Annotated in this window: 51 protein-coding genes, 1 riboswitch and 1 other annotated feature (2 of these 53 running past the window's edge); of the genes, 39 read left to right on the top strand and 12 right to left on the bottom strand. The window is 31.1% G+C overall.

Annotated features, from left to right (window positions below):
* From HMPREF9630_RS04660 to ltrA, 6 genes are all read left to right on the top strand, one after another.
* Positions 1 to 566, top strand: partial view of a hypothetical protein gene (locus HMPREF9630_RS04660; protein WP_009527381.1) — the final stretch only. It extends 1,540 nt beyond the left edge of the window; the window shows 566 of its 2,106 coding nt (coding positions 1,541-2,106); its start codon lies beyond the left edge, outside the window; its stop codon occupies positions 564 to 566.
* Complete coding sequence (locus HMPREF9630_RS04655) at positions 567 to 3,170, top strand: hypothetical protein (RefSeq protein ID WP_009527380.1); 2,604 nt, start codon at positions 567 to 569, stop codon at positions 3,168 to 3,170.
* 58 nt (positions 3,171 to 3,228) lie between these two features.
* Positions 3,229 to 7,173, top strand: coding sequence for a DUF2357 domain-containing protein (locus HMPREF9630_RS04650; RefSeq protein WP_009527379.1), 3,945 nt, complete (start codon positions 3,229 to 3,231; stop codon positions 7,171 to 7,173).
* Between the two features lie 51 nt (positions 7,174 to 7,224).
* Complete coding sequence (locus HMPREF9630_RS10420) at positions 7,225 to 7,398, top strand: hypothetical protein (RefSeq protein WP_176662119.1); 174 nt, start codon at positions 7,225 to 7,227, stop codon at positions 7,396 to 7,398.
* Positions 7,399 to 7,913: 515 nt separating this feature from the next.
* Positions 7,914 to 8,102: a hypothetical protein gene (locus tag HMPREF9630_RS04645; protein WP_040465182.1), complete on the top strand. Its 189-nt coding sequence runs from the start codon at positions 7,914 to 7,916 to the stop codon at positions 8,100 to 8,102.
* A 519-nt stretch (positions 8,103 to 8,621) separates the two neighbouring features.
* Positions 8,622 to 10,016 carry a group II intron reverse transcriptase/maturase gene (gene ltrA / locus HMPREF9630_RS04635; RefSeq protein WP_009527378.1) on the top strand — a complete coding sequence of 465 codons (1,395 nt, stop codon included), beginning with the start codon at positions 8,622 to 8,624 and terminating at the stop codon, positions 10,014 to 10,016.
* A gap of 291 nt (positions 10,017 to 10,307) precedes the next feature.
* Here the strand turns inward: ltrA and HMPREF9630_RS04630 are convergent, their stop codons facing one another.
* Positions 10,308 to 11,108 carry an IS30 family transposase gene (locus tag HMPREF9630_RS04630; RefSeq protein ID WP_009527377.1) on the bottom strand — a complete coding sequence of 267 codons (801 nt, stop codon included), beginning with the start codon at positions 11,106 to 11,108 and terminating at the stop codon, positions 10,308 to 10,310.
* A gap of 140 nt (positions 11,109 to 11,248) precedes the next feature.
* Between HMPREF9630_RS04630 and HMPREF9630_RS04625 the strand changes: the two genes are divergently transcribed.
* Positions 11,249 to 12,724, top strand: coding sequence for a hypothetical protein (locus HMPREF9630_RS04625; protein WP_009527376.1), 1,476 nt, complete (start codon positions 11,249 to 11,251; stop codon positions 12,722 to 12,724).
* 489 nt (positions 12,725 to 13,213) lie between these two features.
* Complete coding sequence (locus HMPREF9630_RS04620) at positions 13,214 to 13,441, top strand: hypothetical protein (protein ID WP_040465181.1); 228 nt, start codon at positions 13,214 to 13,216, stop codon at positions 13,439 to 13,441.
* Between the two features lie 425 nt (positions 13,442 to 13,866).
* On the opposite strand, the gene dprA is transcribed toward HMPREF9630_RS04620, so the two are convergent.
* From dprA to HMPREF9630_RS04590, 6 genes are all read right to left on the bottom strand, one after another.
* Complete coding sequence (dprA, locus tag HMPREF9630_RS04615; RefSeq protein ID WP_009527375.1) at positions 13,867 to 14,943, bottom strand: DNA-processing protein DprA; 1,077 nt, start codon at positions 14,941 to 14,943, stop codon at positions 13,867 to 13,869.
* Between the two features lie 400 nt (positions 14,944 to 15,343).
* A complete protein-coding gene (thiW, locus tag HMPREF9630_RS04610) occupies positions 15,344 to 15,835 on the bottom strand; it encodes an energy coupling factor transporter S component ThiW (protein WP_009527374.1) in 492 nt (163 codons plus the stop codon).
* 171 nt (positions 15,836 to 16,006) lie between these two features.
* Positions 16,007 to 17,056: an ABC transporter substrate-binding protein gene (locus HMPREF9630_RS04605; protein WP_009527373.1), complete on the bottom strand. Its 1,050-nt coding sequence runs from the start codon at positions 17,054 to 17,056 to the stop codon at positions 16,007 to 16,009.
* The gene (locus HMPREF9630_RS04600) at positions 17,053 to 17,799 is read right to left on the bottom strand and encodes an ABC transporter permease (RefSeq protein ID WP_009525931.1); all 747 of its coding nucleotides are present in this window, start codon (positions 17,797 to 17,799) and stop codon (positions 17,053 to 17,055) included. Before HMPREF9630_RS04600 ends, HMPREF9630_RS04605 begins: the two co-directional genes overlap by 4 nt.
* A complete protein-coding gene (locus HMPREF9630_RS04595) occupies positions 17,792 to 18,553 on the bottom strand; it encodes an ABC transporter ATP-binding protein (protein WP_009527372.1) in 762 nt (253 codons plus the stop codon). The genes HMPREF9630_RS04600 and HMPREF9630_RS04595 overlap by 8 nt, the downstream gene beginning before the upstream one ends.
* Before the next feature lie 62 nt (positions 18,554 to 18,615).
* Positions 18,616 to 18,712: riboswitch (TPP riboswitch) on the bottom strand.
* A 59-nt stretch (positions 18,713 to 18,771) separates the two neighbouring features.
* Entirely contained in the window at positions 18,772 to 19,215 is a 444-nt protein-coding gene (locus HMPREF9630_RS04590) for a S1 RNA-binding domain-containing protein (protein WP_009527371.1), read from the bottom strand.
* A gap of 400 nt (positions 19,216 to 19,615) precedes the next feature.
* Between HMPREF9630_RS04590 and HMPREF9630_RS04585 the strand changes: the two genes are divergently transcribed.
* From HMPREF9630_RS04585 to HMPREF9630_RS04520, 14 genes are all read left to right on the top strand, one after another.
* On the top strand, positions 19,616 to 20,119 hold the full coding sequence (locus HMPREF9630_RS04585; protein WP_009527370.1) for a GNAT family N-acetyltransferase: 504 nt from the start codon (positions 19,616 to 19,618) through the stop codon (positions 20,117 to 20,119).
* A gap of 172 nt (positions 20,120 to 20,291) precedes the next feature.
* Positions 20,292 to 20,972 carry an MBL fold metallo-hydrolase gene (locus HMPREF9630_RS04580; protein WP_009527369.1) on the top strand — a complete coding sequence of 227 codons (681 nt, stop codon included), beginning with the start codon at positions 20,292 to 20,294 and terminating at the stop codon, positions 20,970 to 20,972.
* A gap of 89 nt (positions 20,973 to 21,061) precedes the next feature.
* Positions 21,062 to 21,622, top strand: a complete 561-nt coding sequence (locus tag HMPREF9630_RS04575; RefSeq protein ID WP_009527368.1) for a biotin transporter BioY — start codon at positions 21,062 to 21,064, stop codon at positions 21,620 to 21,622.
* 351 nt (positions 21,623 to 21,973) lie between these two features.
* On the top strand, positions 21,974 to 22,639 hold the full coding sequence (sdaAB, locus tag HMPREF9630_RS04570; protein ID WP_009527367.1) for an L-serine ammonia-lyase, iron-sulfur-dependent subunit beta: 666 nt from the start codon (positions 21,974 to 21,976) through the stop codon (positions 22,637 to 22,639).
* Positions 22,640 to 22,712: 73 nt separating this feature from the next.
* Positions 22,713 to 23,594 carry an L-serine ammonia-lyase, iron-sulfur-dependent, subunit alpha gene (gene sdaAA, locus HMPREF9630_RS04565; RefSeq protein ID WP_009527366.1) on the top strand — a complete coding sequence of 294 codons (882 nt, stop codon included), beginning with the start codon at positions 22,713 to 22,715 and terminating at the stop codon, positions 23,592 to 23,594.
* 271 nt (positions 23,595 to 23,865) lie between these two features.
* Positions 23,866 to 25,158, top strand: a complete 1,293-nt coding sequence (locus tag HMPREF9630_RS04560; RefSeq protein ID WP_009527365.1) for a DUF1576 domain-containing protein — start codon at positions 23,866 to 23,868, stop codon at positions 25,156 to 25,158.
* 6 nt (positions 25,159 to 25,164) lie between these two features.
* Positions 25,165 to 25,515, top strand: a complete 351-nt coding sequence (locus HMPREF9630_RS04555) for a hypothetical protein (RefSeq protein ID WP_009527364.1) — start codon at positions 25,165 to 25,167, stop codon at positions 25,513 to 25,515.
* Positions 25,516 to 25,524: 9 nt separating this feature from the next.
* Entirely contained in the window at positions 25,525 to 26,274 is a 750-nt protein-coding gene (locus HMPREF9630_RS04550) for an IclR family transcriptional regulator (protein WP_009527363.1), read from the top strand.
* A 514-nt stretch (positions 26,275 to 26,788) separates the two neighbouring features.
* Positions 26,789 to 27,739 carry a metal ABC transporter solute-binding protein, Zn/Mn family gene (locus HMPREF9630_RS04545; protein WP_009527362.1) on the top strand — a complete coding sequence of 317 codons (951 nt, stop codon included), beginning with the start codon at positions 26,789 to 26,791 and terminating at the stop codon, positions 27,737 to 27,739.
* 13 nt (positions 27,740 to 27,752) lie between these two features.
* Positions 27,753 to 28,472, top strand: coding sequence for a metal ABC transporter ATP-binding protein (locus tag HMPREF9630_RS04540; protein WP_009527361.1), 720 nt, complete (start codon positions 27,753 to 27,755; stop codon positions 28,470 to 28,472).
* Entirely contained in the window at positions 28,462 to 29,337 is an 876-nt protein-coding gene (locus tag HMPREF9630_RS04535; RefSeq protein WP_009527360.1) for a metal ABC transporter permease, read from the top strand. Before HMPREF9630_RS04540 ends, HMPREF9630_RS04535 begins: the two co-directional genes overlap by 11 nt.
* Positions 29,334 to 30,404 carry a metal ABC transporter permease gene (locus HMPREF9630_RS04530; RefSeq protein ID WP_009527359.1) on the top strand — a complete coding sequence of 357 codons (1,071 nt, stop codon included), beginning with the start codon at positions 29,334 to 29,336 and terminating at the stop codon, positions 30,402 to 30,404. The genes HMPREF9630_RS04535 and HMPREF9630_RS04530 overlap by 4 nt, the downstream gene beginning before the upstream one ends.
* A 268-nt stretch (positions 30,405 to 30,672) precedes the next feature.
* On the top strand, positions 30,673 to 31,302 hold the full coding sequence (locus HMPREF9630_RS04525) for a uracil-DNA glycosylase family protein (RefSeq protein ID WP_009527358.1): 630 nt from the start codon (positions 30,673 to 30,675) through the stop codon (positions 31,300 to 31,302).
* Positions 31,303 to 31,677: 375 nt separating this feature from the next.
* On the top strand, positions 31,678 to 32,637 hold the full coding sequence (locus HMPREF9630_RS04520) for a carbohydrate kinase family protein (protein ID WP_009527357.1): 960 nt from the start codon (positions 31,678 to 31,680) through the stop codon (positions 32,635 to 32,637).
* Between the two features lie 211 nt (positions 32,638 to 32,848).
* Here HMPREF9630_RS04520 and feoB read toward each other — a convergent pair whose 3' ends face one another.
* The 3 genes from feoB to HMPREF9630_RS04505 all read right to left on the bottom strand — a co-directional run bounded on the left by feoB (position 32,849) and on the right by HMPREF9630_RS04505 (position 35,750).
* Positions 32,849 to 35,026, bottom strand: a complete 2,178-nt coding sequence (gene feoB / locus HMPREF9630_RS04515) for a ferrous iron transport protein B (RefSeq protein WP_009527356.1) — start codon at positions 35,024 to 35,026, stop codon at positions 32,849 to 32,851.
* A 66-nt stretch (positions 35,027 to 35,092) separates the two neighbouring features.
* Complete coding sequence (locus HMPREF9630_RS04510) at positions 35,093 to 35,311, bottom strand: FeoA family protein (RefSeq protein ID WP_009527355.1); 219 nt, start codon at positions 35,309 to 35,311, stop codon at positions 35,093 to 35,095.
* 220 nt (positions 35,312 to 35,531) lie between these two features.
* A complete protein-coding gene (locus HMPREF9630_RS04505) occupies positions 35,532 to 35,750 on the bottom strand; it encodes a FeoA family protein (RefSeq protein ID WP_009527354.1) in 219 nt (72 codons plus the stop codon).
* Positions 35,751 to 36,261: 511 nt separating this feature from the next.
* Here HMPREF9630_RS04505 and HMPREF9630_RS04500 point away from each other — a divergent pair.
* From HMPREF9630_RS04500 to HMPREF9630_RS04450, 11 genes are all read left to right on the top strand, one after another.
* Positions 36,262 to 37,050: an SDR family NAD(P)-dependent oxidoreductase gene (locus HMPREF9630_RS04500; protein WP_009527353.1), complete on the top strand. Its 789-nt coding sequence runs from the start codon at positions 36,262 to 36,264 to the stop codon at positions 37,048 to 37,050.
* Positions 37,051 to 37,549: 499 nt separating this feature from the next.
* On the top strand, positions 37,550 to 37,876 hold the full coding sequence (locus HMPREF9630_RS04495) for a hypothetical protein (RefSeq protein ID WP_009527352.1): 327 nt from the start codon (positions 37,550 to 37,552) through the stop codon (positions 37,874 to 37,876).
* Positions 37,866 to 38,906: a V-type ATPase subunit gene (locus tag HMPREF9630_RS04490; protein ID WP_009527351.1), complete on the top strand. Its 1,041-nt coding sequence runs from the start codon at positions 37,866 to 37,868 to the stop codon at positions 38,904 to 38,906. The genes HMPREF9630_RS04495 and HMPREF9630_RS04490 overlap by 11 nt, the downstream gene beginning before the upstream one ends.
* Positions 38,907 to 38,946: 40 nt before the next feature.
* Complete coding sequence (locus HMPREF9630_RS04485) at positions 38,947 to 40,929, top strand: V-type ATP synthase subunit I (RefSeq protein WP_009527350.1); 1,983 nt, start codon at positions 38,947 to 38,949, stop codon at positions 40,927 to 40,929.
* A 41-nt stretch (positions 40,930 to 40,970) separates the two neighbouring features.
* Positions 40,971 to 41,393: an ATPase gene (locus HMPREF9630_RS04480; protein ID WP_009527349.1), complete on the top strand. Its 423-nt coding sequence runs from the start codon at positions 40,971 to 40,973 to the stop codon at positions 41,391 to 41,393.
* 13 nt (positions 41,394 to 41,406) lie between these two features.
* Positions 41,407 to 41,715, top strand: coding sequence for a V-type ATP synthase subunit F (locus HMPREF9630_RS04475; protein WP_009527348.1), 309 nt, complete (start codon positions 41,407 to 41,409; stop codon positions 41,713 to 41,715).
* A 15-nt stretch (positions 41,716 to 41,730) separates the two neighbouring features.
* Entirely contained in the window at positions 41,731 to 42,333 is a 603-nt protein-coding gene (locus tag HMPREF9630_RS04470) for a V-type ATP synthase subunit E (RefSeq protein ID WP_009527347.1), read from the top strand.
* Between the two features lie 178 nt (positions 42,334 to 42,511).
* On the top strand, positions 42,512 to 44,287 hold the full coding sequence (locus tag HMPREF9630_RS04465) for a V-type ATP synthase subunit A (protein ID WP_009527346.1): 1,776 nt from the start codon (positions 42,512 to 42,514) through the stop codon (positions 44,285 to 44,287).
* An 8-nt stretch (positions 44,288 to 44,295) separates the two neighbouring features.
* A complete protein-coding gene (locus HMPREF9630_RS04460; protein WP_009526294.1) occupies positions 44,296 to 45,666 on the top strand; it encodes a V-type ATP synthase subunit B in 1,371 nt (456 codons plus the stop codon).
* 1 nt (position 45,667) lies between these two features.
* Positions 45,668 to 46,282 (top strand): V-type ATP synthase subunit D, encoded by a 615-nt coding sequence (locus HMPREF9630_RS04455; protein WP_009527345.1) that lies wholly within the window; start codon positions 45,668 to 45,670, stop codon positions 46,280 to 46,282.
* Between the two features lie 334 nt (positions 46,283 to 46,616).
* Complete coding sequence (locus tag HMPREF9630_RS04450; RefSeq protein WP_009527344.1) at positions 46,617 to 47,300, top strand: hypothetical protein; 684 nt, start codon at positions 46,617 to 46,619, stop codon at positions 47,298 to 47,300.
* A gap of 58 nt (positions 47,301 to 47,358) precedes the next feature.
* On the opposite strand, the gene HMPREF9630_RS04445 is transcribed toward HMPREF9630_RS04450, so the two are convergent.
* The gene (locus HMPREF9630_RS04445; RefSeq protein ID WP_009527343.1) at positions 47,359 to 47,535 is read right to left on the bottom strand and encodes a hypothetical protein; all 177 of its coding nucleotides are present in this window, start codon (positions 47,533 to 47,535) and stop codon (positions 47,359 to 47,361) included.
* Positions 47,536 to 47,855: 320 nt separating this feature from the next.
* On the opposite strand from HMPREF9630_RS04445, the gene cbiB reads away from it, so the two are divergent.
* The 6 genes from cbiB (at position 47,856) to HMPREF9630_RS04415 (ending at position 54,022) form a co-directional block, all read left to right on the top strand.
* On the top strand, positions 47,856 to 48,803 hold the full coding sequence (gene cbiB, locus HMPREF9630_RS04440) for an adenosylcobinamide-phosphate synthase CbiB (protein WP_009527342.1): 948 nt from the start codon (positions 47,856 to 47,858) through the stop codon (positions 48,801 to 48,803).
* Between the two features lie 483 nt (positions 48,804 to 49,286).
* A complete protein-coding gene (locus tag HMPREF9630_RS04435; protein WP_009527341.1) occupies positions 49,287 to 49,541 on the top strand; it encodes a (2Fe-2S) ferredoxin domain-containing protein in 255 nt (84 codons plus the stop codon).
* The gene (locus HMPREF9630_RS04430; protein WP_009527340.1) at positions 49,542 to 51,065 is read left to right on the top strand and encodes a 4Fe-4S dicluster domain-containing protein; all 1,524 of its coding nucleotides are present in this window, start codon (positions 49,542 to 49,544) and stop codon (positions 51,063 to 51,065) included.
* A gap of 75 nt (positions 51,066 to 51,140) precedes the next feature.
* Positions 51,141 to 51,375, top strand: a binding site (T-box leader).
* Positions 51,376 to 51,680: 305 nt separating this feature from the next.
* Positions 51,681 to 52,526, top strand: coding sequence for a transporter substrate-binding domain-containing protein (locus HMPREF9630_RS04425; protein ID WP_009527339.1), 846 nt, complete (start codon positions 51,681 to 51,683; stop codon positions 52,524 to 52,526).
* A 106-nt stretch (positions 52,527 to 52,632) separates the two neighbouring features.
* On the top strand, positions 52,633 to 53,307 hold the full coding sequence (locus HMPREF9630_RS04420; RefSeq protein WP_009527338.1) for an amino acid ABC transporter permease: 675 nt from the start codon (positions 52,633 to 52,635) through the stop codon (positions 53,305 to 53,307).
* A complete protein-coding gene (locus tag HMPREF9630_RS04415; RefSeq protein WP_009527337.1) occupies positions 53,300 to 54,022 on the top strand; it encodes an amino acid ABC transporter ATP-binding protein in 723 nt (240 codons plus the stop codon). Before HMPREF9630_RS04420 ends, HMPREF9630_RS04415 begins: the two co-directional genes overlap by 8 nt.
* Before the next feature lie 441 nt (positions 54,023 to 54,463).
* Here the strand turns inward: HMPREF9630_RS04415 and HMPREF9630_RS04410 are convergent, their stop codons facing one another.
* Positions 54,464 to 57,671 carry the 3' portion of a copper amine oxidase N-terminal domain-containing protein gene (locus tag HMPREF9630_RS04410; protein WP_009527336.1) on the bottom strand. Its footprint extends 992 nt past the window's final position, so only the last 3,208 of its 4,200 coding nucleotides appear in the window; its start codon lies beyond the right edge, outside the window — the gene reads right to left on this strand; the stop codon is at positions 54,464 to 54,466.

Genomic DNA, 57,671 nt, shown 5'->3' with positions numbered 1-57,671 from the left:
TGAAGAATAGAAGAGTGCTATCTCAAATTTCGCAGGATAAGTTGAATGCAGAAGTAAGTCTTTCTAAAAGATTAGGGACCTTGTATTATTACAATTTATTGCCTGAGACAATAAAAGAAGAATGGATTTTAGTATCACCAGACAAGGTGCATTACCCGGAAGCAGCAGAATATTTCGACATATTGTATAGAATTATGCAGGATACATTATATTATGCTTTGAAGGATATAAGAAAAAATTCGCAGTTAGGTAAATCAGAAATTCTTTCAAAATTAAAAGAAAAGGGTGTAGTTTCAAGTAGTTTTGATACTGTAAATGAAGTTTTTGTTGCACAGATATTAATGAGTGAAAATGGTACATTGGGTGCCAATGCAATGGTGTATCTGTATTATCAAAAAGATGATGTGGTTGATAAACTGAAGAATGCTAATTTTGTTCAGATTATTGAGCAGTTAGTTCAATTGAGAAAACATGGTAACAATGTGGCATTAAGTGTAAATACGCAGGCTCTAAATAAGATTAGAGATAATATGCTAGATATTGTTAAACTGATAGGAGGAAACTAAATGAGTACTGAAGTAAAGCAGGATATTGAACAAGAAGTTTCACAGGAAGTAGTGCAGGAAACAGAAGTAATGAGTGAAACTGAAAATGTTGATGTAGATTCAACTCCAGAAGTTGATATTGAGGCAGTAAAAAAGGCTCTCGAAGCAAGAGAAACAGAGTTAGCAAAGTGGCAGAAAGAATTAGCTGAAAAAGCAAGTGAACTTGAAGCAGAGTCAGTTAGAATTCATCAAAAAAATGTGGCTCTTGATGAAAGAGAAAAGACTATAGAAGAAGGCTTAAAGCTAAAAATTAACTCAGAATATGCCGAAGCTAAATCAAAATTATCAGAAGAGCAAGCAAAGAGTAGAACTGATTTTGTCGCAGAACTAGATGGAAAAAGAGGCGAATTTGAAAAGAGCAGACAGAAGGCAATTGCAGAATTAGATAAGGAACTTGAAGGTGCTAGAATAGAGGCTAAAAAGGAATTAGACGCATTAAGAAAGAGTCAGGAAGCGGAGTTAAAGAAGGCTAGAGAAGATAGTGAAAAAGAACTTCAGAAACAACGTGAGGAACAAAAAGCTAAGTTAAAAGAAGAAAGAGAATTAGCACTGCAGCATCTTGAAACTGAAATAGCAGAAAGAACCGCTGAATTGACAAGAGGAGAATCTGCACTTAGTAGTGAGCAAGCAAGGGTACAAGCTGAAAATACTAGGGTTGAAGGTTTGGAAAAAGAACTTGAAAAAAGAGAAGAAGATTTGCTCGATCAGCAGATAGTTTTAGAACGTGATAAGAGAAGATTAGAAAGAGAACGTACAAGAATTGAAGAGGCAGATAGTAATCTCACAGAGGTTGTAAACCAGAAAATAGAGGATACTATTAAGAAGTTGAATCAATTAATTGAAACGAAGAATAAGGAATTAGAGAGTTTAAGAGAACAGTTAGCTGCGACAGTTGGAGAAATCGAATTAGTAAAGAGCTTCAGAGAGGCTTATGGAGAGGATCCACAAGTGTTAATCCAGTCAATAAAGCAGTTGGAGGACAGTAATAAGCAACTTCGAGATAAGCTATCAAATTCATCAGATAAAGCAGAATTGGATTCATTATCAGCCGCATATAGAGAAGCAAAAGCTGAAGTAGAAAGACTGTTAGAAGAAAACAGACATTTAAGTGATTCACAAGGAAGAGTGGCTTCGCTTGAAGCACAATTCAGAACATTAGGTAGCGAACACAAATCATTATTAGCTACATGTAAGTCATTAGAAAATCAGTTAGAGGCAAAAAATCAAGAATTGGTTAGGTTATCAACTCCTGAAGGCAGAGTGGCGGATAGAGATGCTCGTATTGCTGCTATCATGACAGGTGCAATGGATGATAAAAAGGATTTGGTCGGAGCTGGAGATGGATTAGATAGTAGATACAATAAGAAGGACGAGATTGCATGGCTTGAGGATGTTTGGAAGAAGTGTGAGGAATATGGAATTAAGTTTAATAAGAGAATTCTATATGCATTCCACACTGCTTTAAAAATAAATGAATGGTCAACAATTACTGTATTGGCTGGTGTCAGTGGAACAGGTAAGTCAGAACTTCCACGTTTGTATTCTGAATTTGGTGGCTTGAATTTCTGTTCTGTGGCAGTACAACCAAACTGGGATAGTCAGGAGTCAATGTTGGGATTCTTTAATTCTATCGATAATCAGTTTGAACCAGAAGAATTACTTAAGTTTTTGGTTCAGTGTACAACTGATCATAGATACAATGAATATATGAGCGTTGTCCTTTTGGACGAGATGAACTTGGCTCATGTAGAACACTATTTTGCAGAATTCTTGAGTAAGTTGGAATCTAGACGTGGTCTGTCACGTAGTTACTTGCCTGAAATAGAGGTTAAATTAGGTGCCGGAGTAAAGCCTTATGGATTAAAACTTTCTAGAACTTTGCTTTGGACAGGTACAATGAACCAAGACGAAACTACTAAGTCACTTTCAGATAAAGTTTTGGATAGAGGAATTGTAATTAATTTCCCTAGACCAAAGAATCTCGAAAGTAGAGCAAAAATGGGACTTATTACGGACTATATCAGTGATGATAGAGCAAAACTTCATAAGGATACCTGGCAGTCATGGACAAGTCATACAATCGAGTTTTCTGAAGAACAAAAGAAAGAAGTTGAGAGTTATAGAATAATCGTTCAGAAAATTAATAATGCATTAGAAGAGGTTGGTAGAGCATTAGGACATCGTGTATGGCAGTCTATTGAGTACTACATTGCAAATTATCCTACTGTTAGACAAGCTATGAATTATCAGCCTAAACAGAACGAAAAGGGCAAGATTGTATGGGTTCCAACAAACAGTGAATTGACTGGCGAATTAAAAGAGGCAATGAGAACTGCTTTTGAGGACCAAATTGTACAGAAAATCATGCCAAAATTGAGAGGTATTGAAACTCGTGATAAACGAGGAAAGAGCAGTCTTGATAAAATTGAAGACTTACTTGTAACCCACGATTTTGCAAGCTTACAGGAAGATTTCCAAATTGCTAGAGAACAGGGATATGGTCAGTTTATTTGGAATAGTGCAAAATACCTTGATGAGAAAGAAGAAAATGAATCACAAGAATAAAAGTAGAGTAAAGAATCATTCTTAAGCCACATACTTTTATTTAGAAAGGGCGTAGGTTATGAGACAAATCGATAACTATGAGCAGTTTTGTAAAGCCTTTGGGAGTGATGATAATGAACTTAAAAAAGAGGCAAAACTGTTACTGTTTATTCAAAATTGGATAATTAGAATATTAGATTATATGGAGGAAGATACTCTCGATTATAGTCTGAAAAAAATGGTAGAACAGAATGCGGACAAAATGTCTAATATACATACCTTGAAGGATGCACTTTCTAGTATTGTGGATGATTCGGACTTGGCCTTTAGGCACCTGAATGAAAATATGCGCGAAAAGATTATTCGTGAAAATGTTCAGATGCCTGTGTACAAAGTTAGAGAGATTAATAGCTACGGTCTGAATTGGTTGAGTAGACAATCCGGAAGAACAATCAGACAGAAAGTTTCTTCGGCTGGTAATTCTATCATGGCTGTTCAAAGAAGAATGAGCTTTGATACGGCAGAAAACAGACTATTTGTTGCTTTTGCAAAGGAGATATTTGAACAGCTAAATACTAAGTTGGAGAGTTTAGGAGAAATTGATCAACGACAGATAGCTGAAGAAGAAGACATGCGTGACGAATTGGCAGTCTTCTTAAGACGAGATGATATTGCAGAAGTAAGAAGATGGGAAAATTTACCGCCTAATAATACCCTTCTTTCAGATCAGAATTATAAAAAAATATGGCATGCGTGGAATGAAATGAAAAAATTAGATGAACGCATACAAAATGATTCTGATTATATGGGAGAGCGTTTAGCAACTATATTTTTTGTTGAATTGTTAGTTTATTTCAGAGAAATACTTCAAATACCGCAGGAGCCTGTAGAGGTCGATTATGATGAGTATAGAGTGTATTTGTGTGAAAAACAATTATTTTGCTTGGATGGAGACGGAAATACAGTTCAAATTAGTAAGGACAATAATCATATATACCTTAAGTCTGCAAAGAAAGATATTGATGTAGAATTTATAGGTAATAAACTTATTGTTAGGGTGAGCAAAGAAGAAGACAAAGAATATGAGGTAACACAGGATAAAATATATACTTATGTGAAGTTAATAGCAACAAAATTGGGAGTAGGGTCACCAAAAACAAATTCTGTGGTGCAGAGAAAAGAGGCACAAAAGTTTCAGAATATTGTCGTTGACTTATTTTCGTTACACCCAAGCTACATAGGTGATGATGCATCATACGAAAAATTAACAGAAAGATTATTACAACAGAGATATACTGGAAGAGACATTGATGGTGATGAGAGGGATTATTATATTCCGTGTGATAATTCAAATGCTATCAAAATGATATCTGGGGTGACAGATACTTATACAATTCCGTTTGCTGTGGATAATGGTTCCATGGATCAGATGAAACGTTTGGTTCATATGATGGAAAACTATATAGTAACGGATTCATTCACTTATGTTTTTCCGGACGCTTACAATGAACTTCAGTTAAGTATGGTTCATAAAGCAGCTAGAATGGTATATAGAAGGGTTAGAAATGTACCATTAAGTATAGGAACTGCCTTTAAATATCAAACAACCGATAGCTTTAGGAATAATTTTGAACCAGGAGATTTCCTTTTGGTTGTAAATCTCATAGATGATGAGGTGACATTTACTTTAGTAGCTGGTGAGCATGATGAAAAACTCGAAAGTGAATTAAGTGATTACAAAGGAATTGTATGGGAAAGACATCCTACTTCGACTACTCTTTTTAAAGATGAAATAGATAATAACATTATTGACCTTCTAACCAAAGCAGGTTGTGCTAAGTCAGAGAAATTATATAAATTGCTTGGCTTAGATGGTTTGCGTGATGGAGTAGATAATTTGAGCGTATTCTTCGGTAGTGAATGGTTTCAGGTAACATCTGAAATTAAGCAGATAGTAGACCGATTCAAATTAAATATTACTGATGCGGTAGCTGAGTTTCTTATGCGCAATAGATCTATTGTTCGTGGAGCAAATGTTCATATTGTTTCACTTGTCGACAATCTAATGTATAAAGGAAGTTTGCCATATTACAGTATTGGCAAACAAGCTGCATTGGAGGGGTGTAAGGAATTAGAAAGACTAGAACAATTAACAGATATCCCATTGTGGCATGACCACCTGCCTGCTTTAGCGATTAAGCTGATGTATGGAAAATTTGACTTGATTAAAAATGCTAGAGTTGAGCCAAGATTTGAGGAAAAACAAAGCATTCCAATTATGGGAACATTTACTTTGCCTAAAAAGTGCAAGGAATACCATTTTAATCTAGTCCAAGATGAAAATGCCAGAAAGATGCAATATGAGGCTGTTATTAAGAATCCAGCATTTCCACTTAATCATGATGTAGAATGCGGTTTGATGATGACATATCAGTATGGGGCAGAAGAGCCATACGAATTAGTTTTTGTTCCAAAAGATTCTAAAACAGCAGGTTTTTCGGAAGCAAAAGTAAAATGGTTCAGATTGGAGAAATATGATGCCGAAGACTTAGAAGCACCTGATTTCCCTACAAAGATACCGTGGGCAGAACTGCATCGTTATCCAGGCAGAAAAGGTGATTTGATTAATGTATTTGATGTAATAGAAGATGAGTTTAAACTTTTGAATGAGGGCTATTATACTTTTGATATTTCCGATACATTTATGAAACAGGATAAAGATGGAAGATGGTATGGTGAATTTGTTTTTGAAAAAGATGGCGAAGATGTAAAGGTACAGTGGTCACAAAGAGATTGGGATAGAGATTCAATACCACCACAAACTATCTCAGAAATATCATGTTGGATTGAACCGAAGTTTTATGAGGATAAAAAGAAGAGTGGAAAGCGATATAGAATATCAAATCTCTGGGAAGCGAGAACAAGAGATAATTTATGGTTTACAAATAGAAATGGCGGATATCAGTGTATCGTAAATTTTGATTATGATGGAGATATGAAAACAATAGCTATCATTGATCAGAAGTTTGATATGCCCGATAGATTTCATACTGGAATAAATGACATTACATTTGAAGTAAGAAAGTTACCAAATGGAAATTTGCAGGCTATAAATATACATGATGAAGATGGACCAGAACCATTGAAAAAATTTAAAGCAAGAAATATTTGTGAAGGCGGAAAAACGCCTGTTCCACCTAGATTTTTTACAAATGCTTATTATGGAAAATGGACGAGAACATTATTTGCCAATAATAGATCGTTGGCAGAAAGAGAATGCCCACCGGATTTCCAGAAAAGTTTTGCTAGGTCTGTTAATAATTGGGTCAATCTGTTTTATCAATACAGAGAACCAAATGATAAAAAAGAACTGTTTACTCTTCTTTCATTAGCAGCTAAGGATATAGGAAAAGACTATTACGAAATGGCCTATGAGTTGTTGGAAATGTATAGACATGGAGAGATAGATGTTCCATATGAAATTGGTTGTGCCTTTTGTGATTTGACAAATGATATGCAGAAGGAACTAATGGAGTTTACGTTAAGCGAAGTGGCTGAAGGTTATGAGGCAATAGGTATTTTAGCAAAGGCAGTATGGCACAATGAGCAATTCGTTTATAATGCAGATTTGGATATGTTGCTGAACAACTATCTACCAAAGGCAGTAGATTATATTGGTAGTGCATTATATCGTTCAAGAGGTGAACGTGTGCTAAAGGACGATTTAGAAAATGTAAAGTATTGTTTAGAGTATATTCTTGGAATTATGAGACTTCGTAATTTGAATGACTCGATGATAACAAATAAATACTTGTCATTAAACAATCCCAAAATGCAAGAACTTTACAAGTATCTTGAAGTGATGGCTGACAACAATACAAAGATATTCTCGTTCCTAAAATTAGAGATTACTTCTAAAGGTATTTACGAAAAAATTTGTGATTTGTTATATGTATTGTTCGTATATGTAACGGGCAATAATACTGAAGGGGAAATTAGAATATCTCTTAATATTGATGATTAACAATACAAGCAAGGCAGGACATATCAGTGTTCTGACCTGTGGGGCTTGAATATGTTTCATACAGGTGTTCAGTTATATGGAATAGAGCATAAGCCAGTTATAGATGTTCCAGTAGGAAAACAGAGATACCATTATAAAGATGGTAGTGTAAAATGGGTAGATAAAGAGCCATATCATCGTGGTGTTAATAATGATAATAAAAAAACAACCCTCTCGGTCAACTAAGGTCGAGAGGGTTTTGTGCGTATATAGGTATTATCCTTCAATATAACTTTTCAGTACGGACTTGAGATTTGCTGTGAAGTGGTCTTGCCAGACGGTTATTTGTCATAGCCAGCGTTTCACCCATGCATCATTGAAGTCTTCAAGGGTGGTACACTGTTTCTAGAGAAAATAATAGCATTAAGAGAAAGTTTATATAAATACACCACTTTACAACTTTTTCATAAAAGAATGACGTATAGGGCATTCTGTTGTATAATGAATTGAACAAAAAAACAATACAAAAGTGAAAATGCTAAAAATATAGAAAAGAAAATTGCAGCGATAAAAGCTGTTTCATCAGTATCAATCATGGCTGGTTCAATTGCATTAGTAGCCACAGGTTGACTTGATATACTTATGAAAGATAAGAAATAGGAAATTATTCATTATAAAAAGATGTAAGATGCTGAGAAAAGGGAAACAGAATTATCAAAAGTTAGGGAAGTTGAAGAATTTGATGAAAAAAAGATAATAAAATGAATAACAATGAAAATTTAAGCGAAATTAACAATTCTAAAAGAATGACAGATGAAATGAAAAACGAGATTAAAATTCCACCATTTTTGACTCAGAAAGAACGAATAAATTGGAGGCAAATAGCCTTGAGTGTTGTAGCTTTGGCGGTTCCTGTGTTTATGGCGGTAATTGTATATAGAAAAAAGTAGTAAATACACATTTTGAAATGTCATAATTATGGATAAATATAAGCACTTACAGTTTAGAATACTGTGGTGCTTTTTAATTGTGCGCCCAGCGGTGCACGTTTCTAACGGGTTAAAGTCCCGAATCCGCCCGGTAGTGGGAAGGATATAGCCGAAAGCAAGGGTGTCGAGGGTGACTTCGAATCTGAAGGAAGCTGGATATGAGGAAGATACTAACTCATGGGCAAATCTCTGGTCTGACGAACAGAAATCTCATATGAGGTTATGCATGAGGATAAGACTGCAAAACAAGCCAAAGTCCGATAACTACACGGAATCATGCATGATAAATGAGGCAGATAGATGGAGAGGAAGAAACGTGTGGTACCTGGGGAGGTCTGTGTGATATGCCTCGAAAGAGGTAATCATTGCCCAAAGCAATGTTGAACACACAGAAGTCAGCAGAGGTCATAGTAGTCGAGAGACAAAGGATCGAATCAGTAGGAGTCCCAAGTATGACTGAGAAAGGAGGAATGACTAGACATGGCAGAATACACTGAAAGCAGTGGCTGTTTGCAGAGAGATAGTGCGGAACATGAAGGGTATGCAAAAGCGCGCAGATCATTCAATCTGATATGGAAAGAAAGAGACAGTGCACAGCCGAAGCTCTTGGAAGCGATACTGTATAAGGATAACTTTAACAGAGCGTATAAGAGGGTTAAGGCAAACAAGGGAGCACCTGGAGTTGATGGGATGACCATCGAAGAGGCACTTCCTTACCTTCGGGAACATCAACAAGAGTTAACATCCCGTATCTATCGTGGAAAGTATACTCCGTCTCCGGTAAGACGAGTTGAGATTCCTAAACCGGATGGTGGTGTGCGAAAGCTTGGCATACCAACAGTGATAGACCGTATACTTCAACAGGCGATAACACAGCAGCTAGTGACAATCTATGAGCCACTTTTTGCAGACGGCAGTTATGGATACCGTCCAAACAGAGACGCAAAAGGAGCAATACTTAAGGTTAAGGAGTACGCTGAACAGGGCTACATGTATGCGGTAGTTCTAGACTTATCGAAATATTTCGATACAATAAACCACGAGATTCTTATCAACCTTCTGAGTAAGAACGTAAAAGATGAACGTGTGGTGCAACTTATCAAGAGGTATCTGAAAAGTGGCGTAATGGAAAATGGAGTAGTTACCGAAACAGAGGAAGGGTCGCCACAAGGAGGGAATCTATCCCCTTTGCTTGCAAATATCTACCTCAATGAGTTCGACTGGGAGTTCTTGAAAAGAGGTGTCCCATGCATAAGATATGTAGATGATATAGTGCTTCTTGCGAAAAGCAAAAGGGCATCGGAGAGACTCTTAGAGAGCAGTACGAGATACCTAGAGGAGAAGCTGAAACTTACAGTGAATCGAGAGAAAAGCCGTACTGTCAGCGTATTTGCAATCCGAAATTTTAAATTCCTTGGCTTTGCATTGGGAAGGAACGGAAGTGGTATATATGTACGAGTTCATTCAAAGTCATGGGACAAGTTTAAGTCGAGACTGAAAGAGCTTTCTTCCCGTAAGCGCTGTCAGTCAATAAAGCCAAGCCTTGAAAGAATCAAGGTATATGCAAGAGGTTGGCTTAGCTACTATGGAATTGCAAGTATGAAGAATAACATGGATGATGTCAACGGATGGCTCTATCACAGAATACGTATGTGTATATGGAAACAATGGAAACGTGTGAGAACAAGATACCGAAACCTGAGGGCTATGGGAGTTCCCAAAGACTTGGCTTGGAAAACGGCAAACAGCAGACGTGGCTATTGGTTTACAACACACACAGTTGCCATAAACATGGCAATGACGAAAAAAAGGCTGATAAACAGTGGTTTTTACGATTTAGCCACTTCATATCAGTCTGTGCACGTCAACTATTGAAAGCGCTGTATACGAGAACCGTACGTACAGTGCTGTGAGAGGACGGCGGTTAGTCACCGCCTCCTACTCGATTTATTGTCTGTAATAACAGAAAACAAGCGAAGATAACAGACGAAGAAAAACTGAAGATAACTGCAAGTTGAGACGGTAGTATTGATGTCAAAAGTTGCACCCACTAAGTAAATAAAGTGTAGAAAACAAAGGCTTATTCATAGGCTATCGTTAAAAGGTATCGGTAGCCTAGAGTAGGCCTTGTTTTTTTAGAGAAAATAAGGTTAAGTGGGAACATATCTATAGATGAGAGTTGACACTAGGGTATGGATAACAAGAAAAAGTGTACACACTTGCACCCACCTTAATGTATTCATGCATTGCAAACTCTTTACCGTTATCTACTGTGAAGCTCTTTTTAAGTCTTTTAGGTATGTTTTCAAAAGCTTGAATGGTCTTATAACTAAACTCAGTATCTGTTTTTGTTTCTAACTTAAAAGCTACAAGAAAACCTGACTTTCTTTCTACGTGAGTTCCAAGTAGACCTGTTTTTCTCATACCAAGCACTGTATCACTTTCAAAGTGACCAAATCTGCTTCTGTTAGTACATCCATTTGGTCTTTGAGAAATATTAATGGTGTTGGGTATTTTACCTCTGTTATCGTTAGAAGATTTACGTTTTTTATGTTTATTCATAAATCTCATTTTCTTCTTTATATCTATAGGTAAAATACCTGAATGGACAGCTCTATAAATAGTGTTATATGAAATACTAAAAGGTTGTTTTTCTAACTTTGCTCTACCTGATATTTGCTCAGGAGTCCACATAGACTTAAGTCTATCAATAACATAGTTTTTAGCTTGTTCATTAGATTGTAATATAGCTTTTTTACCACATTTAGATTTTCTTTTAAGATACTTTTTTTGAGCATGATGAGCGGCATAAGAGCCGTTAGCGTATGAATTACGATTAAATTCACGAGATATAGTTGAGGGCGAACGACCAAGTATACGTGCTATAGCACGTATACTTGAACCTTGTTCTAACATAACTCTTGACTTTTCTCTTTCTTCTATGCTAAGATGAGTGTAATGACTCATAAAATATCAACTCCTTGTATTTTGTTTTCGCAAACTCTATTATACAAGTTTTTGTTTTATGAGTCATTATTTTTTTGTTAGGTGTTGCACTTATATTGTAAACCTAAAATCATTAAATAAACGGAGAGGTAGTAAGTATAATGGAGAATTTTATTTCGCTTGTCACAAGTTATTTTCCACAAACTGCAAAACTTTTAACCAGTATTGCATTTTTGGTGTTCCTTATTTTGAATATATCAGATGATTTTGATAAGATTACAAACCTTATTAAAAAAATATTTGATTTTAGAAAACACTTAGATACTCTAATATATTCGCATTTAAGAAAAAAATATAATGAAAAATTATATGAGAAAGACTTTTTATCTTGGCAATTGGCAATTATGAAAAAAATATATGAGCCGTTGATTAATGAAAAAAATGCTTTATTAATTGAGCAGTTTAAAGGATACAAAGATGTTCCTCAGATTGCCTTTGCTCAGGTAAGTTTTTGTGAGGGGGATACTAAAGAATATGAAGCGATAACTATTAGTACTAAACCAGTAGATTTTCCTTTTAAAGATATTTGTCCAAAGGATAGTGATCATCTTGAAAGAAAGGAAAAAATATCTAAGGAAAAATATCCTGGTATTCAAAAAAAGTATAAAGGCTTTATAAAAAGATATTATAGGCTTATTAATCAAACAATAAAATATCCTAAGAGGCTCGGATATATGCTTGATGAAATTATATTTTATACGAATAATGATCAGGAGAAGAAGAATAATCAGGTAGAGTGGTATTTAGATTCATATGTAGGAAATTATGAGAATAATTTGAAGACAAGTCATGTTCTGGAATATGAATTGTACAAATTATATATTAAAGATAGAAAATATCATTTGAATATTAAAGAAAAATGCGGTAAAGAGATACTTAAAGAGTTGCCAATAAGAAATTATATTCATACTAATTTTGAAAATGAATGTGATGTTCTTACCTCAGGTAAAAATAGATCTTCTTTACTTGGAGTGCAGGTTTTTGTGCTGATTAAAAATCACAGTAAAGAATATGATGTATTGAGAATTCGTCGTTCCGAGAATGTTGTAATTAAACCAGGTTTCTTGCAGTTCATACCATCTGGTGGCTTTGAAGCTATGAATGATTGTGTTGATTACGATGCACAATGGGACAATTATTCTATTACAAAAGCAGTATTTCGAGAATTACTTGAGGAGTGTTTTGGGCAAGATGAAGATGACAAACGTGCATGTGGTTACAATATTTCACCAGACAGGATATATTATAATGATGAAATAAGCAAATTAATAAAAAAAATTAATGATAGTACTGATGGTACAAAGATGCAATTGCTTGGTTCAACAATGAGTCTTGTTGGATTGAGACATGAACTGTCGTTTATTCTTGTAATTGATGATATGGAGTTGGGAGGTTCACTTATTGGTAACTATGAGAGTAAGAGTGCAATTCATAGGATAAATATAAATCTTCTTGAAAATCGAAATTTTTGGATTAACGATGACTTGGATAAATTAAATTGTACAAGTGCTGGTTTATTTGAATTAGTAAGGAGAAGTGAATTATATAAAAAATGTTTGAATATCAAGAATACGTAGTTATTTTAAGATAAAGAGGTGAGTGCAAAATCAATACTATAGTTAAAAGGTTTTAAGATATATTATCAAATACCTATAGTTAAGTCCAAAATTGATGCAAACTAATAGCTGATATGTCTCACGTAAAGTCTGCCCAAGAGAATGAGTGAAAGCGAAGTTAGATTGGTAGCAGGCTACTGTGCAGAAGTCGTATTTATATCAAAGATTATACCCAGTAAGCAAATAAAGTATTGAAATACATAAATAATATTATATAATATGATTAATTAAATTAGAAATTATTGAAAGGATACTGAAAAAAATGTTTAAATATGTTGAACAGTTCTATGCTTTTTTGTTTACAACGTTGTGACTTATGATGGTTGTATTGGAATTTGTCAGATGTTCATCTGAACCTGCTTCAGATTTTCGCATTAGCTATGCAGTACTTTTAATTATGGGAATTATAAATTTTATAATTTCCATAATTAAAACTAAGGTGGAAAAAAATTGAAATCAAAGGGCTCTTTTGTTCAAGGCAATGTTATAAAAGTTTATAGGGATATTATTAAAGTAAATAGAAGCCATCCATACCGTATAAAATACAAGTATACTTACAAAGGAAAAGAATATATAAAAAAGAGTACAGTACTTTTTTGGGATAAACCAATTTACAATGAGAATAGTTTGATTGGGGTATTTGTAAATGATTTTGGATGGTCTACGATTAATATTTAGTGAGATAAATTAAAATTTGTATCTCCAAGTACGAAATAAAACATAGGTACGGGTAATTGTTTCGAAAATATAAAAAGAAAATTATAAAAAGCAACAAATACAATATGAAAAATCAAATTTTCTAATCTCCTATGTTGCTTTTTTCGTATATAATGATATTTGTAAATATTACGATATGTTTCCGACAACCCAAGATTTCAAAAATTATATTTGTTATCAATTCAGACCATTCGAGCCACATAGAAAGCGTAACATTTTTGAAAAGAGTAGAATTATAAAAAACTTTATTTTAATATAGTAATTTGAGTACATTTTAATTAAAACTGTATCATAATTATATATCTAAAAAATTATATTTTTTAAAGTCAAATATATAAAAATTGGAAATTTTATAATAGGTTCTTAGTGTTAGTACAAATAATAAATCATCTGATCTTGTAATTTGCCATGAAGCCGTCATATGATATATAGCCTTTTATATCAAGTATATTTAATATAGATATTACGTCTTGTATGCTTAATGATAGTGACATTGCGATTTTTTCTGCATGGCAGCTGCCTGCATTTTTGACTTGTGTATATATACTGTTTTCAAGAGGGGATAAATCATCATAGGTTTCATCTGCTATTTGCAGATTTTGTTCATAACCGTATTCAAACAATATATCGGAAATGCTTGTAGTCATACAAGCACCATCTTTTATGAGTGAATTTGTTCCTATTGAGTTTGAAGAATTTATATTACCGGGTACGGCGAATATATATTTTCCTTGCTCCATTGCATAATTTGCTGTAATCAATGTACCGCTTTTTGCACCTGCCTCTGTAACGAGCAGACCTGTTGACAGGCCGCTTATTATTCTGTTTCTGAGTGCAAAATATGCCGGTAAAGATGATTTTAAACAATGTTGTTCTGAAATTATCAAACTGTTTGATAATAACACTTCTTCAAATAATTTTTTATTGGATGCCGGATATATTTTGTTTATAGGTGTACCGAAAACGCATATCGTTTTACCTCCATTTTCTATGGCTGATTTGTGTGAAATGGAGTCAATTCCGCTTGCAAAGCCACTTACTATGCAAAAATCATTTTGGATAAGGTCTTTCACGAGGGATGTTGTGACAAATTTGCCGTACGGTGTAGGTTTTCTGCTACCAACTACACCTATTTTTCTTTTGTAATTTAATAATTCAGCGTTACCTTTGTAATATAAAACTTTAGGAAAATTTTTTATATTTTTTAAAATTTGAGGATATTTTTCATCTGCAAATGTGATAAAATCTATGTTATTTTTATAATTTTCCTCATCAATTTTATTTAAAACTTCTTTATACTTGTCTATATTCGACTTGGATAAATCAAAGTCAGGGAGAATAGATTTTATCGTATGGTTATTTATTTTATAGAGTTCATCATCTTTTATATTATTAGATAATTTTAGTATATCTGCTATTGGCATATTATAAAATTCTGATAAAAACTGTACAACCTTACTCATAAATCCCCCTTTATTAATGGATACTGCTATCTAATAAAATTATGGATAAATAATTATACAAGATTAATATAAATATTTTATTTTAAAGATTAATTATTATAAATTTCCATGTATTCTATAAGATTTCAGTATAATGATGAACTTTCATTAATCAGTCAGTATAAATTATTTATTCTAAATATATCTTGATTATATCATATTTAGCTTATATTTTGTTAAAAAATGAAAAAATGCTTTAAACCGTTTTAATGTGATTTAAAGCATTTTTGAGATACTGTAAAATTATAATGCTGATATCTAATAGAATAACAGATAATTTATACTGAGTGCTTCATAAATATTTGTTATGTTTTATTAGATGTATGCAATACTATTTTTTGTATTTGCTTTTAGTATAAATCTATGCGATATGAAGTTTGTCTAAAATATTTGTTTTTTCGAGTGATTTTAACAATATTAAGGCAAATATGCTTCCGCCTATTGTAGATACGCTAAATGGCAATACAAATGTGAAGATTGCGACTTCTTTTCCAATAAAAAACAATGCTACAGGATATGCAACAAGCGAACCTATTATTCCTGTACCTATTATTTCTCCCAAGAATGCGAATGAAATTTTTTTGCTTTTTTGATAAAGCATACCGGCAAGGAATGCTCCTATCATACTTCCTGGAAATGCCAATAAACTTCCTGTGCCTAACAGGTTTCTTATAAGTGAAGTCGTAAAAGCGGACATAACAGCGTATAGCGGACCTAATAATACAGCTGTAAGTACATTTATAAGGTGTTGAACCGGAAAGCATTTTGCAAATCCGAGCGGAATATTAAATGGCGAACATATGACTCCAAGTGCTACAAATAAGGCACTGTAGCTTAATTTTCTGGTATTCATTTCAGGTCTCCTTTTATTTTTTATATAATGCTCAAATTGTTTTTTGAGTAGACTGTTAACGCTTTTATAAATAGATGCTGTGCAGATATTTAGAAAAGAGTGCATAGGGCAAAATATATTTGAACATATCTTAGATTAAATAGTGTTTAGTATTGATGTTTAATTAAAAAATTAATCTACTAAATCTACTACAACTTCGTCTACTTGTATATCTTTTTTGATTATTTCTTGTTCTTTCATCCAATTTATAGTATTTTGCCAATCCTCTTTATTTTGTGACAAGAATTTGTCAGTGTCTGTTTCCATTAACGGTAATAAGGTATTCATACTTTTTTCTTCTACAGTTTGTGATAGTGGGAAATTTTCTTCATTTTGATTGTCAAGCAGTATTTTTAACGTTTCATCAGGTTTATTTTTCATATCTTCAAAGCCTTTTTTTGAGGCATTTAAAAATTTTACGAGCATTTCTTTATCGTTTTTTATATAGTCATCACTTGTAACGAATACAAGCTCCGGAAATGACGGCATACCGTATTCATCTACTGAAAAATAATTTAATTCAAATCCTTCTTCTTCCATTTGAGGTACTTCGTGATTTACAAGACAACCTATGGTTGCATCTACTTTGTTTGTTGTCATAGCTGTCATAAGTTCAAAACCTACATCTAATAAATTTACAGAGTTTGGATCTAATCCTCGAGATTTTACCATTGATTTTATCATATCTTCGCTTAATTGAGTGCCGGCATACCCTATAGTTTTACCTACAAAATCTTCGGGTTTGGTAATATTTTTTTCTTTTAATGACAAGACTATGTTAAGAGGTTTTTGTACAATTGAACCTATAGCTTTTATCGGTATATCTTGATTTGCATATGTTTGTATTACATCATGAGGATAATATATTCCTATCTGTGCTTTTCCTGCGGCAGTTAGAGATATTGCGTCATTTGCGTTTGACGGAAATATTATGTTTACTTTTAAGCCTTCATTTTCGTAATATCCTTTTTCTATCGCATCATAAATGAAGCTGTGTACTGCATTTGGATACCAGTCCAACACTACATTTACTTCTTGCAAGTCTTGTTTTTTGTCTTCACTCGCCGTTTGTGTTTTTTTTGCGTCTTCACTTGCGGATTTGTTTTCGCTTTTGCAAGCACTCAGCATAAAAATCATAAGAATAGATGTAAAAATGATTAATAATTTTTTGATATTTTTCATATCTTGTCCCTCCATTTGATTAGTTTTTTTTCTAAAAAATCTATTATGTATACTATTGTCATAGCAACAACAGACAATATTATTATCGGAGCAAATACTCCGGCTCCGTCAAGTTGTGTGAGCATTCTTTTGCTGAAATATCCAAGTCCACTTTGTGAGCCTAACCATTCTCCGATTGCTGCTCCTATTATACTCATAGGCACAGCCATTTTTATTGCAGAAAAGAAGTTTGGTATAGCTGTATTTACTTTGAGCATAAAAAATATTTGTCTTTTACTTGCTCCATATGTAAATAACAATTCTTGCATTTCTGATTTTGTATATCTGAAACCGTCATATGTAGCTATTACTATAGGGAAAAAAGTTATGAGTACTGTAACTACAACTTTACTCCATATACCATAACCGAACCACAGTATGAAAAGAGGTGCTATTGCAGTTGTAGGTATAGTTTGAGATGCTATTATTATCGGATATATAGCGTCTTTTACTGTTTCTGACAAGTCCATTATTATAGCAAAAAACAAGCCGAGTATTATAGATATTAGCAATCCTAAAAATGTAATAAGCATTGTGTAAGGTAAATGTACAGTAAATAACGGAATTCTCAGTTCCCAAATTTTTTGTAATATTTGAAGCGGTGACGGCAAAATATAATGTGCGTTTATTATATTTGCAAGCACTTGCCATAATATAAGTAAGGAGATGTTTATTATAATTGACGGAAGATTTTTTTTATTCATTTGCGCCTCCGTTTTTAAGCATAGATAATATATTATTTTTAAGATTTATCATTTCTGTTGTGTCAAGCATATCTCTTGTTCTGTTCCTCGAAAGAGGTACATCTACCCTTATTAATTCTTTTATAGGTACGTCTTTAACGACAAGTATTGTATCTGACAAAAATATAGCTTCTTCAACATCGTGTGTTATAAATATAGCAGTCTTATCGCTGAATTTATTTAGTCTATCAAGTAACCACGATTGCATTTGTATTCTTGTGATATAATCGAGAGCTGAAAGAGGTTCATCGAACAGCAACAAATCGGAATCGGTCAATATAGTTCTTGCAAAAGATATTCTTTGGCGCATACCTCCTGATAATTCATAAGGCATTTTTTCAGCTACATCTGACAGTCCTATATCTTCCAAGATAGATGATATTTTTTTTTCTTTTTCTTTTTTAGGTATATTTTTAATATCCATTGGTATGGATAGGTTGTTTTTTATGTTTTTCCAAGGAAAAAGCAAATCTTTTTGAGGCATATAACCTGCATAACTCCTAAGTGTGTTTATATTTTTACCCTTATAAAATATGCTGCCACTTTGCATATGAAGCAGTGACAATATAAGTTTGAATATCGTGCTTTTACCGCAACCGCTTGCACCTATTATGCTCACAAATTTCGGTTTGTCTATTGTAAATGATAGGTTTTGTATAGTAGGTCCGTATCCTTCATATGAAAAAGATACGTCTTCAAATTCCAATATGTTCATATAAATTTCCTCAAAATAAAAAAACTTTGCAATACCATCGTAGGTACACAAAGTTATATGCTTAAAATAAAAATTTGCTTCCCTACGTCGGTATTAACCGCATCAAGTTCCAAGGGTCGAGTAATACTCTCTCAGCACAAAGCTCCCCCAGCAATGATTATTAAGTTTTAAATTATTACAATACTTTTAATTTTTAGAATGAATATTTTATTAAAAATTTATCTCTTCAATCTTTTATTTATATCAACCTGTCTGTCATTTGCTTGTTTATTGTATTCTTTCAGTAATTCCTCCAATGTTTTTGTCTTTTTTTCATCATTGGCGACTCTATCGTTTGAAGTGGCAAAGCTTTTGTGGTGAACTTCTATAACTTTATCCTCTTTTATATCCTCTTGAGAAGTCTGTTCTATTTTAAGCTCGCTGTTAGCGTCTTTTAAGGATAGAGCTATTTTTCCTCCGTCGTCGTCCATGCTCAAAATTTTGACCTTTACAACATCTCCTTGATGTAAAAATTCATTTATATCTTTTACAAAATCATTTGATATATGAGATATGTGCACAAGACCTTTTTTGTCACTTCCGATGGATACAAAAGCACCATAAGGCTTAACATTTATAACTTTACCATCAACAATATTACCAACTTTTAAAACATTAGACATTAAATAATCGCTCCTAAATATGTAAAATTTTCATGTATAAATCAAATATGTAAAATATTATATCATATCAGAGCAAAAAAATGCAATATTTTAATATACTTTATTGCAAAAATAGTTTATGGTTTGAATTTTTTATGTTAGAATAAGCATTATAAGATATTATTTATACTAAACACTATTACCGATTATAATATTTCTGAATTTATATATTTATTGCTTTGAAAAATTATAATATTTTAATGATATTATAATTTAATTAGAGTTTTATATTAAACAAGGTTTAGCATTATTTTTTATTGATTTTCACAAAGATAAAAAATCTTATAAAAGTACAAGCGGAAAATATCTATCAGTTTAATACAGATATCAGAATAAAAAAATTTGTAAGGAGTATGGGAGTTTGATTATATATAGAGATATAAAAGTAGAAGAACATAAAATTTTAACGGATATGATAAAAAAATTATCTGATGAGAGCAACTATTACCCGTTTACATCAAGTGATTATAATGTAAGTGATGAAGAGCAAATCAATTTCATAAACAGACTTAATATGAATGACAACTGTTATTTGTCAGGTGCCTTTGATGATGAAAAATTGGCGGGTTTGATATATTTATACGGTGGAAACAGGGTAAGAAACTATCACAGCTGTACACTTGGAATAGGAGTGTTAAGCTCGTATAAAAATCAAAAAATAGGCAGTAATTTAATGCAAAGAGCAATAGATTACGCATATGAATGTGATGTAATAGGTAAAATAAATGTGCAGGTGGTAAAAGAAAATACCAATGCAATTAATTTCTACAAAAAATTCGAGTTTGTGATAGAAGGGATTGAAAAGAGAAGTTTATTTATAGACGGCAAGTTTTATGATGCAGTTAATATGGGTAGAATAATATAAAATGGAATATATTATGTAAAAAAATAAGACAATTCATAATTTGATGCTAAAAAAATAATATGATGATGGATATTATTGTTTTTAAGAGTTTTATATAAGTATACTTAAAGTAAAAATCTTATATATTGTATCCATTGATTAAACTAATATTAAGTATGAAAAGGAGATTTATATGAGAGTAAAAATAGAATATATACACCACAGTTGTTATACTTTAGAAATTGAAAATAATTTTTTAATATTTGATTATTTTGAAGGACATCTCAATATACCTAAAGATAAAAATGTGTATTTTTTTGTATCTCATGCACACGGTGACCATTATAGCAGTAAAATATTTGATTATAAAGAAAAAGTAAAAAAATATATAATATCAAAAGATGTACGTTGCAATGAGGATAATGTGGTTTTTGTAAAGCATGATGAAAAGATAAAAGTTGATGAAATGGAGATAACTACACTTAATTCAACAGATGCCGGAGTTGCATTTATGATAAATATATTAGGTAAAAATATATTTTTTGCCGGAGATTTAAATGATTGGTACTGGGAAATGGAAGACAGTATTATGCAAAAAAATGATATGCATGCAAGATTTGTAAGAGAAATAGATAAGATAAAAAACATAAAAATGGATATAGCGTTTTTCTTGGTGGATCCAAGACAAGCAGGGCAATATGATTTGGGCGGAAAACAAATATTACAGTTAAAACCTAAAAATTTTCTTCCTATGCACTTTTGGGAAGATTACAGCATAACGACTAAATTTAAAGACGTATATACCCCTATATACAAAGATACAACAATATACGATATACAAAATAAAAATCAAATAATAGAGCTTGATATATAATGTAAACTGTATAAAAAATAATGTTTGACATTTAAAAGAAAAAGTAATATAATGCTAAATGTCAAATATATATTTAAGGAGAGTTTACAATGCAAGAAACAAAAAATATTAGTAAAAAAAAGTTTGATACAAAAGCTGTGGTTATGTGTTCATTATTTTCAGCACTTGTTTGTGTAGGGGCGTTTATAAAAGTGCCGTTACCACCTGTGCCTTTTACAATGCAATGGTTTTTCGTAGCGATGGCAGGTCTTGTGCTTGGTAGTAATTTAGGATTTACAAGTGTGGCTGTTTATTTAGTGCTTGGGCTTATAGGACTTCCTGTTTTTACTCAAGGTGGAGGAATATCATACATCTTCAAACCTACGTTTGGATATTTGGTAGGCTTTGCAATAGCAGCTTTTGTTATAGGAAAATTAAGCGAAAATAAAGAAAAAAACTTTAAAAATTATTTTATAGCTAATATGATTGGGCTTGTATTTGTATATACATTAGGTTTTATACATTTATATTTTGTTTCGACTGTAATTGCAGGTAAAACAGTAGCATTGTTCAATTTATTAAAAGGAGCTGTAATTATTTTTATTCCAACGGATACTTTATCTGCTATATTGTCTGCAAAAGTTGCATCAAGACTTCCAAATATTAATTAGTACTAAAACCTATTTTAAAATATCGTATAGCACTAAAATATAAAAGATGCGAGTGCCATTAATCAAATACATTCAATTTAGCATTTTATTATATTACTATTTAATTAGGCATTAGTATGATATGTTAATTAAATGGCTGTTTTCAATGTTTTGTTGAAAATAGCCATTTTTTAGTGTTAAAAAATAAAATTCCCCTGAAAATAACAAATCATTATATTGTAGTAAATTGATAACTCTTATGATATAATAAATTTATAATGATATCATTTTTATTCGAATTATATTTTTATATGTGATTAATATAGTGTAATTTGTGTATCAATATAAGAAATTATAAAAAAAGAGGGATATATGGCTGATTATGGTATTTTTGACGTGATGGGACCAATAATGATAGGTCCATCAAGTTCACATACTGCCGGAGCTGTTAGAATCGGCAGGCTTGCAAAAAAAATGTGTGGTAAAGATTTTATAAGAGTGACTTTTTATCTTCATGGTTCATTTGCAGAAACGTATTTAGGACATGGTACAGATAAAGCTCTTGTGGCAGGTGTTTTAGGCATGATGCCTGATGATGAGAGAATAAGACACTCTTTTGAAATTGCAAAACAGAACAATATACCGTTTAAGTTTATAAAAACTGACCTTGGTGATGTTCATCCAAACAGTGTGAAAGTAGAAATGGAATACAAAGATGGAAGAATTTCGTATATAATAGGTTCTTCAATAGGCGGAGGGAATATCAAAATTATAGATGTTGACGGATTAAAAGCCGATTTTACAAACGAATTTCCTACAATAATACTGAAATATACTGAGCAAAAAGGAGTTATATCATTTGTTTCAACTTTGCTTGCAGAAAACGGATATAATATAGAAAAGATGCTTACAGACAAGAGTGATGGCGTTGTGACACTACTTGTAGAGATTAGTGAAGAGGTGGATGACAATATAAAGTCTCAGATATTGCATAACGACAGGTTTTTGCTTACAAAGTATATATCAGGCGGATATTGATTATATTTTTATATAAAATTTTACTTGCAATTTTCGCAAAAATAAGTGGACATAAAAATTTTTAGGAGGATATATGCAGTATACTGCAAAAGATATAATAAAAGAATGTAATGACAGGAATATACATCTTTATCATTTGGCAATCGAAGATGAGATGAATAAAAATAATGTAAGTGAAGAATATATAAGAACAGAATTTTATAAGATGCTCGATGTCATGGACAAGTCTTCTTCTAATTTTTTGGAAAAAGAAAGTGTTACGAATATGGGCATGATAGACGGATTTGCTAAAAAGATGAATGATTATTATAAAAAAGGAAAATCATTTTGTGGAGATGATGTTACAAGAGCAATGGCGATGGCATTTTCAACAATAGAAGTGAATGCATCTATGGGTAAGATTGTGGCTGCACCTACTGCCGGAGCATCAGGCATATTGCCGGCGGCATTTATGTCTGCAAAAATAAAATTTGACCTTGATAAAGACACTCTTATAAACGGACTTTTGACATCAAGTTTTGTAGGCAAGATAATAGGCAAATATTTTACATTCGCAGGTGCAGAAGGCGGTTGCCAAGCAGAATGCGGTTCAGCTGCATCTATGGCGGCTGCAGGTCTTGTTCAGATGTTGGGAGGCAGTGTGGAGCAATGTTTTCACGCAGGTTCTTTTGCACTTTTAAATGTTATGGGACTTGTATGTGATCCTGTTGCCGGACTTGTTGAATATCCTTGTGCTTTCAGAAATTCATCAGGCGTAATAAATGCTATGCTATGTGCGGATATGGCTTTGGCAGGTGTAAAATCTGTTGTTCCTTTTGAGGAAGTTATGAAAGCTGCAAACATAGTCGGAAGTGCATTACCTCTTTCACTTAGAGAAACCGGAATAGGTGGTATAGCAGGAACAGAAACAGCTTGTAATATAAGAAATGTATATTTTTCTAAGTTTGATAAATAAACTTAAAACAAGAAAATTAAAAAATAAGAATAAAAATTATAAATGACTTCATAGAACTATTATACAAAATCTATAATACTTTTATGATGTTATATACTTTTTATATAAAAGTGAATTAATTCTAAAAATATTATTCAAAAAAAGTTGTTTTTCTTAAAAAAATGATAGATAAGTTATGAGTTTGTATGATATAATAATTTATAAAACACATACATTTGCTGTTTTTCTTTAATATTTATCTTAATACTTTTAAGAAATGAGGTAATTTATCTTGAATAAACTTTTTGAAAAAATTTCTTTTTGGCTGCCTACGAATAAAAATCCTTTGAAAAAAGATTTGCAATATTCAGTTGTTGCTATATTACCTGTAAGTATGATAATAATATCATTTTTCTATAACAATCCTGTACAGATAGTAAAAGGATTATGGACAATAATATTAGCTAATGATGTATTTGCAACGGATTATACGCAGATATCTTCAATAGGGGCAGGATTATTCAACTCAGGAATAGTAACACTTATAAATATATATATACTTAGAAAATTTGATTTGAAGTTAAACGGTATAATAATATCCGCACTTTTTTTGATAACAGGCTTTGCTTTTGTCGGCAAAAATATATACAATATATGGCCGTTTTACATAGGTGGATATATATATGCAAAAACACATAAGGTAGATTTCAAAAATGTTATAGTTACTTCAATGTATACTACCGCACTTGCGCCTATAATATCTGTTATGGCACATACATTTGCGATAAATGTTATAGCGGCGGTGATATTGTCTTATTCAATAGGAATTTTTATAGGTTATGTTATGCCTGAAGTATCGTCAAGAATGCTTATGGCACATTCAGGTTATAATGTATATAATACAGGCTTTGCAGCAGGATTTATGGCGATAGTGATAAATTCCATATTGAATGTATTTGGAGAGCGTGTATCACCTAAAAATATAGTAAACTTAAATTTTGACTATGGTCTTTTAGTTATGTTTGTGATGTATTTTTTGGCATTGATATTAATAGGATATTCGCATAATAATGAAGACTTCAGCGGATATTCGAAACTAATGTCATATTCAGGAAGGCTTATTACAGACTATACAAGGCTTTGCGGTTTTCCTATAACTCTTGTAAATATGGGCTTTTTAGGATTAATATCAATAGCTTATATAATACTTATGGGCGGAAGTATAAATGGACCGACAATAGCGGCTCTTCTCACCGTTGTGGGATTCGGAGCGCTTGGAAAACATCCGAGAAATACAATTTCAATAATGATCGGTGTGGCTATATCGTCAAAGATGCTCAGTACGGACTTGTCAACAACAACCATAATAATATCCGGACTTTTTGGAACCACTCTTGCTCCAATAGTCGGAGAATACGGATTCATATACGGACTTTTAATAGGCCCTCTGCATCTTGCACTTGTTGCCAACATCGGTTCTCTTCATGCCGGGCTCAATCTGTATAACAACGGATTATCAGGGGGTATAATAGCTATGACTGTTGTACCTATTTTGGATTCGTTTAAAGTAGGAGAAAGAAGGTAAAATAATATGTATGAAAATAAAAAAGTATCTAAAATTGTAGACGAGGTACTGACTTATCTGTTAGGTAAAAATGCTACCGATATAAATATAAAAGTTGAAAAATTGCCTAAATATACAATGATTCAAACCACTTCTCAAAATATAAAACTGAGTGAAAAAGAACTTGTCGAACTTCGTAATTTTTTGAACTCTACACACAGAGAAGTTGAAACGGAGCAATATTATTGGGCTTTGGCGGGAGAAGGCAATGCGTCTGAAGAACTCGGACTTGTAGCAATAATGGTAGATATTGCCGAGATATATTATGAAGGTGATGAGCTTAAAATGGATTTTTTAAGAAAAAGATTAGATCAGTAGGAGAATTTTATGATACAAAGTATACAAAGGGCGGTGAAGATACTTGATGTAATGAAGATTCCCGATAAGGAGTTTTCTATAAGAGAGATATCTCTTGCGACATCATTATCTGCAAGCACTGTGCATAGAATACTCGCAACACTTGTAGAATGCAATTATGTAACTCATGATGAAGTTACACATAATTATAAATTGGGCTCTGCACTAATATCACTTGGTATAGCGGCTATACACAATACAAAATTACAAGAAGCATCTGTCAGAATTTTGAAAAAATTGTCATCACTTACACAAGAAGATTCTTTTTTGATGATAAGATCAGGAAACAAAGGTATAATTATACAAAAAGAACAAGGCCCTAATAACCTTAAAGTTGTAGAAAATTTCGGATATGAAATATCGCTTCACTGGGGAGCAATAAGAAAGGTTTTGCTTGCATATCAAAGTGATGAATTTATACAAAAATATATAAAAGAAGAATTTAAACCTACACCTACACGCATAACCTTAAATACAGATAATCTTATAGATGAGCTTAAAACTATAAGAGAGAATAAACTTGCAATATCAACAGGAGATTACATACATAACGGAGTGGGAATAGGTGCGCCTGTATTTGACTATACATCAAAATTAGTTGCATCAATAGGTATAATAGGAACTACATCAAGGATAAATAAGAATAATATAGAAAAGATGAGCAAAATTGTAGTAAATTGTGCAAAAGAGCTGTCTGATATAATGGGATATGTAGGATAATATTAAAATTAAACTTCTATAAAATAACGGTGCAAAAGAGAAAAATAAGATATAATACCTTTCAAAAAAAAGATATGCTCAAAAGTATAACTTTAAGGGATTTGAACATGGCATCTATTTGATGGAATCTTAGTATAAAACATAGATTGAAAAAACAGTCTATGTTTTTTTATATTTTAGATTGACAATAAATAATAAATGATATAAAATATCATAATAGAAAATTTATATTTTTGAATTAAAAACAATTATAAGTTAATATAATTATAATGAGTATGATTTTTTAAATATTTAAACCATAATATGTATATGGAAGATATATTATTTGATTTATTATACGAAATGCTAATTAAAATTATGTTATCATTGTATATATAAAAATTTATATTTTTCTAAAAATAAACATATAAAAATATAAATTTTTTATATTCTATAATAGTGTTTTATTAGTTGTGTTTATATAATTCACTATATAAATTAATATAGAATAATAATTTATAATTTGGAGGAATTTATGAAAAGTATTTTGTCAAAAAAAGTTTTTATATCATTTGTTATGATGTTGGTATTTACATTTATGTTTACATCTTGTGCTAAGGATGAAAAAACATCTGGTGATAAAGCGGATTCAAAACCGAAAGTTACAGTCACAACATCATTTTTAAATGATATGGTAAATGTGCTTGCAAAAGATATGGTAGATGTACAAATGATAATACCTGCCGGTTCTGATCCTCATCTTTATGTAGCAAAACCGGAAGATCATAAAAAAATACAAGATTGTGATTTGTTGCTTTATCATGGACTTCATTTTGAAGGCAAAATGGTGGAAGCCTTAGAGTCAAAAGGAATAGCAGTATCAAAAAATTTTCCTCAGGATAAAATAGGACGTATGGAAGAAAATGGAGAAGAGATTATAGATCCGCACTTTTGGTTCGATATAGATTTATATAAGGATGCAACTAAAGTGGCTGCTGAATCACTTATAGAGTTATTGCCTGATAAAAAAACAGAGATTATGTCTAATCTTGAAAGTTATTTAGAAGAACTTGATAATGCAAAAGAAGAAGCAATGGAAAAAATAGCACAGATACCTAAAGAAAACAGATATCTGGTTACTCCGCATGACGCATTTAACTATTTTTCAAGAATGTTTGATATTGAAGTTATTGCACCTCAAGGAGTAAGTACAGATTCTGAAGTTGCAAACAAGGATTTGAGCAAGACAGCGGATTTTATCGTAGAACATAAAATAAAATCAATATTTGCAGAAAGTACAACAGATCCGGCTCGTATGGAAAAATTAAAAGAGTCTTGCAAGGAAAAAGGTTTTGATGTAAAAGTTGTATCAGGAGAAGGAAAAGAGCTTTTCTCTGATTCGCTCGCACCTTCAGGTCAAGAAGGGGATACATTTATAACTATGTTCAGACATAATGTAGAGTTGATATATGATAATTTAAAATAAAAAGAGGTATGTTATGAATGCTGTAAAAGTAGAGGATTTGACGGTAGCATATGGTAAAACTCCTGTGCTTTGGGATATTGATGCAAATTTTGAAGAAAATAAAATAACAGCTATAATCGGACCTAATGGTGCAGGCAAATCTACTTTGCTTAAAAGTATTCTCGGTTTTATAAAACCTGTTGCCGGAAGTATAAAAATTTTCGGCAATGATATTGATAAAAGCAGATTACAAGTGGCTTATGTACCACAGTCAAACAGTGTTAATTGGGATTTTCCCATAAATGTGCAAGATGTTGTATTGATGGGAAGGTATCGTTCAATCGGTCTTATTAAAACAATAAGTAAAGATGAGAAACAAAAAGCGTTAAATGCTCTTGAACAAATGGATTTACTTGATTTAAAAAATAGACAAATTTCACAGTTGTCAGGCGGTCAAAAGCAAAGAGTATTTATCGCAAGAGCTTTATGTCAAGATGCCAGACTTCTAATAATGGACGAGCCTCTTGCAGGAGTAGATAAAGTCAGCGAAAAAATTATAATGAATAAGGTAAAAAATCTAAAAAAAGACGGAAAAACAATAATATGCGTACACCATGATTTAAATACAATAAAAGAGTATTTTGACAATATAGTTATGATTAATAAATTCTTTGTTGCAGGTGGAGATATAAATAATTATTTTACCAAAGAGAATATTGATAAGACATATAAAGAGGTGGCTTATGATATTTGATATTATCTTTTCATATGATTTTTATGTTGTTGCTATAGGTGTGTGTATACTTGCAATAGCATCGGCTATGGTAGGATGCTTCAGCGTATATAAAGGTCAAAGTTTGGTGGGAGATGCAATAGGTCATAGTTCATATGCCGGTGTAGTGCTTGCATTTATGATTTTTCAAACCAAAAATCCGCTTGTATTGACATTGGGAGCAGGTATTATAGGTGCAATATCTTATCATACTATAAATGTTATAATTAATAATTCAAAAATAAGATTGGATTCAGCTCTTGCTATTGTGCTTAGCGGTTTTTTCGGCTTAGGCCTTGTACTTGACAGTTTTATTCAAGGCAATGCAAATTTTTCTAACGCTTCTCAAGCAGGACTTAGAAATTATATTTTCGGACAGGCGTCATATATTATGAGGGAAGATATAATTTTTATATCATCATTTTCTGCAATAGCTATAATACTTATGCTGATGTTTTACAAAGAACTTATAATATGTATTTTTGATAAAGACTATGCAAAAAGCCTCGGATATTCAACTAAAATGATTGACAATATATTACTTGTTATGATGATTTCTTTGATATGCGTAGGATTGAAAACAGTCGGTGCAATTCTTATAAGTTCTTTTTTAATAATTCCGTGCATAGCTGCATCTCAACACTCTAAAAATATAAAAAATGTGCTTATATTAAGCTCAATTATTGCAAGCATAAGCAGTTTTTTGGGAGTTTTTATAAGCAGTACAGTTGACAGAATGTCCACAGGTCCGACAATTATTATAGTGATGTGCATTTTGACATTGTTATCTATGGTATTCGGTAAATATGGAATGATAGCAGAAAGAAAAGTGAGGATTCAGATATGATAGAAGTATTTATGACACTTGTTATTACGGCTGTTACTTGCAGTTTACTCGGCTCATTTTTGCTACTTAGAAATTTATCCATGGTGTGTGATGCTTTATCACATAGCGTGCTGCTTGGCATAGTATTAGCATTTATAATAGTAAAAGACTTGGATTCTATATATCTTATAATAGGAGCAGGTTTTTTTGGAGTCCTTACTGTATGGGTTGTGGAAAAATTATCTCAAAAAGGGCTTGTAAAAAACGATGATGCACTTGGTATAATATTTCCGTTATTTTTTTCAATAGCAGTTATAATAATAAGTAAATTTTTCAGAAACGTACATTTAGATGTTGATATAGTGCTTATGGGAGAGGTGTTGTTGGCGCCGTTTAAAAGAATGTTCAATCTTCCGAGAGATTTTGTAGTGATGCTTGGACTATTTATAATAAATTCTGTATTTGTAATAGTTTTTTACAGGGCGCTTAAAATATTATCTTTTGACAAAGACTATGCGTTTATGCAATCTATCAAGATAAATGCGTTGTTTTATTCTCTTATGACACTTACATCTGTGACAAGCGTGGCTGCGTTTAATACAGCAGGTGCAATACTTGTCATATCACTTTTTATTGCACCGTCAGCGAGTGCATTTTTGATAGCCAAGAGCTTGAAACAGATGATATTGCTGAGTATGTTATTCAGTGTAATAAATGTAAGTATAGGTTTTATATTGGCAATCAGTTTTAATATGTCGGTGGCAGGTATGTGCAGTTTTGTAGGTATGATTACTTGTTTAATGGTAATTGTATTTGGAAGAAACGGTATAATAGTAAAATCAAGAAACAATATAAATATCAAAAAACAACTCAACTATGACTTAATATTGATACATCTATACAGACATAAAAACAATCTTATAGAAACAGGAATAAACAGCATAGATTCACATTTGAATTGGGATAAACAAAAGACAAATGAAAATATAGATTATCTTATAAATGAGAATCTTGTTGAAAAAAACGATGATATGTATATTCTTACAAAAAATGGAATAAAATATGTAGAAAATATGCTAAGAGCATGATACATCTCTGTAAGTTTGATTAAACTTCTAATTATCCGAAAAAATACCATAGAAAGACTGAAATAGTAATTATTTATTTGATGAACAACTTTTTAAAAGCTGTTCATCTTTTATATTTTATGAGCTATTATTTTGTGTTACAATTTATATATAGTAATTAAATATGCTTATGACAAAAATATTAAATATAAATCAAAACTATATGGTATTTTTTAAATGATGAATGGTATAAATAAATATAAATTTTTTATTAAAGGAGAATATATAATTGAAGAAAGCTGATACAATTATAAATATTAAAGAAAATTGTGATAATAAAAACACTTCACTTGAAGAAATAATAGAAAAATTAAAAAAAGATGAAAGAAATAAAAAATTTAGCCAAAATGCTATACCGCCTATTCTTCAAATTGATTCCGGAGCTAAAATTTTAATTATAGGTCAAGCTCCGGGTAAAAAAGTAGAAGAAACACTCATTCCTTTTAATGATAAATCAGGAGATAAACTTATATCCTGGCTCGGCATTAATAAAGAGATTTTTTATTCCAAAGACATAGCTATTATGCCTATGGATTTTTATTATCCGGGAAAAGCCAAAACGGGTGATCTTCCACCACGAGCTTTTATAGCACAAGAATATCACCAAGATATCATTAGAATGATGCCTAATATAAAACTTACAATTCTGATAGGGAAGTATTCTATTTTTTATTATTTAAAAAATAAAGCAAAAAACAATCTTACAGAAACTGTAAAACATTATAAAGACTACTTGCCGGAATATTTCCCTATCGTTCATCCAAGTCCGTTAAATTTTCGCTGGCAAGCAAAAAATCCATGGTTTGAAAATGAAGTTGTTCCAAAGCTTCAAGAAATAGTTAAGAGAATACTTAACTAATCATATTTTAAGAGTATATTTTTATATCAAAATATACTTAAATAATTATAATAATCTTTTATATTTAATTATAGTGTGATATAATTTTATTAAGATATAAAATTGTTATAATGAGCATATTAAAAAAAGGAAAATAAAAATTTATTTTAAAACGAGTATAAAAAAATTCTTCATAAATAGAATATATTAGAAAATTTTTTTATAAACCAATCAATATATTTTAAGTTTTAAGCATTCGTTTAAAAAAATAAGAAGAAATTTTCTTTAAATTCGGCATTGAAATTTATATAAATGAATAATTATATAAGATAACAGTATATAAATAATTCAAAAGTTTATATAAACTATAAATTAAAACCGATAAGGGGAAACGGTATGGGAAGAGTTTTTACAACAGGTGAAGCACTTATTGATTTTATTCCGCTTGAAATAAAAGATTCGCTAAAAGAAGTAGAAAGTTTTGCAAAAATGCCTGGTGGAGCACCTGCAAACGTTGCGGTTACAGCATCTAAATTAGGGAGTAAATCATATTTTATAGGTATGCTCGGAGAAGATTCTTTTGGAAACTTTTTGCTTGATACTTTGAATAAATATGGTGTTGATACAGCTTATACTTATAAGACTTCTAAAGCTAAGACAGCATTGGCGTTTGTATCGCTTGGAAAAGATGGCAGTAGAGATTTCAGTTTTTATAGAGATCCGAGTGCAGACTTATTTTTATCTGTAGAAAATGTTAAAAATATAGAATTTAGAAGCGATGATTATATAAGTTTCTGCTCAGTTGATTTAGTTCCATATCCTGTCAAAGATGCTACGGAGTATCTGCTTAAAAAAGCGAAATCATCAAATGCTACAATACTTTTTGACCCGAATATAAGAAAAAATTTATGGAATGATATGAACTTATATAGAGAAACTGTATTGTATTTTATGAAATATGCAGATATATTAAAAATATCTGATGATGAAATAGAATTTATAACAGGAAAAGCTGATATAGATTCAGGTATAGACTTTTTGAAAAGTCTGGGAGTTAAAAATATAATATTGACACTTGGAAAAAATGGAGCAAGCGCATACTTTGGCAGTAAATATTTGCACACTGACGGTATTTCTATAGTTCCTATTGACACGACAGGTGCAGGGGATTCGTTTGTAGGAGCTGTACTTCATATGCTTGATATTATAGGCAAAAAACCGGATGATTTGAGTAAAAGTGAGTTAGATGAAATATTGAATTTTGCAAATAAAGTAGGTGCTTTGGTATCTACTAAAAAAGGCGCAATGGATTCGTTACCTACAAAAGATGAAGCTTTAAATTTTATAATAGATTAGATAACGGAATTAAAATAATTTGAGCATTATATTAAAAAATATAAATATTTTAAGTATATAATTAAAATAAATAATTAATGCTTAATATAAGTTATCCATAATTTTATTATAAAATAGTATTAGAAATTAGTATAAATCTACAATAAAAAAATTTTGTAAATTCTCAAAAAAAGAACTCTTTTTAAAAGAGTTCTTTTTTATATACATATAATTACATTTTAACAGTGTTAAGATTTGTTATTCTTTCGCCGTCGTCAACCTTGTAAGTTCTAAATAGTAAATATAAACTTACTATTAAAAGTATTACGGCTATTATTGTGCCTACTGTGAAACCTTGACCTGCCAATAATACTATACCTAACTGATAAGTTATAAATGCTACTACATAAGCGAATACTGTTTGGTAGAAAAGTGCAAATCCTGTCCATTTTGGGCTGTTCATTTCACGTTTTATTGCACCTACTGCTGCAAAGCAAGGTATGCAGAACAAGTTGAATAACATGAATGAGAATGCCCCGATAGCACCATTTTCGAACATCTTAGATGCAAGTCCTACGAATTGAGCATTTTCAGCTACTGTTTCTGGATCTACTTCCATTTGAGATATAACACCCATAGTTGATATTACATTTTCTTTTGCGATAAGACCTGTAAATGTAGCGACTGTAGCCATCCAGTTACCAAATCCGAGCGGAGCAAATATCGGTGCTATTGCAGTACCTATTATAGCAAGTATTGAGCCTGATGTATCATCTTTAAATGATATGAATTCGAATGATGGAGTAAAGTTCATCAAGAACCATAATATGATTGATGATGCTAATATTATTGTACCGGCTTTAGTCGCATATGATTTTGTTCTTTCCCATACATGTAATAGTACATTTTTCCAAGCAGGTGTATGGTATTGTGGGAGCTCCATAACAAATGGTGCGGGGTCTCCTGAGAACATTTTTGTTTTTTTAAGGATTATACCTGATATTATAATAGCAATTATACCAAGTACATATGTCATCGGTCCAACCCAAGCGGCACCGTCAAAAGCTGCAGCAGCTATAAGTGCTATTATAGGAGCTTTTGCACCGCAAGGCATAAATGAAGTTATTATTACAGTCATTCTTCTGTCTTTTTCGTTTTCTATAGTTCTTGAACCCATTATACCTGGAACGGAACAGCCTGTACCTATCAAAAACGGTATGAATGATTTACCGGAAAGACCGAATTTTCTAAATATTCTATCCATTACGAAAGCAACTCTTGACATATATCCTATATCTTCAAGAACACCAAGGCATAGATAAAGTACAATTATAAGCGGTAAGAAACCGAGAACGGCACCAACTCCACCTACTATACCATCCATTATAAGTCCTGATAAAACTTCATTAACGTTATTTTGTTCTAATAAGTTTGAGAAGAATGCAGTTACAAACCCTTCATCTCCAAATACAGTTTCATTTATATAGTCAGAACCCATAGTACCTATTGTACTTACGGACAGATAGTACACTGCCCACATAACAGCAATAAATATAGGTAAAGCAAGTATTCTGTTAGTTACTATAGAGTCTATTTTATCAGATGGACTCATATCGGATTTTACTTTTTGTACAGCAGTAGATATTATAGAAGCTATTACACTATATCTTTCATTTGTTATTATACTTTCTGAATCATCATCCATAGATTTTTCTACTTTTTCTATAGCCTCTTCAATTATATTTCTATCGTCTCCTGAAAAACTGAAATGTTCTACTACTTTTTCATCTCTTTCAAACAGTTTTATAGCAGTCCATCTCTTGTTGGAAACGGTAGAAAGCGAAGAACAGTGTTCTATTGTTGATATTGCTTGTTCAACATCATTAGAAAATCTAAATATCACATCTTGATGAGATTTTTTTGAATTGCCTATTGATATTACTTCATTCATAAGATTGTCGATACCTGTGTTCTTAAGAGCCGATATTTCAATAACCTTACATCCGAATGATTTTTCAATCTCTGAAACATTTATCTTGTCGCCTCTTTTGTTTACAACATCTATCATGTTAAGAGCTATTACAACCGGGATGTTAAGTTCCAACAGTTGAGTTGTAAGATATAAGTTTCTTTCAATATTTGATGCGTCAACCATATTAAGTATTACATCAGGTTTTTCATTTATGAGGAAATCTCTTGATACAACTTCTTCAAGTGTATATGGAGAAAGTGAATAAATTCCGGGAAGGTCAACTATGTTTACTTCCTTGTTTTTTCTATAAGCCCCTGCTTTTTTTTCAACTGTTACTCCGGGCCAGTTACCTACATATTGTGCAGAGCCTGTAAGTATGTTGTATATTGTAGTCTTGCCTGAGTTGGGGTTACCGGCAAGTGCGACATTAATACCCATAATACCTCCTAATTGTTAAAAATAAGTATTAATAAATGATAACAAATAATAAAAAAAATTTAAAAATTACTCAACCTCTATAAAAGAAGCATCCGATTTTCTAAGAGTAAGTTCATATCCTCTTACAGTTATTTCAACAGGATCACCTAATGGAGCAACCTTGCGTATAAAGATGTCACAACCTTTAGTTATACCCATATCCATGATTCTTTTTTTTGTAGCACCTTGTCCCGTAAGTTTTGTAACTTTCACAGTACTGCCTATCTTTGCTTTATCCAATGTCATATCTAAACCTCCTATCTGTACATTTTTCTTATGTTGATGAAAATATCAATGCAAATTATTTATTGGAAATTATCAAAAAAAGTAAAGTTCAATAAATAATTTATAAAATAAAAAACTTAAAAAGTTTAATGCTTGCTAAAAAGACATTAAAAAATAAAAATTATATTAAGAGAGTGAATAATCAGTAAAAGTGATTTTATAAGTTATAAAATCACTTTTACTATTCAGGCGCTACCATAATTTTATTAGTCATGTCTTTACCTAAAGCGACTCTTGAGTCTTTTATATTTACGATCATATTACCGGAATTTACTGATATTACAGTTATCTGTGCACCGATAACAAACCCTAAATTTTCAAGAAATTTTTTCTGTTCAGGATTTCCCTTCACTAAAGTCACCAAGCATTTATCACCTGTGTTCATCATAGACAAAGGCATATATACCTCCAAATTAAAATAATAATAATATAAAAGATTATTGGAATTATTTTTAATTATATATTTTAATTCTTGATTTGTCAATGAATATAGTTAAAGTTTTCATTTGAAAAATAATTTCGTTATTATAAATGTGTAATAAAATCTTGATAATTTGTGCTTATATCTGCAAAAAATATATTTTTTATTTTTTTTAAATTATAATAATTGATAACTAAAACTAATATAATCTTATAAATATTTATTTTTGCTTTTTAAATGTGACATATATACTATATTTTTATTGCGTAATTTAGGACCTTAAGAGTTTATGGATTGATATTAAACATACTTTATTTATGTGCTTTTATAAAAGAAAAACGAGTAAAATCAATGTTATTGTCTTATATAAAAAATATATTATTTTTATTTTATAGTTTTAGGTTTATAATAAATAAAATTAGGTATAAAGACTATTGTAAAGTGGGGTTTTAATAAAATGATATAATGGTTATATAAACAGAGGTGAACTATGAAGAATATAGGAATAGTAACAGGTGCATCTTCAGGACTTGGAAAAGGTATCGCAATTGAAATAGCTAAGGGATTTGATATAGATGAGCTATGGTTGATTGCGAGAAGAAAAGAAAGATTAGTTGAATTAGGCAAAGAAATATACGAAGATTATGGTGTCAATGTTGTGATTATGTCATTAGATCTAATTGATGAAAAGTCTTTGCAAAAAATATCTGATAGATTGGAAAGTCAAAAGCCTAATATAAAGATACTCGTAAATTCAAGCGGTTTTGGAGTAATGGGTGACAGTAGTGAAATGAACAGAAAAGTGCAAGAAGATATGATATTGCTTAATTGTAAGGCATTGTTTTCTCTCACAAATATATGCACAAATTATATGAGTAGAGGTAGTGGAATATTGCAGATTGCATCTGTTGCAGGTTTTTGTCCTCAACCGTATTTTGCGGTTTATTCTGCTACAAAAGCATTTGTATTAAGCTATTCAATGGCACTTTCTAAAGAGTTGAAAAAAAGAGGAATAAGTGTTAGTGCTCTTTGTCCCGGACCTGTGAATACGGAGTTTTTTGACATATGTGAGAGGGATGCGAAAATGGAAAATATGATAAAAAAAATGTTTATAAAAAGTCCAAATTTTGTAGTTAAAAGAGCAATAAAAGGTTATTTGAAGAAAAAGACCGTTATAGTACCTGGCATTACTATGAAACTTCTGTCAATTATAGAGGGATTATACATTAAACAATTAAGTTCTATATTGGCTTATAAAATTTATAAAAAATTTAATTAATTTATGAATAATATTGAAAATTATAATGCAGTATTAAAAGATATATAACCCCATATTTTTATTTAATAAAAGAAATCAAATTTATATTAAGACAAGGTATTTTCTATGAAAGTATCTTGTCTTTTGTTATTTAAAATATTGAAACAACATAAAAACTTTGATAAAAATACAAAAAATCTAAAATAGGGTGTTTATAAAATATACCCTAAATGAATAAAGCTGTTTTTGCTAATTCAATTGATAAAAAAACTTAATATAATTTGTTTTAAAATTTATATTTAAGGTATATGTATAAGGCATTTTATGGATGATGTAATATTATAGTATTTATAATATTACTTGTTATATTTATTTTTATAGTAAATTGGACTGGAAATAAAATAAAAATATATTGTAACTTTGTTTGATAAATAAGTTATAATATATATAATGTTTATAATAAACTCAATTTGCTATACATTGCTCATCTTTATGAAAAATTTTTGAAAGGAGGGGAAAAATGGAAAATTTCATCAAAAACATTTTTGATATTGACGAAGAAGCTGAAAAATATCAAAAATCATTAGAAAAAGAGAAGCTACAACTCATGCAAGACAGAAAATCTAAGATAGAGGAATTGGATAAAGAATACATTAATGTCTTGGCTGATGAAAAAAGCAATTTAAACTCAAGATTAAAAAATATAGAGACTCAGGATACTAAACAACTGGATGATTATAAGAAAAAATCTGAGAAAATCAAAGATATTTTTGCTCAAAAAAAAGTCTTGTTAGTGAAAAGTTTTGCTAAATCCCTTTTAGAAAGTGGTGAATTGAATGGGCAATAATTTTCATGCTGTAAATGCCAAGATTGGCGTTTTAAAAAAAGGGATTTTTAACGATGATGATTACAACAAGCTTTTATCTTTTTCGAAAAGAGAAGATGTCATAAATTATTTGAAAAACAATCCTATATACAAAGATCAAATCCAAGACTATGAAGAAAATTCTCCGAGAAACAGATATGCTATGGAGTTTATGATACACAAGACGGAAACTGAAATATTCAGAAAATTGGAACATTTTCTTTTCGGTGAAGATAAGATGCTTGTAGAGGCTATGCTTACAAGATATGAGTTTGAAGACATCAAAATAATTTTAAGAAGTATAGTAGAAAATGAGAAAATAAATCTTGCTAAAGAAACCTTGATGTACAAAACCAGTAACCATGTAGATTATGATAAATTGGCTAAATGTGAAAGTATTCATCAAGCACTTGATATACTTAAAGGAACTATATATAGGAGAGCTTTGGTATCTTTAACTGATGAAGATGTGCTTAGGCTCCATTTTCACGTAGAAATGAATTTGGACAGTCTTTATTTTATAGCTGTGAAAAAAGCTACAGAAAAGCTGTCAAAATCAAGTCAAGAAATATTAAATTCGTATTATTCTGCAATTATAGATACCATTAACTTGCAATGGATAATAAGAGCTAAGAGGTTTTATAACCTATCCAACGAAGAAATATACAACTATACTTTGAGATTCGGTAAATATATAAAAGGCGATTTTTTAAAAAGTCTTGTGTATAGTGAAAACGGACAGGAAATAATGGAAAAACTCAAGGGAACAAAACTTGAAAAGCTACTTAGAAATAATGAAGAAGGTAAGATAATAGCTTATAGAAATGTACAAGGATATATATATAACAACCAATTAAAAAAATTGAAAAGTTATCAAAATACCATATCCACATTTCTTAAATTTATTATACAACTGTTGATACAAAACGAGAATATGACGAGAATATCAGAGGCACAAAAATATAGTTTAAGTAAAGAAGAAACGAGAAAATATTTGATTAGTACACACTAAAGGCTATAATTATATAAATTATTGAACAAGGAGGTGCTAAATGGCTGTAGAAAAGATGAAAATGATGAATTTGGTTGCCCTCAAGCAAGACACTCACAATATACTTCGTGAGATAGTCTTAAACGGCTCCATTCATATAACAAACTCATCAAATTCTTCTAATTTTACTATGAGGTATATGGACACTCAAATTGGAGAGTTTTCAAAAATGGGAGTAGATATAAGTAAAATATCTCCATATATAAGTGAAAAAGTATTTAAAAAGAAAAAATACAAAGACCTTTTAGATGAAATGTTTACATTTTTTGATATAAAAGAAGATGAAATAGTTTTGGAAAATCTGCAATCCCTTAATTATAGTGAAAAGTTGAAAATATTGGACAAAATATCTGAGGAGTCCGACAGAATCAAAAATCTTGAAGAATCCAACAGATATGCAAGAGCTAAAGTAAAAATATTATTAAACGCTCTTGAATATTTTTGTCATGATAACATAAAAATATCAGAATTTATGAATTTAAAACATATAAAATTCAATATGGGTCAGATTTCAAAAAACTCTTGGATAAAATTGAAATCAAATTATGAAAATATAAAAGGAATAGTAGTTCACTTAGGCTCTAATAATCACGGAGAAACTCTCATGATATTTACTCCTTCCATGTATGAAGAAAGTACGGAGTATTTTTTGCGTTCACTGTCTTTTGACGAAATAGATTTACCGAATATAGATATGTCGTTCAAAGATTTAAATGCTGCAAAGAAGAAACAACTTATCGACTTGGAAAAAGAGCAGGAAGAAATAAAAAAAGAGAAAGAAGAATTCAGAAAAAAATACTTACAAGATATATTGGCATTATATTATAGATACAAGATAATCGAAAAAATAGAAGAACTTGAGTCTCATATGGCACAGAGTAAAAATTTTGTGCTTCTCAGTGCTTTTGTACCGGAGTCAAAAATTGATGAGATAAAAAATCTTATAGAAAAAACGTCTGAAAGTGCACTTGTATATTTTTCGGAAGATGTTGCAGTTCCTTCAATATTCAAAATACCTACAAAACTTAAAAATAATTTCATATTAAGACCTTTCGAGGCACTTGTAAAAATGTACTCAATACCTGATTATAAAGAGGCTGACCCTACACCGTTTTTTGCAATAACATATATGTTGTTGTTTGGTATGATGTTCGGAGATGTCGGACAAGGTCTGGTGTTTGTAATAGCAGGCAACTTGCTTGCAAGAAAAGTGGGAGAGACTGCAAAGATAATACAAAGAATCGGACTATCATCGGTATTTTTTGGATTTATGTACGGAAGTGTATTCGGCATTGAGGATATATTGCCTGCAATATTGTTAAGACCGATGGAAGATATAAACACCATACTTATAGGCACAATTACAATAGGTATAATAATGATAATTGTGGCATATTTCATAGGATTTTATAATTTAAAGGCAAGAAATGATATAGGAAACTTATACTTTGATAAAAACGGTATTTCAGGGTTTATATTCTATATGGCATTTTTACTGTTGATATTAAATATTACAGTTTTAAAATCTTATGTGGGCGAAAGCGGTTCATCAATGCTTGTAATAATAAGCGTTGCAATTATGATTGTCACATCAACCCTTATGTTCATGAAACCTAAGTTGGCGGAGAAATTTGAAAAATCTGGTCATAAAGAAGAATTTTCTCCTGTTGAAAGCGGATTTGAGATGTTTGAAACCATAATGGGATTTTTCTCAAACACTCTTTCGTTTATAAGGGTAGGGGCTTTTGCAATAAACCATGTCGGATTATTTATGGCATTTCACGCACTTGGACAGATGATAGGCACAGGAGTTGGAAATGTGCTTATGATTGTACTTGGAAATATAGTAATATTAGGACTTGAAGGGTTGATAGTATTTATACAGGCTATCAGATTGGAATACTATGAGTTGTTCAGCAAATACTTCAAAGGAGACGGAATAATATACAGTCCGCTTCATGTAGATGTTCGCACACAAAAATAAATTTATTTATAAATTATTAACTGATTTTTAGGAGGAAAGTTATGAAAACAACACTATTATTATTAACAATAGGTATAGGAGCTACAATATTAACAGGAGTTTCTTATATGAAACAAAAAAAGACTACAAGTAAAGCAGGATTAAAAAAAGCCATAGCAATAAATTTATTGGCAATGTTTGGATTATTTGTTACAGGTCTTATACCTGATGTTGTATTTGCAACAGGAGAAGCTGATGCAGTAGCAAGTTCTGCAAGCGGTTTGGGATATTTGGCAGCAGCTTTATCAACAGGTCTTGCAGCAATAGGTGCAGGTATAGGTGTAGGACAAGCAGGCTCAGCAGCAATAGGTGCTATATCAGAAGATTCATCAATACTCGGTAAGACACTTATCATACTTGGACTTGCAGAAGGTATTGCAATATATGGTCTTGTAATATCAATAATGATACTTCAAAGAGTATAATAGGAGATAAGTTATGGTTAGCTATCTTATAGCGGACAATACAGATACGCTTGTAGGAATGAGATTGGCAGGAATAACAGGAACTGTTTTGCATGAAAGAGGCGAAGTTTTGGAAGAGTTCAACAAATGTCTTTCAGATAAAAACATAGGTATACTGTTGTTGACAGAAAAAATATTTGATCTTATAAGCGAAGAGGTTATGAATGTCAAGCTGAAAAATAGATTTCCTCTTATAGTAGAAATACCTGATAGACATGGACTTCAAAGAGATCCTGATTTTATAACAAAGTATATAAATGAGTCGATAGGAATCAGCATATAATGTGGGAGGAGTTTTATGATAACAATAGAAGATAAAATAGAGTCATTTAAAAAAATAATAAATGAAGATATAAAATCGTCTTACGATGTAGAAATACAAAAGATAAAACAAGAAACGGAAGATATAATAAGAACATATAAAGCTAAGAAGTATGAAGATATAGAAAGAATAAAAAGAGATTATGCTTTAAAATTAGAAACAAAAACTGACAGAATACATTCAAAAACACAAAAAGAAGGTCAAAATATAATATTAGCTGCTAATAAACAAATATATGATGATTTTTTCAAAGCGCTCAAAGAAGAATTGAAATCAGAGTATTTGGGAAAAGAAGGCGAGACGTATTTGAAAAGAACATTGGAAGTTGCAAAAAAAGATGTTAAATCTGATGATACAATATATGTTTTTGAAAAATCTTATGAGAGAGATATGCCTATAATACAAGATATATTAGGCGGTGTAGATATTCAAAAAAGCGATAATATAAGAATAGGCGGTTTTGAAGTGGAAAACAAAGAAAGAACATATAGACTGAACTATTCTGTAGATTTTTTATTAGATAATAAATACAAAGATATTTTGACAAAATTGAAACAAGAGTTGGATGTAAGAGCATAAATTCTTATGAATTATTATAGTTCTTTGAAATAACAACTATAATGTAAAAGTCATACTAATGCCTGATAAAATAATTAATATTTTTAATTTACAATCATAAAAAAACTAATTATTGTTTTTTACAATACCAACCAGTAAAATAGGTATTAGTATCAATAAATTATAAGTGAGGGTAACTATGAATGAAACACCTAAAATAATTGATATAAACGGTCCGGTTGTTAAAGCAAGTGGTATGGGTGTATATAAAGTAAGAGATATGGTGCTTGTAGGTGATATGAAGCTCATAGGCGAGATAATATCTATAGATGGAGATATTGCTACAATACAAGTATATGAAGAAACTCAAGGCCTAAAAGTAGGAGAAAAGATAGTAAGTACGGATATACCACTGTCAGTAACATTAGGACCGGGAATAATAGGAAATATATTTGACGGAATACAAAGACCTCTTGAAAACATATATGAAATAACAGGGGATTTTATAGCAGAAGGCATAGGACTATTATCTATAGACAAGTCAAAGACGTGGAAAGTGGAAATGCTTGTGAAAACAGGTGAAACAGTTACAGCAGGACAAGTGTTTGCCACAACACAGGAAACAAGTTTTATAAAGCACAAGATATTAATACCGCCCAATGTGAGTGGAGAAGTAATAGAAGCACTTCCTTCAGGAGAATATAATTTGGAAGAAGAAGTGTTAACTGTAAAGGATGAAGATAATAAGATACACAAACTGAAATTATATCATACTTGGCCGGTTAGAATACCACGCCCTGTAAAATATAGAATGCCTATATCAAAACCGCTTGTTACAGGACAAAGGGTACTTGATGTATTTTTTCCTATTGCAAAAGGTGGTACATCAGCTCTTCCTGGAGGTTTTGGAACAGGTAAGACTATGACACAACATCAGTTGGCTAAATGGTCAGATGCAGATATAATCGTGTATATAGGTTGTGGAGAGCGTGGAAATGAAATGACGGAAGTGCTTGAACAATTTCCTGAATTGATAGATCCGAGAACAGGCAAACCTCTTATGGAAAGGACAATATTGATTGCAAATACATCAAATATGCCGGTTGCTGCTCGTGAGGCATCTATATACACAGGAATAACAATAGCCGAATATTACAGAGATATGGGTTATCACGTTGCTATAATGGCAGATTCAACATCAAGATGGGCAGAGGCGCTTAGAGAAATATCAGGAAGATTGGAAGAAATGCCGGCAGAAGAAGGTTATCCTGCATATTTGCCGTCAAGAATAGCACAATTTTATGAAAGAGCAGGTTATGTGGAAACTCTTGGAAAAGAAGAAGGCTCTATAACTGTAATAGGAGCAGTATCTCCGCCTGGAGGAGATTTCTCTGAGCCGGTAACGGAAAATACAAAGAGATTCGTGTCAGCTTTCATAGGCTTGGATAAAAATCTTGCATATATAAGACACTATCCGGCTGTAAATTATTTGACAAGTTATAGCGGATATACATCACTTATAAAAGAGTATTATGATGAGAATGTATCACCTGAGCTTATGAAATTGAGGGCAAAAATGATGGAACTTTTGTCAGAGGATGACAAATTAAATCAGATAGTTCAGCTTGTTGGAGAAGATGTCCTTCCAAATGACCAAAGATTGCTTCTTGAAGTAGCCAAGGTATTGAAAAAGGGATTTTTACAACAAAATGCAATGCACGAAACAGATTCATATGTTCCTCTTAAAAAACAGTATGAGATGCTGAAAGTTATAGACACTCTTTATGATAATGCAAATATGGCGGTAAAAAAACAAATAGCTCTTGTAAAAATAAAAAATGACAATATTTTTGAAGAAGTAATAAAGATGAAATATGATATACCTAATGAAAATTATGAAGAAAAATTTGACACATTAAATAAAAAAATCAAGAACTATTATGCCGATTTGATAGCAAAAAATCAGGAAGAGTAGGTGAAAATATGCAAAGACAATACTTAAAACTTGAAAAAATAGAAGGTCCATTGATAGTATTAAAAGGCGTAGACGATGTAAGCTATGATGAGATGATGGATATAGAGATAGAAGGTAAGGAAAAAAGAAGAGCGAAGGTAGTTCGTATACAAGGAGATAAAGTAATCGCACAGGTATTTGAAGGAACAACAGGAATATCCACGCAAAATGCGGCAGTTACATTTACAGGAACACCTTTGGAAGTATCACTCAGTAAAGAAATACTTGGAAGAACATTTAACGGTGTTGGAGAGCCTATAGATGGAGCAGATCCTATAATAACCGACAAAAAATATAATGTAAACGGAAGACCTATGAATCCGGTTTCAAGACAATATCCGAGAGACTATTTAGAGACAGGTATATCTGCGATAGATACACTTACCACTCTTATAAGAGGACAAAAATTGCCTATATTTTCATCAAACGGGCTTACACACAATCAATTGGCGGCACAGATAGTACGACAGGCAAAATTAAAGAATTCAGATGAAAAATTTGCCATAGTGTTTGCAGGTATGGGAATAAAACACGATGATTATGATTTTTTCAAAAGTGCATTTGAAGAATCAGGAGCATCATCAAGGGTTGTATCATATATAAATTTGGCTGATGCACCTATAGTTGAGAGAATATCAACACCGAGAACAGCACTTACAGCAGCGGAATATTTGGCATTTGAAGAAGGAATGCATATATTGGTAGTTATGACAGATATAACAAGCTATGCCGAAGCTCTAAGAGAAATATCATCAGCAAGAGAAGAAGTGCCGAGTAGAAAGGGATATCCAGGATATTTGTATTCAGATTTATCGACTTTGTACGAAAGAGCAGGAATGATAAAAGATAAAAAAGGCTCTATAACACTTATTCCGATATTGACAATGCCAAATGATGATATAACACATCCTATACCGGATCTTACAGGATTTATAACAGAAGGTCAGATAGTTTTATCAAGAGATTTATTCCAAAAAAATATATATCCTGCTATAAATATATTGCCTTCGCTTTCAAGACTTATGAAGGACGGTATAGGAGAAGGATATACAAGAGATGATCATGATCAGGTACAATCACAACTCTTTGCACTTTATTCGAGAGTTATAGATGTACGCTCACTTTCTCAAATCATAGGAGAAGATGATTTGACTCCTATAGACAGGATATATATGCAGTTCGGTAGAGAGTTTGAGCAAAAGTTTTTGTCTCAAAGATTTGACGAATCGAGAACGATAGAGCAATCATTAGATATAGCTTGGGATTTGTTCAAAATGTTCCCTAAGGTAGAATTGGACAGATTGGAGAGTAAATATATAGACAAGTACGGAAGGTGGTAAAATGATACAGAACATAGCACCTACAAAATCAAATTTACTGAAAACCAAAGATAATTTGAAATTATCCAAAACAGGATATAATCTTATAGACAAAAAAAGAACTGTTTTGATAAAAGAGATGATGCAACAAATAGAAAATGCCAAGAAGATACAAGAAGATGTAAAACAAATGTTCGAGCAGGCATATGCTGTACTTCAAGAGGCAAACATAACAATGGGAGTTATGGCTGTAAGTGATATAGCATTATCCATAGACAAAGCGGAAAATTTTGAAATATCATATAAATCCGTAATGGGCTTAGACGTACCGAGTGTAAAATATGAGCATGGTAAATTAAGACCTCACTACAGTATGCACATGACAAGTCCTGCCATAGATGAGGCTATAAGAATATTTCAAAAAATAAAAAGGCTGACATATCGTTTGGCAGAAACAGAAAATACAGTATACAAATTGTCTATAGAAATAAAGAAAAACCAAAAAAGAGCAAACGCATTAGACAAAATACAAATACCTAATTTAGAAGATACTGTAAAATATATATCAGAATCGCTCGAAGAAAAAGAAAGAGAAGATTTTTACAGACTTAAAAAAATTAAAAAAAGAAAATCATAATATAAAAAATTATGCAAATAATAGAAAAGTATGATATAATTTGTTAAAAAAGTATATCATACTTTTTTATGTTAACCATTTTAAATTTGTACTAAATATTTATTTAATGATGAAATACCATTTAAATCAAAATATGTATACTAAAATCTAATAGAAAAGCATTGATCACTTAGATAAAATCTATAATTTGAATAGGTTTTAGTATTATATTTAATAACCGATAGTATAATAATCAAAAAATAAATATTAAATTTTTAATCATTCACTACAATGTTTTATATTGATTAACTATCTAATCAGTATAACAATGAGTGATATTTTTGGAGGGATTGAATTGAGAAACATTTTTTTAAGAAAACTTGCTTCATTTGTTGTAAGCCTTGTTATAATAGGCATATATCTGATATTTACTTTTTTTAACACAAAAGATATAGCCAAAATTTTGACACAAGGAGATTTGGATTTATATTTTAAAGGTACATGTTCAAAAGAGTATAAAGATATACTGGTAGATAACAGTAGCGATGAAGAATTAAAAGAAAATTATGAAGAAGTTATAAACTCAGAAGTGGATTTCTTTTTTTACTACTTCGGACTGGATGAAAATTATAAAGAAGAAAATCAAGAAAAATTAAATGAAATTTTTAAAACGGTATATTCAAAAGCAAAATACGAAGTTAAAGAAACAGATAAGAAGAAAAATCCTAAAGAAGTAACTGTTGAAATAGAGCCTATGAAAATAATGTTGGATATGGAAGACGAGTATGAGGCTCTGATGGATGAAATGACTAAAGATGTTGATGAAAATAATGTAAATAAAACAGATGAAGAATTACATACAGAATTTACACAAAGGTTTTTGGAGAAGTTTGAAGAAGCATCAATGAAAGATATGCAATATGATACATCAAAGACTATAGCTATAAAGGTTCCAAAGGACAAAAACGATATATATCAAGTAGATGAAAAAGACTTTTCAAAAGCGGTTGGAGAAATAATTCCATATAAAGTACAATAAGAAAAAAATACATCTAATTAATTGTTTAATTATTAGATGTATTTTTTTGAATAATAATTTATAGGATACCATTTAAATCAGAATTTTTATCATATTTCTTTTTATCAGTAGGGCAAGAATTTGAATGGCATGAACCGTTACAAGAAGAACATGAAGAACCCTCGCCACGAAGAGAAAAATACAATGCTGTTATAAAAATAGCACCAACTATAATACCTGCAATTATGTTTTGCATAAAAAGCCTCCCAAGTTAATCGTAATTTGAAACAATGTATATCTGAATAAATTATTAAAAATTACAAATTTTAAGTAATTTAAAGCAAGATTAATATAAATTGTCTGTATAATTGATACCAATTATTACTAAAAATATTCATAAAAATATTTATTTATAAGGTTAAATTAGAAATATTTTCCATATAAATATTGCAATACAGGCATTTATAGATAGTTATAAAATATTTTTATATCTGACTATAAAATAAAAGTATTGTACTAAAATATGATTGAATGGTTATATAATGTTCGTAATAAATAATAAAAATTGGAGAAAATATGTATTTTAAATATAGCGTTTTTATAGCCTATACACTTGATTTAATATTTGCAGATCCATATAATATGCCTCATCCTGTAAAATTTATCGGGAGGCTTATAAGTTATCTGGAAAATATATTTTTTAAAAGTCGTATAAATAAATTTATATCCGGAATATTTACAGCAGTTATTACAATAGGAATATCTTATATAGCGACATATTATTTAATAAATCTTTCATATGGTGTAAATTTTTATCTTGGTGCTGTTTTTGAATGTGTTCTTGCTTATACTGTGCTTGCAAGCAAATGTTTGGAAAAAGAAGCTATGAAAATATATGAAGAAATTAAAAAAAATGATTTAACATCAAGTAGAATAAAACTATCTTATATAGTGGGAAGAGATACAAAAGAATTATCATTTTCAGATATAATAAGAGCTACGATAGAGACAGTTGCCGAAAATACTGTAGATGCCGTTATAACTCCTATATTTTTTATGATAATAGGTGGAGTGCCACTTGCAATAGCATTTAAAGCTGTAAGCACCTTGGATTCAATGATAGGGTATAGAAATGAAAAATATGAGCAATTCGGTAAGTTTTCTGCAAGGTTGGATGATATATGTAATTTTATTCCGTCAAGAATATCTGTTATAATATTCACATTAAGTGCATATATAAATTCGCTTGATTGGAAAAATTGTATAAAAATAGGATTAAGAGACAGAAAAAACCATTTAAGTCCAAATTGTGCATATCCTGAAGGTTTAATAGCAGGGGCACTCGGAATACAACTTGGAGGAGCACATCATTACAAAGGAAAACTTGTAGAAAAAGCTACAATTGGAGATAATATAAGAGAGCCGAACAAAGAGGATATATTAAAATCTGTAAAAGTGTTGAGAGTTAATACTTTTATATGTGTTTGTATCGCATTTACATTAATTTATCTAAATCTGCCATAAAACAGCATATTTGCATAGTTATGCTTGATTTGTTTAGCCTAAGTGTATGTAGTTAAAATATATTTCTTTGCATATTTTTATATGTTTTATAGAATAAATTTTACTTAAAATACAGGTCAACACAATAACAATATTTTTAATACGGATATATGTTTATTAATAGATATATTTATATAAATTATTTATTTTAATTATAGTTAATTTTATTTAGCTAATAAATTCTTAAAAACAGAAATATCAATTATTATACTAACTTTCAGTATTTATTTATATTTTGAATGATAGCATTAATTTTTAACTACTATCTTATTGAAAAAAGTGCAGTATTATTGTATAATGCTTTTGAAATTATTAAATTCATCATTAAAAGTAATATTTTATAGGCTATATGATATATATAATCAATTTATATATACTATCAATTATTGTTAAAAATTTATTTTTTGTAAGTTTTAAAACACGAAATAATGGAGGAAATTGTTTATGAAAAACCTTAATATCGACATATGTTGTGGGGCAAGATGCACTATGATGGGTGCTGTAGATTTATTGGAAAAAGCTGAGAGTTTTAAATCGGTGTTCCCGGATGATAATATCATTGTACAAGTAGTACCATGTACCCAAGAATGTAAAGGGACTAAGACGTCTGCTGCACCGATAGTTACTATAAATAATGAAAAAATGTTAAATGCAACACCGCAAAAAGTTATGGAAAAGATGATGGAGGTTTTGAGATAAATGAGGACTGAATTTACACCATTAATACAGCTTAGAAGAATGGTTTTTGTTGAAATAGCTAAAATGGGGTATGATGACAGTAAAAACTTAGCAACAAATTTAGAACAAGCTGTTTATAATATTTTGCCCGGAGAAGTCGCAAAATACAGAGAATCCATTTTTAAAGAAAGAGCTATAGTAGGTGAAAGACTTAGAATGGCTCTTGGACTTAAAATGAGAGCACAAGATGAGTATTCGAGACTTTCTGACGGCTGTGAAGAAGTCATAATAGACGAAAGGATAGTTCAAGATTCTCTTATAGAGGTTATGCCTTTTGCATGTGAAGCTTGCCCTACAAAGACGTATAGAGTGACAAATAACTGTAGAAAATGTCTTGCACATCCATGTATACAAGTCTGTCCTGTAAATGCCATATCTATGGGCAAATATTCTACAGTAATAGATGAAGATAAGTGTATACGCTGTGGGAAGTGTAAAGAAAGTTGTCCGTACAATGCGATAGTGTTTTTTGACAGACCTTGTGCTACGGCTTGTGGCGTAAATGCAATAGAATCCGATCATTTGGGCAGAGCACATATTAATCAAGATAAGTGTGTTACTTGTGGTATGTGCTTAGTAAATTGTCCTTTTGGAGCTATAGCGGATAAAACGGAAATATTCCAGCTTATACAAGCGATAAAATCAGGAGAAGAAGTACACGCAATGCTTGCACCTGCGTTTGTAGGTCAGTTTGGTCCTATAGTTACACCGGATATGATAAAAGAAGGTATAAGAAGATTGGGTTTCAAATCGGTAGTCGAAGTTGCGATAGGAGCGGATATAGAATCCATACATGAAGCAGAAGAATTTATAAAAGAAGTTCCGGATACTCTTGAATTTTTAGGAACATCTTGCTGTCCTTCTTGGTATTTGGCAGCCACTAAGAATTTCCCTGAACTTAAGAAAAATATAAGCTCATCAGCTACACCTATGGTAGCAACAGCAAAATATATAAAAGATGCACATAAAAAATCCAAGGTTGCATTTATAGGTCCATGTATAGCCAAAAAAACAGAGGCGTCACAACCTCATATAAGAACGCATATAGATTTCGTTATAACATTTGAAGAGCTTATGGGGATGTTGGTTGCACAAAATATAGATTTTGCAAGCCTGAAAGATGCAGAAAAAGCTAAAGACGATGCATCAACTTCAGGAAGAGGATTTGCAAGTGCAGGTGGAGTTGCACAGGCTATAATAAACACTATTCATAAAGCTGAACCTACTTTTGAAGTAAAGACATATAATGCAGACGGATTGCATGAATGTATGAAGATGTTGAAAATGGCAAAAGCTGGTAAATATAAAGGCTACTTACTTGAAGGTATGGGATGTCCCGGAGGATGTATAGGTGGTCCTGGAACTCTTGCCCCTATAAATAAGAGTAGCAGAGAATTGGAAAAATACAAAAATGCTTCACCATATTTTACAGTACAAGACAATACGAATGTAAAACATGATTGGATAAAGCGAGAAGAAGAATAAATAAAAAATATTATACAAAAATAAAAAAGTGCTTGACAAATCGAAAATAATAATGTAATATTTATAAAAATTAAATATAAGCCTTTGAAACAGAAATAAGTAGTCTAATTGATTGTTTACAGCGAGCGGCATATGATGAGAGGTCGCATATGATTTAGATGAAAAATATTAGGGACTGTTTCGGTTATTTTGACAAAGATTAATCGAGTATCAAAATACGTAAGAATGCGTTAAATTTGAAAGTGGATGGATATTTAAAGATATCTGTCAATTAGGGTGGTACCACGGGTCAATATTGCTCGTCTCTTGTTTTTAAAGAGGCGAGCTTTTTTATAACAAATTTTTATAAAAATTGTTTTTAAATAATTAGCGCTGCTTTCAATTTATACTAATATTAGTTTGATTAATGGATAAAATTTATACAAGATGTTTATTTTAAATATGCTTAATTTTTATTTAGCTCATAAACTTTTAAAAATAAAATGTCCATTACTCTATTAACTTTTAGTATTAATATTGTTATTACCTAATTGAAGAATTAAGTGTAATAAACAATATTATAAATTTAATACTGTTTAATACTTTATTATTAATTTGAATTTGGAGGGAACTTGTATGAAAAAGAATTTACTTAAACTTATGTGTTTATCATTGGTAGCTATGCTTACATTTACTGCTTGTGGAGGTTCAAAAACTCAAGAAAACAAAGCAGAAAAAGAAGAAAATGCAGCAACATCACAGGCGATAGAGGCTATTAAACAAAAAGGTAAATTAATAGTCGGTACATCAGCTGATTATCCACCTTATGAATTTAAGGCTCTTATTGACAATAAAGAAGAAATAGTAGGATTTGACATAGAAATAGCCAAAAAAATAGCAGAAAAATTAGGTGTTGAACTGGAAGTAAAAGATATGGATTTTGGAGTTCTTTTACCTACAGTTAAAACAGGACAAGTGGATATGATAATAGCAGGTCTTAACCCAAATCCTGAGCGTGAAAAGGAAATAGGCTTGTCAAATGTTTACTATGAATCATCACAAGGTGTGCTTGTAAGAAAAGCTGATTTGGAAGTTTATACATCAGCAGATGCTTTAAAAGGCAAAAAGCTTGGCGCACAAATGGGAAGTATTCAAGAAGAAATGGCAAACTCAATAGAAAATGCAGAAGTAAAATCACTACCGCTTACAACATCATTGCTCGTTGACTTAAAAACTGAAAAAATAGATGCAATAATAATGGAAGCCCCTGTTGCAAAACAATATGCAAACAATGATGAAGAGCTTGCAGTACCTGATTTTGTATTTGAAAGTGCAGAAAAAGGTGCGGCTATAGGAGTAAAAAAAGAAAATACAGATTTGCTTCAATTTATAAATGAAACATTAGATGAATTAAAAGCAGACGGTTCCATAGACAAATTCGTAGTAGACGCAATAAATTTATCAAATGAACAAGCACAATAATATATTATACTGATTTTAAAACAGAAACAGCAAAAATTTATAGGGAGTTATAAGCTCCCTACAAATTTTTATGGTGAATTAATCAAAATAGGAAAGGAGGAGTTATATGATTGAAATGCTGATTAAATATAGCGGCATATTTTTACAAGGTACTTATTATACAGTCGGTTTATCTTTCGTATCAGTGCTTATCGGTACATTAATCGGACTTATACTTGCTTTATTCAGATTAGCTGACTCAAAGACCATGAATTTTATGGTTGCTAAGATACTTAATTTTATAGCTACTTTATATGTTGAAGTTATAAGAGGAACACCGCTACTTGTACAGATATTTTTGGTAAAATTAGGTTCATATCAGATATTTAATCTTGATTTACCTGATATAGCTATAGGTATAATTGCAGTATCAATAAATTCAGGAGCGTATGTATGTGAAGTAATTCGTTCAGGTATACAAGCAGTTGACAAAGGACAGATGGAGGCGGGAAGAAGTCTTGGAATGACATATAAAATGACTATGAGACTTGTAATATTGCCACAAGCTGTAAAAAATATACTTCCTGCACTGTGCAACGAGTTTGTAACGGTTATAAAAGAAACTTCAATAGTATCATATATAGGTGTAACAGATTTATTCTATGCGTCAAAATCAATAGGCTCTATGACGTATGACACACTTACACCGTTATTTATAATAGCACTTATATACTTATTTATAACATTTACATTGTCAAAACTTGTCAGATTGCTCGAAAGGAGGTTATCTCAAAGTGATTAGAGTTGAAAAACTTAAAAAAAGTTACGGAAAAAAAGAAGTTTTAAAAGAAGTCAGTACAGTAATAAATGATGGAGAAGTTGTGGTTGTAATAGGACCGTCAGGTTCAGGAAAATCAACTTTTTTGAGATGCCTTAACAGACTTGAAGAAATAAATGAAGGTAAAATTTTTTATAATGATATAGAGATAACTGATAAAGATGTAGATATAGATAAATTGAGACAAAAAATAGGGATGGTTTTTCAACATTTCAATCTTTTTCCTCATAAAACAATAATTGAAAATATAACACTTGCGCCTATAAATACAGGTATTATGAATAAAGAAGAAGCTCAAAAAACAGCTTTGGAACTACTTGGAAAAATGGGATTGAGTGAAAAGGCGGATGTATATCCGGCATCCTTATCAGGAGGACAAAAACAAAGGGTTGCAATAGCAAGAGCACTTGCAATGAAACCTGAAGTAATGTTATTTGACGAAGCTACATCAGCATTGGATCCGGAAATGGTTGGAGAGGTGCTAAGCGTTATGAAAGATCTTGCCAAAGAAGGAATGACAATGGTGGTTGTTACGCACGAAATGGGCTTTGCAAAAGAAGTATCTGATAGAGTTTTGTTTATGGAAGAAGGTATAATATACGAAGAAGGAAGTCCTGAAGATATATTTTCAAATCCAAAAGAGATGAGAACAAAAGAATTTTTGTCAAAGGTACTGTAATGATATAAATATCTATATTTTAAAACTAAAGACTAATTAAAAGTGCATTATAGCTATATGCTTAAAAATTTGTTTTTTTGTTAAAACAACAAATTATATAAAATTGCTAAACTTTATATAATTTGTAATAGTAGTGTTTATAGACATAAAAAAGATTGTATTTAAAAATTGATTTTTAAATACAATCTTTTTTGCTTTATCTTAATTTTATCCACAGACTTATGATTAATACTAATATTGCTCCCAATAGATACTATGTTCAAATCTCTTAAAGTTATACTTTTGAGCATATCTTTTTTGAAAGGGATTATATCTTATTTTTCTTTTTTGCACCGTTATTTTATAGAGGTTTAGTATAAACAATTATACGATTTGATAATTAGAAATATTTTTATCTTTAAATGCTATTTTATATATTTCATATGGCTTTAAAATAAGAAATTAATAATTGTTTATCACTATAGTTTTGCCTTCGTATGATACTTTTGATGAGTCTAAGCCGAACGCTTTTGCAAGATAATGTGCAGGTATCATAATTTTACCATTTTTAATCATAGGTCTTATACCCATATTTTCGGATTTGCCGTTTATTGTTATATAGCTTGAATTTGGAGATACGGCAACTGTTGTATTAGGTTTTGACAATGTTGTTGTTTTTGTAGATTTGTTATAGTTTACCCATAGACCTAATTTATTTGCAAGCGGTGTTACAGCTACAAACAATCTTCCGTTTGATATAGTAGCTTCTACTCCCATATCAACTTGTCTTCTGTTTCCATATTCATCTTCTTCTGTGAAATATCTTGAGCCTTGAGTTATTATTACCTTAGGAGAATTATTTCCTGTTGGAGAATAATTTGTGGCTCTGTTTATATTATATCCTCTTTCTTTTGCTATTAACTCATTTTCTTTTTCTTTAAGCTTTTGTTCTTTTTCAAGATTGGCTTGGCTTATATTGTCATCTCCTACTCTCATTTCAGGGAATTTATAGCCATAATCATATTTGTCGTAATAATCGTAATAGCCTCTTTTGCTTGATGAATCTCTGAATGGATTCATGAAGAACGGGTTATCATATTTTTCTCTGCTTGAATATGCAAAGCTTCCGTATCTGTTGAGATAATCTTGAGCATAAGCGTTTATGTCGGCAGAGTTTCTACCATATTTTGATATGAAATCATCTACATATCCGTAGTCCTTGAGGTATGCTTGTATATAATCAGCACCGTTATATGAACCGCCTTTATTCTTTATATATTTATCTCTTATATAATCGTTGAAAGATTTAAAGTCATAGTCTGAACCGTATTCAGCTTGATATCTCTTTTGCATTTCAGAAGCCAATGCATTTGCTACAGCAGTTCTGTAAGCGTCACGTTCAGCTTTTTCAGTTTCAATTTTTTCTTGCTCGGCTTTTTTCTTATCTTCTTCAGCCTTTTTCTTGGCATCTTCTTCAGCTTTTTTTATTTGATCTTCGACTACACTCAATTTTTGTGCTACAGCTTTAACGTAAAGATTCTTTGAACCTAATCTTTTTATTGCATTTTCACCTATATTTACAGTATGGTCTTTTATTTCAAGTGAATTTGCCAATGCCTGTCCTACAGAAAGCGTTAGAGTATTGTCCATTGCATTTACTGAAGTGAAGGCTGTAGAGCCGTCTATTGTTATTTTTGAAGAGTCAACCAATTCTATATTTTTGTCAAATTTTAAAGTTATTGTTTGGTCGGTAGCTTTTTTCTCAATTTTAGGAACATCTGCTGATAATAAAACAGGAGGAGCTTCTGTTGTGAACTCATATTCTTCTGTTTCATTATTTGTGCCTGCTAATGAGCCTTGTGAGTTTGTAAATTTATTTTTGTATATTTTTAATTTATACTTTGTATCAGGTAGAAGTAAATCATTTAAAACTATATCTACTCCGTCTATTGCACCTGAACTTGAAATTTTTTTGTTAATAGATTTTATGCCAAGTGACGGTGAAGTTGTATCTGATGCCAAGTTTATTGAAAACGCATTGTTTGTATATGTGTAAGGTATTGTAAACTTGACATTTATAGGTGTATCTGTTTCTATTTGAGTATTGTTTTTATTAGTTTCACCAACTTTATTCACTTGTACGACTTGCATGCCTGATGCTTCAAATTTGTTGAGTCTTATATAATCTGATACTGTTGATGCAAGTGATTTTATTTCAAAATCAGGTTTAGTATCATCTTGAACTGCACCTAAAAATTCTTTTGCATATAATACGGAAGTTGAAACATTTTTTCTTTTTATTGTTTTTGTATCTGAATTTAATTTTATCTGATATTTTCCTGTTGGAAGATTTTTTATAACTAAAGTTTTTTCGCCTACCAAGTCTATATCTGATGGAGATATTGCTGTAAATTCTGTATATTGTCCAAATTCGTTTAATTTGTATAGTTTTATGTCTGATACTGATGGTGTATCAATTTTTCTGTCGAACGTTACAGAATAGTCTTTGTTTACTTGTGCGCCTTGTGTTCCTACAGGTTGTTTTTCAGTTTTCAATAAAAATACAAATTTTGTGTCACCTATAGATGCGTTATAAGTTGTATCCACTAATTGTGAATTATCTACTGTAAGTGTGTATTCTGAATCGGATTCAAGCGATTTTTTTGGTGCAAGAACAAATTCATTGAAATCTGTCGTTACATCTGCAGGTGTTATATTATAGTAATCCGTTATTCTTTCTGCAACTGAACCTTTTGACAGTTTTAATATATCTTCAAGTCTCTTTCCTAATTTTGCTTTTACGTCTAAATTCAATTTTATTTTTATCTCACTGTCGATTAATAAATTGTCTATTGTTTTGCTTGATGATGGAGATGACAAGTCTACTGAAGGAATATTAGATTCATTAGCAGATATCAATTCATCTGATGATGAGAAATATTTAAATTCTAAATTAGCTTTTAAATCACTGCTCGGTCTTGATATTGTAAATGTATCATTTAAAACTTCTGCTTCTAATCCCTGCGATAAATGTCTTTTAAAAACATCGTTCGGTATATTTATATTAGCAGTTCCAAGTGCTGATGAAGATACGTCAAGCACTATAGTCAATGTGTTGTTATTAGGTAAACTTGCAGAAACTATTGGTATAGCAGTAGAGTTTACATCTTTTACAATAATTTTATCTTTTAAAGGATTTGATGTATCAACAGCCTCTATCGGTCTTGATGATGTCAATGTCAAAGTGGAGTTTGTTGAGCCTTTTTCTATATTTTTTGTATTTAGAGTAAGCTGTGGTCTTTTTTCTGTTGTAAAAGTATATTTTTCTTTTGTATTGCCGGCAGGCATGGTAGTGTCATTATCATATAAAAACTCACTCTTATCTATTTCTATAGTGTATTTTGTATTTGGAGTCAAGGTTGTTGATGTTGAATTTATTTCTATTCTATCTTTTTTAAATGTAGAGTTTTCTTTTTGATCCATTGTTATATTTGATATAGTAGGAGTTATTGTAACAGCTTGGTTGACATCTCCTTGAACAAAAAGGCTTTTATCATTAGGTATGTTCTGATTGATTGTTATATTATTATTGTTTATTAGTGTATCTACATCTATATCCGTATTTGAAGTGCTTTGTGAATTAGCAAGTGCAATAGTGGCTGATGATTGT

It is taken from the genome of Peptoanaerobacter stomatis, assembly GCF_000238095.2.
GTDB classification, from domain to species: domain Bacteria; phylum Bacillota; class Clostridia; order Peptostreptococcales; family Filifactoraceae; genus Peptoanaerobacter; species Peptoanaerobacter stomatis_A.
This window is presented reverse-complemented; position numbering and strand designations above follow the sequence as displayed.

What these genes read in the sequence shown, in the direction of transcription:
- HMPREF9630_RS04655 (WP_009527380.1), top strand. Translation starts at nt 567, where the DNA reads ATGAGTACTGAAGTAAAGCAGGATATTGAACAAGAAGTTTCACAGGAA.
- HMPREF9630_RS04650 (WP_009527379.1), top strand. Translation starts at nt 3,229, where the DNA reads ATGAGACAAATCGATAACTATGAGCAGTTTTGTAAAGCCTTTGGGAGT.
- HMPREF9630_RS10420 (WP_176662119.1), top strand. Translation starts at nt 7,225, where the DNA reads ATGTTTCATACAGGTGTTCAGTTATATGGAATAGAGCATAAGCCAGTT.
- HMPREF9630_RS04645 (WP_040465182.1), top strand. Translation starts at nt 7,914, where the DNA reads ATGAATAACAATGAAAATTTAAGCGAAATTAACAATTCTAAAAGAATG.
- ltrA (WP_009527378.1), top strand. Translation starts at nt 8,622, where the DNA reads ATGGCAGAATACACTGAAAGCAGTGGCTGTTTGCAGAGAGATAGTGCG.
- HMPREF9630_RS04630 (WP_009527377.1), bottom strand. Translation starts at nt 11,108, where the DNA reads ATGAGTCATTACACTCATCTTAGCATAGAAGAAAGAGAAAAGTCAAGA.
- HMPREF9630_RS04625 (WP_009527376.1), top strand. Translation starts at nt 11,249, where the DNA reads ATGGAGAATTTTATTTCGCTTGTCACAAGTTATTTTCCACAAACTGCA.
- dprA (WP_009527375.1), bottom strand. Translation starts at nt 14,943, where the DNA reads ATGAGTAAGGTTGTACAGTTTTTATCAGAATTTTATAATATGCCAATA.
- thiW (WP_009527374.1), bottom strand. Translation starts at nt 15,835, where the DNA reads ATGAATACCAGAAAATTAAGCTACAGTGCCTTATTTGTAGCACTTGGA.
- HMPREF9630_RS04605 (WP_009527373.1), bottom strand. Translation starts at nt 17,056, where the DNA reads ATGAAAAATATCAAAAAATTATTAATCATTTTTACATCTATTCTTATG.
- HMPREF9630_RS04600 (WP_009525931.1), bottom strand. Translation starts at nt 17,799, where the DNA reads ATGAATAAAAAAAATCTTCCGTCAATTATAATAAACATCTCCTTACTT.
- HMPREF9630_RS04595 (WP_009527372.1), bottom strand. Translation starts at nt 18,553, where the DNA reads ATGAACATATTGGAATTTGAAGACGTATCTTTTTCATATGAAGGATAC.
- HMPREF9630_RS04590 (WP_009527371.1), bottom strand. Translation starts at nt 19,215, where the DNA reads ATGTCTAATGTTTTAAAAGTTGGTAATATTGTTGATGGTAAAGTTATA.
- HMPREF9630_RS04580 (WP_009527369.1), top strand. Translation starts at nt 20,292, where the DNA reads ATGAGAGTAAAAATAGAATATATACACCACAGTTGTTATACTTTAGAA.
- HMPREF9630_RS04575 (WP_009527368.1), top strand. Translation starts at nt 21,062, where the DNA reads ATGCAAGAAACAAAAAATATTAGTAAAAAAAAGTTTGATACAAAAGCT.
- sdaAB (WP_009527367.1), top strand. Translation starts at nt 21,974, where the DNA reads ATGGCTGATTATGGTATTTTTGACGTGATGGGACCAATAATGATAGGT.
- sdaAA (WP_009527366.1), top strand. Translation starts at nt 22,713, where the DNA reads ATGCAGTATACTGCAAAAGATATAATAAAAGAATGTAATGACAGGAAT.
- HMPREF9630_RS04555 (WP_009527364.1), top strand. Translation starts at nt 25,165, where the DNA reads ATGTATGAAAATAAAAAAGTATCTAAAATTGTAGACGAGGTACTGACT.
- HMPREF9630_RS04550 (WP_009527363.1), top strand. Translation starts at nt 25,525, where the DNA reads ATGATACAAAGTATACAAAGGGCGGTGAAGATACTTGATGTAATGAAG.
- HMPREF9630_RS04545 (WP_009527362.1), top strand. Translation starts at nt 26,789, where the DNA reads ATGAAAAGTATTTTGTCAAAAAAAGTTTTTATATCATTTGTTATGATG.
- HMPREF9630_RS04540 (WP_009527361.1), top strand. Translation starts at nt 27,753, where the DNA reads ATGAATGCTGTAAAAGTAGAGGATTTGACGGTAGCATATGGTAAAACT.
- HMPREF9630_RS04535 (WP_009527360.1), top strand. Translation starts at nt 28,462, where the DNA reads ATGATATTTGATATTATCTTTTCATATGATTTTTATGTTGTTGCTATA.
- HMPREF9630_RS04530 (WP_009527359.1), top strand. Translation starts at nt 29,334, where the DNA reads ATGATAGAAGTATTTATGACACTTGTTATTACGGCTGTTACTTGCAGT.
- HMPREF9630_RS04520 (WP_009527357.1), top strand. Translation starts at nt 31,678, where the DNA reads ATGGGAAGAGTTTTTACAACAGGTGAAGCACTTATTGATTTTATTCCG.
- feoB (WP_009527356.1), bottom strand. Translation starts at nt 35,026, where the DNA reads ATGGGTATTAATGTCGCACTTGCCGGTAACCCCAACTCAGGCAAGACT.
- HMPREF9630_RS04510 (WP_009527355.1), bottom strand. Translation starts at nt 35,311, where the DNA reads ATGACATTGGATAAAGCAAAGATAGGCAGTACTGTGAAAGTTACAAAA.
- HMPREF9630_RS04505 (WP_009527354.1), bottom strand. Translation starts at nt 35,750, where the DNA reads ATGCCTTTGTCTATGATGAACACAGGTGATAAATGCTTGGTGACTTTA.
- HMPREF9630_RS04500 (WP_009527353.1), top strand. Translation starts at nt 36,262, where the DNA reads ATGAAGAATATAGGAATAGTAACAGGTGCATCTTCAGGACTTGGAAAA.
- HMPREF9630_RS04495 (WP_009527352.1), top strand. Translation starts at nt 37,550, where the DNA reads ATGGAAAATTTCATCAAAAACATTTTTGATATTGACGAAGAAGCTGAA.
- HMPREF9630_RS04490 (WP_009527351.1), top strand. Translation starts at nt 37,866, where the DNA reads ATGGGCAATAATTTTCATGCTGTAAATGCCAAGATTGGCGTTTTAAAA.
- HMPREF9630_RS04485 (WP_009527350.1), top strand. Translation starts at nt 38,947, where the DNA reads ATGGCTGTAGAAAAGATGAAAATGATGAATTTGGTTGCCCTCAAGCAA.
- HMPREF9630_RS04480 (WP_009527349.1), top strand. Translation starts at nt 40,971, where the DNA reads ATGAAAACAACACTATTATTATTAACAATAGGTATAGGAGCTACAATA.
- HMPREF9630_RS04475 (WP_009527348.1), top strand. Translation starts at nt 41,407, where the DNA reads ATGGTTAGCTATCTTATAGCGGACAATACAGATACGCTTGTAGGAATG.
- HMPREF9630_RS04470 (WP_009527347.1), top strand. Translation starts at nt 41,731, where the DNA reads ATGATAACAATAGAAGATAAAATAGAGTCATTTAAAAAAATAATAAAT.
- HMPREF9630_RS04465 (WP_009527346.1), top strand. Translation starts at nt 42,512, where the DNA reads ATGAATGAAACACCTAAAATAATTGATATAAACGGTCCGGTTGTTAAA.
- HMPREF9630_RS04460 (WP_009526294.1), top strand. Translation starts at nt 44,296, where the DNA reads ATGCAAAGACAATACTTAAAACTTGAAAAAATAGAAGGTCCATTGATA.
- HMPREF9630_RS04455 (WP_009527345.1), top strand. Translation starts at nt 45,668, where the DNA reads ATGATACAGAACATAGCACCTACAAAATCAAATTTACTGAAAACCAAA.
- HMPREF9630_RS04445 (WP_009527343.1), bottom strand. Translation starts at nt 47,535, where the DNA reads ATGCAAAACATAATTGCAGGTATTATAGTTGGTGCTATTTTTATAACA.
- cbiB (WP_009527342.1), top strand. Translation starts at nt 47,856, where the DNA reads ATGTATTTTAAATATAGCGTTTTTATAGCCTATACACTTGATTTAATA.
- HMPREF9630_RS04435 (WP_009527341.1), top strand. Translation starts at nt 49,287, where the DNA reads ATGAAAAACCTTAATATCGACATATGTTGTGGGGCAAGATGCACTATG.
- HMPREF9630_RS04430 (WP_009527340.1), top strand. Translation starts at nt 49,542, where the DNA reads ATGAGGACTGAATTTACACCATTAATACAGCTTAGAAGAATGGTTTTT.
- HMPREF9630_RS04425 (WP_009527339.1), top strand. Translation starts at nt 51,681, where the DNA reads ATGAAAAAGAATTTACTTAAACTTATGTGTTTATCATTGGTAGCTATG.
- HMPREF9630_RS04420 (WP_009527338.1), top strand. Translation starts at nt 52,633, where the DNA reads ATGATTGAAATGCTGATTAAATATAGCGGCATATTTTTACAAGGTACT.